47 protein-coding genes and 1 riboswitch are annotated in these 57,671 nt (G+C 64.1%); of the genes, 29 read left to right on the top strand and 18 right to left on the bottom strand.

Annotation, left to right across the window (positions count from 1 at the left end; genetic code table 11):
• The first annotated feature begins 128 nt into the window (after nt 1-128).
• The 8 genes from tolQ to ftsH all read left to right on the top strand — a co-directional run bounded on the left by tolQ (nt 129) and on the right by ftsH (nt 9,521).
• A complete protein-coding gene (gene tolQ, locus AC0L2L_RS31620) occupies nt 129-839 on the top strand; it encodes a protein TolQ (RefSeq protein ID WP_027166718.1) in 711 nt (236 codons plus the stop codon).
• A 9-nt stretch (nt 840-848) separates the two neighbouring features.
• Nucleotides 849-1,307 carry a protein TolR gene (gene tolR / locus AC0L2L_RS31615; RefSeq protein WP_473583739.1) on the top strand — a complete coding sequence of 153 codons (459 nt, stop codon included), beginning with the start codon at nt 849-851 and terminating at the stop codon, nt 1,305-1,307.
• Nucleotides 1,308-1,314: 7 nt separating this feature from the next.
• Complete coding sequence (locus AC0L2L_RS31610; protein ID WP_473583738.1) at nt 1,315-2,469, top strand: energy transducer TonB family protein; 1,155 nt, start codon at nt 1,315-1,317, stop codon at nt 2,467-2,469.
• Between the two features lie 68 nt (nt 2,470-2,537).
• Nucleotides 2,538-3,830 (top strand): Tol-Pal system beta propeller repeat protein TolB, encoded by a 1,293-nt coding sequence (gene tolB, locus AC0L2L_RS31605; RefSeq protein ID WP_473583745.1) that lies wholly within the window; start codon nt 2,538-2,540, stop codon nt 3,828-3,830.
• A gap of 273 nt (nt 3,831-4,103) precedes the next feature.
• Nucleotides 4,104-4,610 (top strand): peptidoglycan-associated lipoprotein Pal, encoded by a 507-nt coding sequence (gene pal, locus AC0L2L_RS31600; RefSeq protein WP_027166714.1) that lies wholly within the window; start codon nt 4,104-4,106, stop codon nt 4,608-4,610.
• Between the two features lie 219 nt (nt 4,611-4,829).
• Nucleotides 4,830-5,999 carry a tol-pal system protein YbgF gene (gene ybgF, locus AC0L2L_RS31595; RefSeq protein ID WP_473583737.1) on the top strand — a complete coding sequence of 390 codons (1,170 nt, stop codon included), beginning with the start codon at nt 4,830-4,832 and terminating at the stop codon, nt 5,997-5,999.
• Complete coding sequence (gene tilS / locus AC0L2L_RS31590) at nt 5,993-7,390, top strand: tRNA lysidine(34) synthetase TilS (protein ID WP_473583736.1); 1,398 nt, start codon at nt 5,993-5,995, stop codon at nt 7,388-7,390. The genes ybgF and tilS overlap by 7 nt, the downstream gene beginning before the upstream one ends.
• 196 nt (nt 7,391-7,586) lie before the next feature.
• Nucleotides 7,587-9,521, top strand: a complete 1,935-nt coding sequence (gene ftsH / locus AC0L2L_RS31585; RefSeq protein ID WP_473583735.1) for an ATP-dependent zinc metalloprotease FtsH — start codon at nt 7,587-7,589, stop codon at nt 9,519-9,521.
• Between the two features lie 426 nt (nt 9,522-9,947).
• Here the strand turns inward: ftsH and AC0L2L_RS31580 are convergent, their stop codons facing one another.
• Nucleotides 9,948-10,823, bottom strand: coding sequence for a hypothetical protein (locus tag AC0L2L_RS31580; protein WP_473583734.1), 876 nt, complete (start codon nt 10,821-10,823; stop codon nt 9,948-9,950).
• 369 nt (nt 10,824-11,192) lie between these two features.
• On the opposite strand from AC0L2L_RS31580, the gene glmM reads away from it, so the two are divergent.
• From glmM to serA, 5 genes are all read left to right on the top strand, one after another.
• On the top strand, nt 11,193-12,545 hold the full coding sequence (glmM, locus tag AC0L2L_RS31575) for a phosphoglucosamine mutase (RefSeq protein ID WP_027166709.1): 1,353 nt from the start codon (nt 11,193-11,195) through the stop codon (nt 12,543-12,545).
• A 220-nt stretch (nt 12,546-12,765) separates the two neighbouring features.
• On the top strand, nt 12,766-13,584 hold the full coding sequence (locus AC0L2L_RS31570; RefSeq protein WP_473583733.1) for an outer membrane protein: 819 nt from the start codon (nt 12,766-12,768) through the stop codon (nt 13,582-13,584).
• 203 nt (nt 13,585-13,787) lie between these two features.
• A complete protein-coding gene (locus AC0L2L_RS31565) occupies nt 13,788-14,573 on the top strand; it encodes an outer membrane protein (RefSeq protein WP_473583732.1) in 786 nt (261 codons plus the stop codon).
• Nucleotides 14,574-14,763: 190 nt separating this feature from the next.
• Nucleotides 14,764-15,939 carry a phosphoserine transaminase gene (locus AC0L2L_RS31560; protein ID WP_473583731.1) on the top strand — a complete coding sequence of 392 codons (1,176 nt, stop codon included), beginning with the start codon at nt 14,764-14,766 and terminating at the stop codon, nt 15,937-15,939.
• A gap of 65 nt (nt 15,940-16,004) precedes the next feature.
• Nucleotides 16,005-17,606 (top strand): phosphoglycerate dehydrogenase, encoded by a 1,602-nt coding sequence (gene serA, locus AC0L2L_RS31555; RefSeq protein WP_473583730.1) that lies wholly within the window; start codon nt 16,005-16,007, stop codon nt 17,604-17,606.
• Between the two features lie 183 nt (nt 17,607-17,789).
• On the opposite strand, the gene AC0L2L_RS31550 is transcribed toward serA, so the two are convergent.
• Together AC0L2L_RS31550 and AC0L2L_RS31545 are read right to left on the bottom strand one after the other, a co-directional pair.
• Nucleotides 17,790-18,197: an SH3 domain-containing protein gene (locus AC0L2L_RS31550; protein ID WP_473583729.1), complete on the bottom strand. Its 408-nt coding sequence runs from the start codon at nt 18,195-18,197 to the stop codon at nt 17,790-17,792.
• Nucleotides 18,198-18,476: 279 nt separating this feature from the next.
• A complete protein-coding gene (locus AC0L2L_RS31545; RefSeq protein WP_473583728.1) occupies nt 18,477-19,376 on the bottom strand; it encodes a DMT family transporter in 900 nt (299 codons plus the stop codon).
• A 230-nt stretch (nt 19,377-19,606) separates the two neighbouring features.
• Between AC0L2L_RS31545 and AC0L2L_RS31540 the strand changes: the two genes are divergently transcribed.
• A complete protein-coding gene (locus AC0L2L_RS31540) occupies nt 19,607-20,905 on the top strand; it encodes an adenylosuccinate synthase (RefSeq protein WP_027166703.1) in 1,299 nt (432 codons plus the stop codon).
• Between the two features lie 69 nt (nt 20,906-20,974).
• Nucleotides 20,975-22,804 carry a hypothetical protein gene (locus tag AC0L2L_RS31535; RefSeq protein WP_473583727.1) on the top strand — a complete coding sequence of 610 codons (1,830 nt, stop codon included), beginning with the start codon at nt 20,975-20,977 and terminating at the stop codon, nt 22,802-22,804.
• 12 nt (nt 22,805-22,816) lie between these two features.
• Here AC0L2L_RS31535 and AC0L2L_RS31530 read toward each other — a convergent pair whose 3' ends face one another.
• The 4 genes from AC0L2L_RS31530 to AC0L2L_RS31515 are packed head-to-tail and all read right to left on the bottom strand — an operon-like array spanning nt 22,817 to nt 25,874.
• Nucleotides 22,817-23,116 carry a CcdB family protein gene (locus tag AC0L2L_RS31530; RefSeq protein ID WP_473583726.1) on the bottom strand — a complete coding sequence of 100 codons (300 nt, stop codon included), beginning with the start codon at nt 23,114-23,116 and terminating at the stop codon, nt 22,817-22,819.
• Nucleotides 23,116-23,358 carry a type II toxin-antitoxin system CcdA family antitoxin gene (locus AC0L2L_RS31525; protein ID WP_473583725.1) on the bottom strand — a complete coding sequence of 81 codons (243 nt, stop codon included), beginning with the start codon at nt 23,356-23,358 and terminating at the stop codon, nt 23,116-23,118. The genes AC0L2L_RS31530 and AC0L2L_RS31525 overlap by 1 nt, the downstream gene beginning before the upstream one ends.
• A 55-nt stretch (nt 23,359-23,413) precedes the next feature.
• Nucleotides 23,414-25,228, bottom strand: a complete 1,815-nt coding sequence (locus tag AC0L2L_RS31520; protein ID WP_473583724.1) for an ABC-F family ATP-binding cassette domain-containing protein — start codon at nt 25,226-25,228, stop codon at nt 23,414-23,416.
• A gap of 1 nt (nt 25,229) precedes the next feature.
• Nucleotides 25,230-25,874: a thiamine diphosphokinase gene (locus AC0L2L_RS31515; RefSeq protein WP_473583744.1), complete on the bottom strand. Its 645-nt coding sequence runs from the start codon at nt 25,872-25,874 to the stop codon at nt 25,230-25,232.
• A 136-nt stretch (nt 25,875-26,010) separates the two neighbouring features.
• A riboswitch (TPP riboswitch) is annotated at nt 26,011-26,116 on the top strand.
• Nucleotides 26,117-26,168: 52 nt separating this feature from the next.
• Between AC0L2L_RS31515 and thiB the strand changes: the two genes are divergently transcribed.
• From thiB to AC0L2L_RS31495, 4 genes are all read left to right on the top strand, one after another.
• A complete protein-coding gene (gene thiB, locus AC0L2L_RS31510) occupies nt 26,169-27,170 on the top strand; it encodes a thiamine ABC transporter substrate binding subunit (RefSeq protein ID WP_473583743.1) in 1,002 nt (333 codons plus the stop codon).
• A gap of 242 nt (nt 27,171-27,412) precedes the next feature.
• Nucleotides 27,413-29,023, top strand: coding sequence for a thiamine/thiamine pyrophosphate ABC transporter permease (gene thiP, locus AC0L2L_RS31505; protein ID WP_473583723.1), 1,611 nt, complete (start codon nt 27,413-27,415; stop codon nt 29,021-29,023).
• Nucleotides 29,020-29,805 (top strand): thiamine ABC transporter ATP-binding protein, encoded by a 786-nt coding sequence (gene thiQ, locus AC0L2L_RS31500; protein ID WP_473583722.1) that lies wholly within the window; start codon nt 29,020-29,022, stop codon nt 29,803-29,805. Before thiP ends, thiQ begins: the two co-directional genes overlap by 4 nt.
• A gap of 153 nt (nt 29,806-29,958) precedes the next feature.
• Nucleotides 29,959-31,425 (top strand): M48 family metalloprotease, encoded by a 1,467-nt coding sequence (locus AC0L2L_RS31495; RefSeq protein WP_027166694.1) that lies wholly within the window; start codon nt 29,959-29,961, stop codon nt 31,423-31,425.
• A gap of 68 nt (nt 31,426-31,493) precedes the next feature.
• Here the strand turns inward: AC0L2L_RS31495 and AC0L2L_RS31490 are convergent, their stop codons facing one another.
• Both AC0L2L_RS31490 and AC0L2L_RS31485 read right to left on the bottom strand, forming a co-directional pair.
• Entirely contained in the window at nt 31,494-33,434 is a 1,941-nt protein-coding gene (locus AC0L2L_RS31490) for a caspase family protein (protein WP_473583721.1), read from the bottom strand.
• A gap of 208 nt (nt 33,435-33,642) precedes the next feature.
• Nucleotides 33,643-34,506, bottom strand: coding sequence for an RNA polymerase factor sigma-32 (locus AC0L2L_RS31485; RefSeq protein WP_027166693.1), 864 nt, complete (start codon nt 34,504-34,506; stop codon nt 33,643-33,645).
• 304 nt (nt 34,507-34,810) lie between these two features.
• Between AC0L2L_RS31485 and AC0L2L_RS31480 the strand changes: the two genes are divergently transcribed.
• The 3 genes from AC0L2L_RS31480 (at nt 34,811) to AC0L2L_RS31470 (ending at nt 37,190) form a co-directional block, all read left to right on the top strand.
• Nucleotides 34,811-35,584, top strand: coding sequence for an amino acid ABC transporter substrate-binding protein (locus AC0L2L_RS31480; RefSeq protein ID WP_473583720.1), 774 nt, complete (start codon nt 34,811-34,813; stop codon nt 35,582-35,584).
• Between the two features lie 158 nt (nt 35,585-35,742).
• A complete protein-coding gene (locus AC0L2L_RS31475; protein WP_027166691.1) occupies nt 35,743-36,423 on the top strand; it encodes an ABC transporter permease subunit in 681 nt (226 codons plus the stop codon).
• On the top strand, nt 36,420-37,190 hold the full coding sequence (locus AC0L2L_RS31470) for an amino acid ABC transporter ATP-binding protein (RefSeq protein WP_473583719.1): 771 nt from the start codon (nt 36,420-36,422) through the stop codon (nt 37,188-37,190). The genes AC0L2L_RS31475 and AC0L2L_RS31470 overlap by 4 nt, the downstream gene beginning before the upstream one ends.
• Before the next feature lie 174 nt (nt 37,191-37,364).
• Here the strand turns inward: AC0L2L_RS31470 and AC0L2L_RS31465 are convergent, their stop codons facing one another.
• The 5 genes from AC0L2L_RS31465 to AC0L2L_RS31445 all read right to left on the bottom strand — a co-directional run bounded on the left by AC0L2L_RS31465 (nt 37,365) and on the right by AC0L2L_RS31445 (nt 43,983).
• A complete protein-coding gene (locus tag AC0L2L_RS31465) occupies nt 37,365-37,946 on the bottom strand; it encodes a CarD family transcriptional regulator (RefSeq protein WP_027166689.1) in 582 nt (193 codons plus the stop codon).
• Between the two features lie 370 nt (nt 37,947-38,316).
• Nucleotides 38,317-38,655 (bottom strand): ferredoxin FdxA, encoded by a 339-nt coding sequence (fdxA, locus tag AC0L2L_RS31460; protein ID WP_027166688.1) that lies wholly within the window; start codon nt 38,653-38,655, stop codon nt 38,317-38,319.
• 149 nt (nt 38,656-38,804) lie between these two features.
• On the bottom strand, nt 38,805-39,191 hold the full coding sequence (locus tag AC0L2L_RS31455; RefSeq protein ID WP_473583718.1) for an RNA-binding S4 domain-containing protein: 387 nt from the start codon (nt 39,189-39,191) through the stop codon (nt 38,805-38,807).
• Between the two features lie 91 nt (nt 39,192-39,282).
• Entirely contained in the window at nt 39,283-42,759 is a 3,477-nt protein-coding gene (locus AC0L2L_RS31450; protein ID WP_473583717.1) for a helicase-related protein, read from the bottom strand.
• A gap of 642 nt (nt 42,760-43,401) precedes the next feature.
• The gene (locus AC0L2L_RS31445; RefSeq protein ID WP_473583716.1) at nt 43,402-43,983 is read right to left on the bottom strand and encodes a TetR/AcrR family transcriptional regulator; all 582 of its coding nucleotides are present in this window, start codon (nt 43,981-43,983) and stop codon (nt 43,402-43,404) included.
• Between the two features lie 83 nt (nt 43,984-44,066).
• On the opposite strand from AC0L2L_RS31445, the gene AC0L2L_RS31440 reads away from it, so the two are divergent.
• Nucleotides 44,067-45,317: an FAD-dependent oxidoreductase gene (locus tag AC0L2L_RS31440; RefSeq protein ID WP_473583715.1), complete on the top strand. Its 1,251-nt coding sequence runs from the start codon at nt 44,067-44,069 to the stop codon at nt 45,315-45,317.
• A gap of 79 nt (nt 45,318-45,396) precedes the next feature.
• Here the strand turns inward: AC0L2L_RS31440 and phbB are convergent, their stop codons facing one another.
• Together phbB and AC0L2L_RS31430 are read right to left on the bottom strand one after the other, a co-directional pair.
• Nucleotides 45,397-46,122, bottom strand: a complete 726-nt coding sequence (gene phbB, locus AC0L2L_RS31435) for an acetoacetyl-CoA reductase (protein WP_473583714.1) — start codon at nt 46,120-46,122, stop codon at nt 45,397-45,399.
• A 118-nt stretch (nt 46,123-46,240) separates the two neighbouring features.
• Nucleotides 46,241-47,425 (bottom strand): acetyl-CoA C-acetyltransferase, encoded by a 1,185-nt coding sequence (locus tag AC0L2L_RS31430; RefSeq protein WP_473583713.1) that lies wholly within the window; start codon nt 47,423-47,425, stop codon nt 46,241-46,243.
• Between the two features lie 306 nt (nt 47,426-47,731).
• Between AC0L2L_RS31430 and phaR the strand changes: the two genes are divergently transcribed.
• The gene (phaR, locus tag AC0L2L_RS31425; protein WP_027166683.1) at nt 47,732-48,325 is read left to right on the top strand and encodes a polyhydroxyalkanoate synthesis repressor PhaR; all 594 of its coding nucleotides are present in this window, start codon (nt 47,732-47,734) and stop codon (nt 48,323-48,325) included.
• 404 nt (nt 48,326-48,729) lie between these two features.
• Here phaR and AC0L2L_RS31420 read toward each other — a convergent pair whose 3' ends face one another.
• The gene (locus AC0L2L_RS31420) at nt 48,730-49,872 is read right to left on the bottom strand and encodes a citrate synthase (RefSeq protein ID WP_473583712.1); all 1,143 of its coding nucleotides are present in this window, start codon (nt 49,870-49,872) and stop codon (nt 48,730-48,732) included.
• A gap of 90 nt (nt 49,873-49,962) precedes the next feature.
• On the opposite strand from AC0L2L_RS31420, the gene AC0L2L_RS31415 reads away from it, so the two are divergent.
• Both AC0L2L_RS31415 and AC0L2L_RS31410 read left to right on the top strand, forming a co-directional pair.
• On the top strand, nt 49,963-51,063 hold the full coding sequence (locus AC0L2L_RS31415) for a citrate synthase/methylcitrate synthase (RefSeq protein WP_473583711.1): 1,101 nt from the start codon (nt 49,963-49,965) through the stop codon (nt 51,061-51,063).
• A gap of 368 nt (nt 51,064-51,431) precedes the next feature.
• Nucleotides 51,432-52,562: a patatin-like phospholipase family protein gene (locus AC0L2L_RS31410; protein ID WP_473583710.1), complete on the top strand. Its 1,131-nt coding sequence runs from the start codon at nt 51,432-51,434 to the stop codon at nt 52,560-52,562.
• Nucleotides 52,563-52,654: 92 nt separating this feature from the next.
• Here AC0L2L_RS31410 and AC0L2L_RS31405 read toward each other — a convergent pair whose 3' ends face one another.
• Nucleotides 52,655-53,539, bottom strand: coding sequence for an AraC family transcriptional regulator (locus AC0L2L_RS31405; protein WP_473583709.1), 885 nt, complete (start codon nt 53,537-53,539; stop codon nt 52,655-52,657).
• 306 nt (nt 53,540-53,845) lie between these two features.
• Between AC0L2L_RS31405 and AC0L2L_RS31400 the strand changes: the two genes are divergently transcribed.
• The 3 genes from AC0L2L_RS31400 to AC0L2L_RS31390 all read left to right on the top strand — a co-directional run.
• The gene (locus AC0L2L_RS31400; RefSeq protein ID WP_473583708.1) at nt 53,846-55,267 is read left to right on the top strand and encodes a coniferyl aldehyde dehydrogenase; all 1,422 of its coding nucleotides are present in this window, start codon (nt 53,846-53,848) and stop codon (nt 55,265-55,267) included.
• Between the two features lie 367 nt (nt 55,268-55,634).
• Nucleotides 55,635-56,828 carry an efflux RND transporter periplasmic adaptor subunit gene (locus tag AC0L2L_RS31395; RefSeq protein WP_473583707.1) on the top strand — a complete coding sequence of 398 codons (1,194 nt, stop codon included), beginning with the start codon at nt 55,635-55,637 and terminating at the stop codon, nt 56,826-56,828.
• Nucleotides 56,829-56,895: 67 nt separating this feature from the next.
• A partial coding sequence (locus tag AC0L2L_RS31390) for an efflux RND transporter permease subunit (RefSeq protein ID WP_473583706.1) occupies nt 56,896-57,671 on the top strand: 776 nt, incomplete at its 3' end.

Raw genomic sequence — 57,671 nt, 5'->3', positions numbered from 1 at the left:
CTCGAAAAGGCCGCGGAACGGTGCATTCGGGGCTTGTCCCGCAAGCTTCAAGCTTCGCGCGATCGGACCAAAGGGATGCCCATGGGCCAGCCGCCAGCAATGCCCAGAAAATCTTAAGGACTTAAGTCATGGAAAACATCGCACTCGCCGAACCGGGCGCGCATCTGTCGATCTGGGCCCTGTTCATGCAGGCCGGCTGGGTGGTCAAGCTGGTCATGATAGGCCTGCTCTGCGCCTCGATCTGGACCTGGGCGATCATCATCGACAAGCTTGTCGCCTATAGCCGCATGCGGCTGGCGCTCAACCGCTTCGAGCAGATTTTCTGGTCGGGCCAGTCGCTCGAGGACCTTTACCGCACGCTGTCCGACCGCAAGACCACCGGCATGGGCGCGATCTTCGTTGCCGCCATGCGCGAATGGAAGAAGAGTTTCGAAAAGGGTGCGAAATCGGCGCTGGCGCTGCAGACCCGTATCGATAAGGCGATGGACCTGGCGCTGACACGCGAGATGGAGAAGCTGGAGGGTCGCCTCGGCTTCCTCGCCACCACCGGCTCGGCCGCCCCCTTCATCGGCCTGTTCGGCACCGTCATCGGCATCATGACGTCGTTCCAGGCGATCGCGGCCTCGAAGAACACCAGCCTCTCGGTCGTGGCGCCCGGTATCGCCGAGGCGCTGCTGGCGACGGCGATCGGTCTGCTCGCGGCCATCCCCGCGGTCATCGCCTACAACAAGCTGTCATCGGACGCGAACAAGCTCGGCATGCGCATGGAGGGGTTCGCGGACGAGTTCTCCGCCATACTCTCGCGCCAAATCGATGAAAAAGTAGCGCAGAAGGCCTGAGGAACGATCATGGGGATGTCTGCTGGCGCACGTGGCACGGGGCGAGGCGGGCGCGGTCATAGGCGCCGTGGCCGTCACCATGCGCTGATATCTGAAATCAACGTCACGCCGATGGTCGACGTGATGCTGGTGCTGCTGATCATCTTCATGGTCGCGGCGCCGCTTTTGACCGTGGGCGTGCCGATCGACCTGCCGGACACGCAGGCCAAGGCGATGAATGTCGACACGCAGCCGATCACCGTGTCGATCAACTCCACCGGCCAGATCTATCTGCAGGAAACCGAAATCCCGATCGAGGAGCTGGTGGCCAAGCTGCAGGCCATCTCGAAGACCGGCTATGACGAGCGCATCTTCATCCGCGGCGACAAGCAGACCGACTACGGCACGGCGATGAAGGTCATGGCCCGCATTTCGGCGGCCGGCTACAAGAATATCGGCCTGGTCTCGCTGCAGGAACAGGATCAGTAGACGCCAAATGCGGACCGGCCTCACCTCATCGGTGATCTTGCATACGGTGGCGTTGGCCTTCGGGCTGTTCACGCTGTCGTCGCCGCCAGCCATGCCGGCCGCGGACGTGGAGTCCGTGGCGGTCGACATCGTGCCGATGGAAGCCGTGCCGCAGACGCTGCAGGGCGACAAGAAGTCGGTGATGCATGAAAAGCCGGCGCCGCTGCCGACCAAGCGTCCCGATATCGTGCCCAATGCCCAGAAGGTCGGCGAGAACACGGTCGACACTGACAAGCCGGTGACGGACGAAGCCAAGCCGAAGCCGGTCGAGAAGACCGCGGCGCCGCCGCCGGCGCCGACACCGAAAGAGAAGCCGGCGGTCGAGGACGTGCCGAAGCCGCCGGAGAAGCCGAAGCCGACGCCTGCAACGGAAGTCGCGCCGACGCCGACGCCGAAGGAAGAGGTCAAGCCCGAGCCGGTCAAGCAGACGGAACCCAAGCCGACGCCGGCCAAGGAGCCGACGCCCGCGCCGCCGAAGGACACGACCGCCGCTATCCAGAAGGAAGAGGTCAAGCCGGACGCCGTCGCCGAGGCGATCTCACAGGACCAACCGACCGAAGAGGCGAAGCTTCCGGATTCGGCCCCTGCGCCGGAGGCGCGGCCGAAGCCGCAGCCCGCTCCGGCCGAGAGCGCCAAGGCGCCGGAACGCAAGGACGCTGAAAAGCCCGTCAAGGAAGCCTCCTCGAAGCCGAAGTCGGATGACAAGCAGTTCAATGCCGATGAGATTTCCGCGCTTCTCGATAAGCAGAAGCCCTCCGGCGGCGGCGCCAAGCGCTCGTCCCAGCAGGCCTCGCTCGGCGGCGAGAAGGACCAGGGCCAGAAGCTGTCGAAGTCGGAGGAAGGGGCTCTGCGCGATCAGCTTGCGGGTTGCTGGACCTTCCCGGCGGGCATGGAGGCCTCGGATGACCTGACAGCCGTGATTTCGTTCAATCTCGACGCCTCGGGCAAGCTGGACGGCCGGCCTGTCGTCGAGAAATCGAGCGGAAATCGCCAGGTCGACGAAAGCGCGGTGCGCGCTATCCAGAAATGCGACATGGCCGGCCTGCAGGTTCCTGCCGGAAAGCAGGACATCTGGGGGCAGATCAAGGTCACTTTCGATCCGAGGGAAATGCTTGGCCTCTGAGGCCTGCCCTCCGCACACTCAGTGAAGAGAAGCGAGAAGACATGAAATTTATCCTCAAGCCGCTCCTGATGGTCGCGACAATGGCGTTGGGTTCCATGGTTGGCGCCGCAGCGCCGGCATGGGCTCTCGTCGAGATCAACGTCAACAAGGGCAATGTCGAACCGCTGCCGATCGCCATCACGGATTTCCAGTCCGGTGATGCACTCGGCGCCCAGATCACCGAGATCGTGACGGCTGACCTGAAGCGATCCGGACTGTTCGCGCCGATCGACAAGAGCGCTTTCATTGAGAAGATCTCAGGCCCGGACGCCACGCCGCGCTTCGACGACTGGAAGGTGATCAATGCGCAGGCGCTGGTCACGGGCAGCGTCGGCAAGGAAGCCGACGGCCGCATCCGCGCCCAGTACCGGCTGTGGGATACGTTCGCGGGCCAGCAGATGGCGGGCGAGCAGTTCTTCGCCAACGATGCCAACACCAGGCGCGTCGCCCACATCATCGCCGACGCCATCTATGAGCGGATCACCGGCGAAAAGGGCTATTTCGACACCCGCGTCGTCTTCGTCGACGAATCCGGCGCCAAGAACGCGCGCAAGAAGCGGCTCGCCATCATGGACCAGGACGGCGCCAATGTGCGCTATCTGTCCGACGGCCGCGCCATCGTGCTGACGCCGCGTTTCTCGCCGAACCGGCAGGAAATCACCTACATGTCCTATGAGAGCGGGCAGCCAAAGGTCTACCTGCTGCAGATCGAGACCGGCCAGCGCGAGTTGGTGGGCAATTTCCCCGGCATGACGTTTGCGCCGCGCTTCTCGCCCGATGGCCAGAAGGTGATCATGAGCCTGCTGCGCGACGACGGCAACTCCAACATCTTCGCCATGGATCTGCGAAGCCGCTCGACGACGCGGCTCACCGATTCGACCGCCATCGACACCTCGCCGTCCTATTCACCGGACGGCTCGCAGATCGTCTTCACTTCCGACCGTGGCGGCGGCAGCGGTCGCTCGCAAATCTACGTCATGGGAGCGGACGGCTCCAATCCGCACCGCATCTCTTTCGGCGAGGGCGTCTATTCGACGCCTGTCTGGTCGCCGCGCGGCGACCTGATCGCCTTCACCAAGCAGAGCGGCGGCGAGTTCCAGATCGGCGTCATGAAGACCGACGGGTCGGGCGAGCGCATCCTGTCCTCCGGCTTCCAGCAGGAGGGTCCGACCTGGGCGCCGAACGGTCGCGTGCTGATGTTCTTCCGCGACTCCGCCGGCGGACCGAAGCTTGTCTCGGTCGATCTCACCGGCCGCAACGAACAGCAGATTCCGACCGCGAACTATGCTTCGGATCCGGCCTGGTCGCCGTTGCTGGAGTGAAGGTTGGGAATTGAGGAATTGGGGAACTGAAGAACTGGGGAATTGAAGAAGCGGAGAGGGCTCAAATTCCCCGCTTTTCATGCCTTGGTCGCGTTTTGGCCGTATTTCCGCCTAGGGTCCGCACGCATGTCGTCCCTGGTAAAGCGTGGGGCGTAGCAGTCGCGGACGGCGGCTCGAAACCAATAATTAACCGTGTTTCTTGAATGCCGGTTAACCCAAACGTGGTTACTGGGTGATCAACGAAATCACTCGAATACGAAGGAGAGGGCGGCAATGGGCCGTATCGCAGCACTTACGAGAAATCCGGCGATGATCGCGCTGGTGGCGCTTCTCGCCATCACCGGTTGCGCGTCGAAGAAGACGCCGAACAGCGCAGCCGATCTCGGCCTCAACGGCGCCGGCGCCGCTACTCCGGGCTCCGCGCAGGATTTCACCGTCAATATCGGCGACCGTATCTTCTTCGACACCGACTCCGCGTCGATCCGCGCCGACGCGCAGACCACGCTGGGGCGCCAGGCGCAGTGGCTCAACCAGTACCGGCAGTACGCGATCGTCATCGAAGGCCATGCCGACGAGCGCGGCACGCGTGAGTACAATCTGGCGCTGGGCGCCCGCCGCGCCGCCGCCACCCGCGACTTCCTCGTCTCCAAGGGCGTCTCCGCCGGCCGCCTGAAGACGATCTCCTACGGCAAGGAGCGCCCGGTCGCGGTCTGCGACGACATCTCCTGCTGGTCGCAGAACCGCCGCGCCGTCACCACGCTGTCGGGGGCTGGTTCCTAAGATCCAGACGCCGCAGCGGGCGCTTCGGCGCGACGCCACCGGCGACAAAAATACAACAGCTGGAAATGAAAGGCGGCCGCAGGGCCGCCTTTTTCATATGCGACAAACCGAAACAAAATTTGGCCGAAGTCTCGCGTCCTGCTATGAGCGCGAGGGCGCTTCCTCCCCAGTTTTGATTTGGAAAGGCGCATCAGGCCAACACCCACCGCGAGAGACAGAATGCATTTCAGAACGGTCCTGAGCGGCACGCTTGCGCTGCTGCTCGTATCAAGCCTCCCAAGCCTGGCCGCGCCGGCCGACAACACGGGGCAGGCCTCCGACAGAGGGTTCACCTTCCATCTGCCGACACTCGGCATCTTCGGCGACAAGAAGAAGCCGGAACAGGCGCAGGTCGCGCAGCAGGAAGGCGGCGCCGGCATGACTGGTCTGGAGGACCAGCTTCGCCAGATGAACGGCAAGATCGAGGAGCTCAATTTCCAGATCCTGCAGATGCAGGAACAGATGCGAAAGCAGCAGGAAGACAATGAGTTCCGCTTCCAGCAGCTCGAGGGCGGCACGCAAGGAGGCGCCAAACCGGCCGGGCAGAAGAAATCGGAAGCCGCGCCCCCGGGCGGGAACAGCAACAACGGGAACACCAATCTCGGCGATGCCGGCCCCGGTCAATCCGGTACCGGCGACGCCGGAACCGATAACAGCGTCGCCCGAGCCCCGGCGACGCAGGCGCCAGCCGACACCGGTGGGCAAAACGGCGACGGCAAGACCGTCGGCGACGTCATCGTGGAATCGCAGACCGGCGATCCCGGCAAGCTGATCACCGGCGCGCCGCCGAAGAATTTCGGCACCATCACCGTCGACAAGAACGGCAATGTCGTCAACGCCGAGACCGGCCCGCAGGCCAGCGCGCCGGCGGAAGCTCCCACGGCCACGGCAAACGCTCCTTCCGCCGAAACACCGGCCAAGAAGAGCAAGCCCGGCGGCACCGAAGTCGCCGCCCTGCCGTCGACCAACGACCCTGACGAGCTCTACCGCAACTCCTACCAGTTCATCCTGTCGGGCGATTATCCGACCGCCGAGCAGGGTTTCCGCGACCATATTTCCCGCTTCCCCAAGGATGCCAAGGCGGCGGATGCGCATTACTGGCTGGGCGAGTCGCTGCTTGGTCAGCAGAAATACCGCGACGCGGCCGAAATCTTTCTCGCCGCCAGCAAGGAGTATCCGAAGGCCAAGAAGGCGCCCGACATGCTGCTCAAGCTCGGCGTCTCGCTGGTCGGCTTGAAGCAGAACGACGTAGCCTGCGCCACCTTCAGCGAAATCGGCAAGCGCTACCCCGATGTTTCAGGCACGCTCAAGGAACGCATCAAGCAGGAAAAGGCCCTGGCGTCGTGCTGACGGCCGACATCAAACCTGACCTTTCAGACTGCCTTTTTTCCGACCTGGACTTCTCGAACGGCGCCGTTGCGGCCGTATCCGGCGGCAGCGACTCGACCGCCCTGCTCCTTCTTCTCAAAGATCACCTCGACCGGACCGCATCGACCGCCAGGTTGCTCGCTGTGACGGTCGATCACGGGTTGCGACCTGGTTCGGCCGCGGAAGCGCGGCTCGTCGCGCGCTTTTGCGCCGAGCGCGGCATTGCGCATCGCATTCTTGCCTGGGGCGGCGACAAGCCCGCCAGCGGGCTGCCGGCCGCCGCGCGCGAGGCGCGCTACAATCTGCTTGCCGCGGCGGCCGACGCCGAAGGCATCAAGCTGATCGTGACCGGCCACACCGCCGACGACCAGGCGGAGACGGTGCTGATGCGGCAGGCACGTGACAATGACGGCCGCGGTGTCGCCGGCATGGCGCCCGCCACGCTTCACGACTGGCGGACCTGGATCGTCCGGCCGCTGCTCGGCATCCGGCGCGCGGCGCTGCGCGAGATGCTGCGGCGGCGCGACATCGGCTGGATCGAGGACCCGACCAATGTCGATGTCCGCTTCGAGCGGCCGCGCGTGCGCGCGGCGCTCGCTCAGGGCGAGGGCGAGCAGCGCATCGCGGAAGCGCTGGCACGGGCCGCCCGGGCGGCCGGTGAACGCGAGGATTCCGGCCATCGCGCGGCTCTGCTGATCGGCGCCTTTGCCAGCATGCCGGTGCCAGGCCTCGTCCGCCTCGACCGCGATTTTGCCGCGCATGAGGACGGCCAAGCCGCCATCTATGCGCTGCGCATCCTGTTGGCCACTGTCGGCGGGGTATCGTTTCTGGCCGATGAGGCGCGCTGCGCCGCGCTGCTTTCCCGCCTGCGGTCCGCGCCGCTTCGTGCCACATTGTCGCGGACGGTGATCGACGCGCGGCGAACCGGCATTTTCCTTCGCCGTGAGAGGCGCGACCTGCCCGCCGCCGCGCCGCCGGTGGACAACCGGCTTTGGGACAACAGGCGGCGCATCACTTTGAAAGACGGGGCGGGCGACTTGGTGATCGCGCCGCTGGGGCCCGCCGCCGCCAGGCGGGCATCGTTGAGCGAGGATATTCCACCAAGCCTTTCACGCGCTGCACTTGCAGCGGAGCCCTCGCTGTGGGCCGGAGGCGAATGCCTTGATTTTGCTGGCGGCAATGCCGGCCCGCAATCGGTCTCGATCGTTCCTGCGGTAGCCCCTTTCGCGCGCTTCCTGCCTTCCTTCGACCTCGAGCCCGCCACTGCGGTTGCGGCGCTTGTCGGCGCGCCGGCGCTGCCGGCGCCGCCATTCCATGGACATGATGGCAGCCCAGAGTCGGATGACTTCAGGTCGAATCGACCTGAAATCTGAATCCACCTCTGAATCAAGAAGTGGAGCATGATGTCGCCCGAAAACCGCTTCACACTTTTCGGCATCATGCTCCAGGGTGGGCGAAAGCTTAACCGATACGTGCTGTTCTGCTTGGCAATGGGGGGCGCTCTCCCTATGTTAGGCCCAAGCTTCTCCATCATCGTGGGTCCGCGCGCGGGCCCCAACGGGACAATAGATGAATCCGAATTATCGCAACCTCGCGCTCTGGGCGATCATAGCGGTCCTGCTCATAGCCCTGTTCAATCTTTTCCAGACGCCGCAGACGCGTGGTGCAACGACGGATATCGCCTATTCGCAGTTCCTGCAGGATGTCTCCTCCGGGCGCGTCAAGAGCGTGACCATCGCCGGCGCCCGGATCTTCGGCAACTACACGGATAACGCCAACGGTTTCCAGACCTATTCGCCCGGCGACCCGTCGCTGGTCTCCAGGCTGCAGGACAAGAACGTCACCATCACCGCCAAGCCTGAAAGCGACGGCTCCAATTCGCTGTTCGGCTATCTGATCTCGTGGCTGCCGATGATCCTGATCCTCGGCGTGTGGATATTCTTCATGCGCCAGATGCAATCCGGCTCCGGCCGCGCCATGGGCTTCGGCAAGTCGAAAGCCAAGCTTCTGACCGAGGCGCATGGCCGCGTCACCTTCCAGGACGTGGCAGGCGTCGACGAGGCCAAGGAGGACCTGGAGGAGATCGTCGAGTTCCTGCGCGATCCGCAGAAGTTCCAGCGCCTCGGCGGCAAGATCCCGCGCGGCGTGCTTCTGGTCGGCCCGCCCGGCACCGGCAAGACGCTGCTCGCCCGCTCGGTCGCCGGCGAGGCCAACGTGCCGTTCTTCACCATTTCCGGTTCCGACTTCGTCGAGATGTTTGTCGGTGTCGGCGCATCCCGTGTCCGCGACATGTTCGACCAGGCCAAGAAGAACGCGCCCTGCATCATCTTCATCGATGAAATCGACGCCGTCGGCCGCCATCGCGGCGCCGGCCTCGGCGGCGGCAACGACGAGCGCGAGCAGACGCTGAACCAGCTGCTGGTTGAGATGGACGGCTTCGAATCCAACGAGAGCATCATCCTGATCGCCGCCACCAACCGGCCCGACGTGCTCGACCCGGCGCTGCTGAGGCCAGGCCGTTTCGACCGCCAGGTGGTGGTGCCGAACCCCGACATCGTCGGCCGCGAGAAGATCCTCAAGGTGCATGTGCGCAACGTACCGCTGGCGCCCAATGTCGACCTCAAGGTCGTGGCCCGCGGCACGCCGGGCTTCTCCGGCGCCGACCTGATGAACCTCGTCAACGAATCCGCGCTGATGGCGGCGCGGCGCAACAAGCGCCTCGTCACCATGGCCGAGTTCGAGGACGCCAAGGACAAGATCATGATGGGCGCCGAGCGCCGCTCGTCGGCCATGACCCAGGCCGAGAAGGAACTGACCGCCTATCACGAGGCCGGCCACGCCATACTGGCGCTTAACGTGCCGTCGGCCGATCCGTTGCACAAGGCCACCATCATCCCGCGTGGCCGCGCGCTCGGCATGGTCATGCAGTTGCCGGAAGGCGACCGCTATTCGATGAGCTACAAATACATGATCTCGCGGCTCGCGATCATGATGGGCGGCCGCGTCGCTGAGGAGTTCAAGTTCGGCAAGGAGAACATCACGTCGGGCGCCTCCTCCGACATCGAGCAGGCGACCAAGCTGGCGCGCGCCATGGTCACGCGCTGGGGCTTTTCCGACAAGCTCGGCCATGTCGCCTATGGCGACAACCAGGAAGAGGTCTTCCTCGGCCATTCGGTGGCGCGCACGCAGAACATCTCGGAAGAGACCGCGCAGATCATCGACGCCGAAGTGCGCCGCCTGATCGACGAGGCCTATTCGACAGCGAAGTCGATCCTGACGAAGAAGAAGAAGGAATGGATCGCGCTGGCGCAGGGCCTGCTCGAATACGAAACGCTGTCCGGTGAAGAGATCAAGCAGCTGATCGCGGGGCAGAAGCCCGCCCGCGACCTTGGCGACGACACTCCGCCCAGCCGTGGCTCGGCCGTGCCGAAGGCCGGCACCGGCGGCCGCCGCAAGAAAGGCCCCGAGCCCGAAGGCGGCATGGAGCCGCAGCCGTCAAGCTGAGGACGAGCGAACACCTACAACGAACGCCGCGGATCAAACCGCGGCGTTTTTGTTTGTTTGGGAGCGCCGAAGGCGGCCAAGCCGATCTCTCGGCTCGCGTCGCCTGCGCTCCATCTTCAAGGCCGGTGCTGCCCCTCATTGCCCTGCCGGGCATTTCTCCCCGTGAACGGGGAGAAAGAGGCTGGCCGCTTCCTCGGTGCTCATCCTACAACGCTGATGATTGGCGAAACACGCCGAGGCAGCGTCCTTCTCCCCGTTTACGGGGAGAAGATGGCGGCAGCCAGATGAGGGGCGGCGCCAACGCCGGAAGATATGCCTGCTTCCTATGATCCGGTATGTTGCGGCTTCGCGCTTCGTAGGCGGCAAACAAAAAGCCCGCGCATCTTGCGATGCGCGGGCCTTTTTCCGGAGATAGCCGCTAAGCGATCAGCTCTTCAGCTTGGCATTGCAGAGGCTGTAGAAGCCGCCGCCCTTCTGGATCCACTTCAGGCCGTTCAGCGTGTTGGCCTCCTTGTTGGCGTAGTACTGCTCGAGGCAGGTGTGCATGCGGCCCTTGGCCGGGGTCTCGGTGGCGAATTTCGGCGAGATCGCCTTCGGGAAGCTCACGCCCTTCGGCGCCGCAACGGACGGCTTCGCCGGCTCGTTGGTGTAGGTCGCTTCCGTCGGAGCCGGCACGGTGTCGTCATCGTCGGCGGCGGCGCCGCACTCGGCCTTGCGGAAGTCGTTCCACTTCATGCCGTTGAGCTTGTTGGCGGTCTTGGCAGCCTGGTACTTGGTGCTGCATTCGGCCATGCTCAGGCCCTTGCCGCCATCGGCAGCCGCGGTCGAGGTCTTGGTCGTCTTGGCGGGCTTGGCGTCGGCGGCGGGCGCGGTGGCAGCCGCGGCGGTTGCGCCAGGACCGCACTCGGCCTTGCGGAAGTCGTTCCACTTCATGCCGTTCAGCGTGCCGCCGGATTTTGCAGCCTGGTACTTGGCGCTGCATTCCTTGGAGCTCAGGCCCTTGGCTGCGTCATCGGCAGTGGCGGCCGTCTTTGTCTTTTTGGCAGGCTTGGTGTCGGCAGCCTTCGTATCGGTCGCCGCCTTGGTGTCGGTCGCGGCCTTAGTGTCGGTCGCGGCCGATGCGTCGGTGCCGCACTGGGCCTTGCGGAACTGGTTCCAGGTCTGGCCAGCGAGCATTCCTGCATCCTTGGCCGCGTTATACTTGGTGCTGCACTCGGCCATGGTCAGCGCGTTGGCCGGCGCTGCCAGGAACAAGGTCGCGACGGCGATCCCCGTCAAAGCCGCAAGTCTATGAATAAGCATGGCGTTTTCTCCCTTTGCTGCCGCCAGTAAGTGTCCCTATGCCAAAATCAATAGCGCTCAATGTCCGGTTGCGCCAGATGCTACCGGAACGGACGCCGTCACAAAGTGTGTTGCTCCCGATAAGGTGATGAATTGCTTGCGGGTTCGCCGGTAGCCAAGCTTTTCCGGCGGATACGCGGCCGAAAAGCATCGCGCTGGCAGGTGTAGCGGCGCTAAATCAAAGGTGGTAGTAGGCTGTCGAATCACCTGCACCGTCCGCGACAATGATTTTCTAAGGATTGGTAATATACAATTACGAAATTTGATGATCGGATGCGGCCCAATTGTGGCAATACGGGCGGCTGAAAACCGACGGGGACTGTAAGGAACATGACAGGTCAGTATTTCGGCACCGACGGTATCCGCGGGCGCGCCAACAAATTTCCGATGACGGCCGAGATCGCCATGCGCGTCGGCATGGCCGCCGGGCTGTCGTTCCAGCGCGGCAATCATCGTCACCGCGTCGTGCTCGGCAAGGACACGCGGCTTTCCGGCTACATGATCGAGAACGCGATGGTGGCGGGCCTGTGCGCCGCCGGCATGGACGTCTTCCTGCTCGGCCCGATACCGACACCGGCCGTCGCCATGCTGGTGCGCTCGCTGCGCGCCGACATCGGCGTGATGATCTCGGCCTCGCACAATCCTTACTACGACAACGGCATCAAGCTGTTCGGGCCTGACGGCTACAAGCTCTCCGACGAGATCGAGGAGCGCATCGAGGGCATGCTCGACAAGGACATCGAGCTGGCGCTCGCCGATTCCGACGGGCTCGGCCGCGCCAAGCGCGTCGATGGCGTGCATGACCGCTATATCGAATTCGCCAAGCGCACACTGCCGCGCTCGATGTCGCTTTCGGGCCTGAGGATCGTCGTCGATTGCGCGAACGGCGCGTCCTACAAGGTGGCGCCCGAGGCGTTGTGGGAACTCGGCGCCGAGGTGGTGGCGATCAATGTCGAGCCGAACGGCTTCAACATCAACAAGGAGTGCGGCTCGACCCATCCGGCCGGCCTGCAGAAGAAGGTGCACGAGGTGCGCGCCGACATCGGCATCGCACTCGACGGCGACGCCGACCGCGTCGTCATCGTCGACGAGAACGGAGCGATCGTCGATGGCGACCAGATCATGGCGCTGATCGCCGAATCCTGGCACCAGAGCGGACGGCTGGCCGGCGGCGGCGTCGTCTCCACCGTGATGTCCAATCTCGGGCTGGAGCGCTTCCTCGGCGACATGAAATTGCAGCTGCACCGTACCAAGGTCGGCGACCGCTATGTCGTCGAGCATATGCGGGCGCATGGCTTGAACGTCGGCGGCGAACAGTCCGGCCACATCGTTCTTTCCGATTTCTCGACCACCGGCGACGGGCTGGTCTCGGCGCTGCAGGTGCTGGCTTGCATCAAGCGGCAGAACCGCCCGGTCAGCGAGCTGTCGAAGAAGTTCGAGCCGGTGCCGCAGCTGCTGAAGAATGTCCGCATCTCCGGCGGCAAGCCGCTGGAGGAAGCGCCGGTCAAGGCGGCGATCGAGGAAGGGCGCAACCGGCTCGGCAAGTCCGGCCGCCTCGTCATCCGGCCCTCGGGCACCGAGCCGCTCATCCGCGTCATGGCCGAAGGCGACGATCCGCAACTGGTCGAGGCGGTCGTCAACGACATCGTCGGCATTCTCCAGGAAAACCGCAGCGCCGCCTGAGGTCGCCGCTACGCCGGCCTGCAGCTTACGAGCCCGCCATCCGGCGGGCTTTTTGTTTGCACTCCGACGAGGGCCCGCACACCTGGTTTCTAGTTAAAATTGCATCGATTCGTGGTTAATCGATACGGTTAAACGGCTTTTAACCTTTGCAATTCATTATCCAAACCCGAGGTCAATCACTTCGGGCGGTGTCGTCCCGAGGCTTCTTAGGGGTGACAGAATGTTCAAGACAGCAAGAATGGCATTGCTTGCCGCGCTGTTCGCGGGGATAGCCGGACCGGCTCTCGCCGCGGATTTCGCGGAACCACCACCGGTCGAGGAGGCGCCGCCGCCGGTGGTCGAAGCGCAGCCTGTCGATGTCGGCGGCTGGTACATCCGCGGCGACATCGACTATCACAAGTCGACTTTGCGTGGCATCGACTACATTACATACGGACCACCGCCCGGCACCAACGATTTCGATTTCGGCAAGCTGAAGGGCGGCTTCTCGCTCGGCGCCGGTGTCGGCTACAAGGTCAACGAGTACTTCCGTACCGATCTGACTGCCGACTACTGGTTCAAGTCCGACTTCAACGGCCAGACCTCGGACCTCACCACGACATCAACCGAAGTATCCAGGATGAGCGCCCTGCTGTTGCTCGCCAACGCCTATGTCGATATCGGTACCTGGCAAGGCATCACGCCCTATGTCGGCGCCGGTATAGGCGGCGCACACATCAAGTGGGACACGGTCCACGATCCGAACACAACCGAGACCAATCCGGGGTCATCCAACTGGCGCTTCGCCTACGCTCTCATGGCGGGTGCTTCCTACTGCCTGACCGACAGGGTGATCCTCGATGCAGGCTACCGCTTCACGCACATCCAGGGCGGGCGCATGTTCGAGTTCGATTCGACCAGCTCCGGGCCAGGCTTTGACGGCGGCATCAACACCCACGAGGTACGCGGCGGCCTGCGCTACCAGTTCAGCGGCAACAATGGCTGCGCCGCACCGGTGGTCGCCTACCAGCCCGAACCGGAACCGATCTACACCAAGTAATCGCTTCCAGTTATCCTGAAATTCGTCAACCGCCCGGCATCAGCCGGGCGGTTTTTCGTTTATGCATCGAGGGTAAAATCCGATCGAAATCAAATCGGTAACGGGCTGTTATCCTTAACCGCCACTTAACCACTATGGTTAACAATGGCTCCTTGAACGGCGCTCGCGTTTGCGGTTGGCGCCAATTTCGGGAGCCGGGGACCATGATATCCAGATCGCGTATCGCGTCGGCGCTTGCCGCAGCCATCCTGTTGCCGATGACGCCGGCGCTCGCTGCCGACTACGATCCGCCGGTCTATGCCGACCAGGCGCCGGACTATCAGCCGGTCGAGGTCGGTTCGGGCTGGTACCTGCGCGGCGATGTCTCCTATCTGGCTCAGAAGAGCTTCAAAAACGGGGATTTCACCTTCCCGGCGACGATCGCCGACGAAAGCTTTAGCGAGAGCGAGGATGCATATTTCGCGAGCATCGGCTTCGGATATCATTTCAACGATTATCTCCGCGCCGATCTCAACCTCGGCTATCTGCCCGGAAACAAAGCCAGCTTTAGCTATGATGATTCAGACGTCGTGGTAGGGCCGGCAACGGCGACCGTGGGAGCTGGAAGCCTCAAGAACCATGCCATCTCAGGCATATTGAACGGCTATGTCGACCTTGGCACATATGTCGGCGTCACGCCCTATGTTGGCGCCGGTATTGGTGTCGTTCAAAGTAGATACAGTCTTTCGGCGAATTATTTCACCGAAAACGGGGACGACAGCGATGACTTCTCCCTTCGCAGCAGCAAAACAAAATACTCTTTGGCATACACATTGAACGCGGGCCTTGCCTACCAGGTTTCAAAGAATGTTTTGATCGATCTTGGTTATCAATATTTCTCAGCGCCTGATGCCGAATATGTCACGGCCGCAAGCCTGAATTCCTTCCCTATCCACAAAGGCATCAGCAATCACCAGGTCAAACTCGGCCTTCGCTACGATCTCTGGTAGGGCGAAGCCGGCAGCCCGATGCCGATGGCGGATCGCGAGATGCGCCATTTCCGTTTTTTACCGCGCTCTAAGGCGAGTATCCTGCTAGCGACAAAAATTTTGCTCTTGACGCCGAAAGCGTGAGCGCATATCGCCGTCCGTGGGCCACCCCTCCCCAACGAGGGGCCACTATCTGGAAGGATAGACCACGATGACGACACCTACCAAGCCCGGACTCCGTCCGGCAAACCCCAATTTTTCTTCAGGTCCCTGCGCAAAACGCCCCGGCTGGTCGGTCGAGGCGCTGTCGAAGGCTGCGCTCGGGCGCTCCCATCGCGCCAAGATCGGCAAGAGCAAGCTCGAGCAGGCAATCGAGCTGACGCGGGAGGTTCTCCGCGTTCCAGCCGATTATCGCATCGGCATCGTGCCGGCGTCGGACACCGGCGCGGTCGAGATGGCGCTGTGGTCGCTGCTCGGCGAGCGCGGCGTCGACATGGTCGCTTGGGAAAGTTTTGGCTCGGGCTGGGTGACGGATGTCGCCAAACAGCTCAAGCTCGCCGATATGCGCAAGTTCGAGGCCGGCTACGGCAAGCTGCCCGACCTGACGCAGGTCGATTTCGACCGCGATGTCGTCTTTACCTGGAACGGCACGACGTCCGGCGTGCGCGTGCCGAACGGCGATTTCATCCCCACGAGCCGCAAGGGCTTGACCATCTGCGACGCTACCTCGGCGGCCTTCGCCCAGCGGCTCGATTTCGAAAAACTCGATGTCGTCACCTTCTCCTGGCAGAAAGTGCTGGGCGGCGAGGGCGCGCACGGCATGCTGATCCTGTCGCCCCGCGCGGTCGAGCGGCTGGAGACCTACAAGCCGGCCTGGCCATTGCCGAAGATTTTCCGCCTGACCTCGGGCGGCAAGCTGATCGAGGGCATCTTCAAGGGCGAGACCATCAACACGCCGTCGATGCTGTGCGTCGAGGATTATCTCGACGCGCTCAACTGGGCGAAGTCGATCGGTGGGCTCGAGGCGCTCATTGCCCGCGCGGACGCCAATGCCGCGGTGCTCGACCGGTTCGTGGACAAGTCGGCTTGGCTCGGCCATCTCGCCGTCGAGCCGGCGACGCGCTCGAACACGTCGGTCTGTCTCGCTTTCACCGATCCTGACGTGGCGGCGCTCGATGCCGACGGGCAGGCGGCCTTCGCCAAGGGGATCGTGTCTTCGCTCGACAAGGAAGGCGTCGCCTACGACATCGGTTCCTATCGCGACGCGCCACCCGGCCTGCGCATCTGGTGCGGCGCCACTGTCGAGACCGCCGATCTCGAGGCGTTGCTGCCCTGGCTCGACTGGGCCTTCGCCACGCAGAAGGCGTCGCTCAAGGCCGCGGCCTGAGTTTTCATGGCGGCCCGCGGGCCGCCATTTCCCGACACATCCATTTTCACGTCAAGGAGGCCGTTATGGCGCCCCGCGTTCTCGTTTCGGATAAACTTTCCACCACCGCCGTGCAGATCTTCAAGGATCGCGGCATCGATGTCGACTACTTGCCCGATCTCGGCAAGGACAAGGAAAAGCTGCTCGAAGTCATCGGCCAATATGACGGCCTCGCCATCCGCTCGGCGACCAAGGTCACCGAGAAGCTGATCAATGCGGCAACCAGGCTCAAGGTCGTCGGCCGCGCTGGCATCGGCGTCGACAATGTCGATATCCCGGCTGCCAGCCGCAGGGGCATCATCGTGATGAACACGCCCTTCGGCAATTCGATCACCACGGCCGAGCATGCGGTGGCGATGATCTTCGCGCTGGCGCGGCAGATCCCGGAAGCCAATGCCTCGACCCATGCCGGCAAATGGGAAAAGAACCGCTTCATGGGTGTCGAGATCACCAGCAAGACGCTGGGTGTGATCGGCTGCGGCAATATCGGCTCGATCGTCGCCACGCGCGGCGTCGGGCTGAAGATGCATGTGATTGCCTTCGACCCGTTCCTGTCGGACAGCCGCGCCGAGGAGCTCGGCGTCCAGAAGGTCGAGCTCGACGAACTCTTCGCCCGCGCCGACTTCATCACACTGCACACGCCGCTGACCGACAAGACACGCAACATCATCGATGCCGCCGCGATCGCCAAGATGAAGGACAGCGTGCGCATCATCAACTGCGCGCGCGGCGGGCTGATCGTCGAGGCCGATCTGATCGCGGCGCTGAAGAGCGGCAAGGTGGCGGGCGCCGGCATCGACGTGTTCGAGGTCGAACCTGCCGAGCAGAACGCCCTGTTCGGCATGGAGAATGTCGTGGCCACACCCCATCTCGGCGCCTCGACCGCGGAAGCGCAGGAGAATGTCGCGCTGCAGGTCGCCGAGCAGATGAGCGACTATCTGATCAAAGGCGCGGTTTCCAACGCCATCAACATGCCGTCGATCACCGCCGAAGAGGCGCCGCGGCTGAAGCCCTTCGTCAAGCTCGCCGAGGTGCTCGGCGCCTTTGTCGGCCAGGTCACCGAGGATCCGATCAAGGAAGTCGAGATCCTGTTCGACGGCTCGACCGCGACGATGAACACGCGCGCGCTGATCAGCGCCGCCCTTGCCGGCCTGATCCGGCCGCAGGTCTCCGACGTCAACATGGTGTCGGCGCCGATCATGGTGAAGGAGCGCGGCATCATCGTCGCCGAGGTCAAGCGCGACAAGTCGGGCGTCTTCGACGGCTATATCAAGCTCACCGTCAAGACTGAGCACATGGAGCGCTCGATCGCCGGCACGTGCTTTTCCGACCACAAGCCGCGCTTCATCCAGATCAAGGGCATCAACCTCGACGCCGAGGTTGGCCAGCACATGCTCTACACCACCAATGCCGACGCGCCCGGCATCATCGGCCTGCTCGGCACCGTCTGCGGCGAGAACGGCGTCAACATCGCCAACTTCCAGCTCGGCCGCAACCGTCCGGGCGGCGACGCGATCGCACTGCTTTACCTCGACGCGCCCTTCCCGGAAAAGGTGCTGGAGCAGGTGCGGGCGCATGCGTCGATCGACTCGGCCAAGCCGCTGCATTTCGACGTCGGCGGCGCATGAACGGCCATTGCCCTAAAGCGTGTCGCGCTGAAAAGGATTCAGGCGACACGCTTTAAGTCTTTGTTTTGATGCATGTCGTTGTCCCAGAACCGCTGCACACTTCTGGGCGACATGCATTAGTGAAAAACGCCCCGCTTGCCGGTGCAGGCGGGGCGTTTCGATAGATTCAGATCTTGTCCAACTTCACTTGCAGGGGAAGCCGGGCGCGATCTTGCATTGCGGCTTGTGAGGCTTGGGAGGGCGCGGCCGGTGCGGCTTATGCGGCGGCCAATGCGGCCTGTGCGGACGGTAATGCGGCGGGCGAATGACAATACGCGGCTGCACGATCACGGGCCGCACGATGTGGGACCGCTCTAGGTAGCCAGCGCTCGCCCAGCCATGGATACCGGCCGCGCGAATCGAGCACCAGCTGTCCTCGCAATGGAAGAGCTCAACCCTTTGACCGGCCGGCAGGGTTGCGATCCTGGCATAGTGCGCGCCCGGGCCGCTGCGGACATTCAGCGACGTCGTGGTGTGGGCGACGCTGGCCGCCGAAGCCGATACGCAAAAGGCCGTGAGGCCCAAAAGGGCTGCGATCAGCGCCAAAAACATCCGGAAATTCATGGTCCCTCCATCCGAACCGGAGCGATTCACCGTGAACCGCCCTACCTCTGCGTCTGACGCAATTCCGGGCGGAAAGGCTTAGTGCGAACTAGCCGGGCCCAACCGTGTCACACTTTCCTGGAATTGCTCCAAAATAGCTCGACCTCGGCATCTGGTCGTTGAAAGTCGAGAAAGTCAATCAGTCCCACGAGCTTCGAAGTATCGAATATCGATATGCTTAATGGGCTCGGCATAGTTGGTTGCTGCTTGGTCTATTCCATCGAGGGTTCACCGCATCTGCAGCGCTTCTCTGCTGCCGCTGTATTCGGCGAGCGCGATGCCACCGAGCACCAGCGCGAGCGCGAGCGCCTGGTAGGGCTCAAACTGCTCGCCGACGATCAGCACCGAAAGCAACGTGCCGAAGATCGGCACCAGGTTGATGAACAAGCCGGCGCGATTGGCGCCGATCAGCTCGTTGCCCTTGATGTAGAAGATTTGCGACACGACGGAGGCGCCAAGTGCCGTGTAGAGCGCAATCGCCCATCCACTTGCGTCGGGCATGATGACGCGGCCGGCCATGACTTCCCAGATGAAGAAGGGCACGGAGGTCAGAAGCGCCGAGATCGACAAGGCCAGCATGAGGCTTTGCCAGCGAATGGCGGGTTTCAGGCGCAGCCCGACCGAATAAAGGCTGTAGCAAAGCACCGCGACGAGCATGATGGCGTCGCCGAAATTGAGGTTGAGTTTCAGCAGCTGATGAAGGTCGCCATGGCTCGCGGTCAGCGCGACGCCGACGATGGTGAGCGCGACACCGACGATCTGCAAGGCCTGCACGCGCAGCCGGAAGAACACGAAATTGGCAAGGATGATGACGATCGGGATGGCGGCCTGCTCGATCGAGACGTTGATGGCGGTCGTGTAGTTGAGCGCCGTGTAGAAAATGACGTTGAAGAACGTGAAGCCGCAGGCGCCGAGAGCCGCGACCAGCCGCCAGTGCCTGCGCAGCTGCGGCCAGTCCTCGCGCAGCGGCCGCCAGCCGACAGGCAGCAGGATCAGCACCGCCATCACCCAGCGCAGGAACACCAGCGTCATCGGCGAGACATGGCCGACGGCAAGCTTGCCCGCCACCGAATTGCCACCCCATAGCAGCATGGTCGACAGAAGCAGAAGATAGGCGGCTCGATGCATCGGCAAAATCCGGCGCGGCGCAATGCGTTCAACGATCGAAGCCGGGGTAGTGCGGCAGCGGCGGCAAGTAAATGATGCGAAAGCCGGTTTTTGTTGTGCCTGGACAGGATGACGTTCGTTGCGGATTGTTCGGATTTCAGCGGCAAAGAAAGGGTCGCGCGCGCCGGCGCTTGACGCTATAGAGGCCTGTCGTTTCAGGCCGCCCACGCGGCATTTCAAGGGAAAAGAACATGGCCAATGTGGTGGTCGTCGGCTCGCAATGGGGCGACGAAGGCAAAGGCAAGATCGTCGACTGGCTGTCGGAACGGGCCGATGTGGTCGTGCGCTTCCAGGGCGGTCACAATGCCGGCCATACGCTGGTCGTCGACGGCAAGGTCTACAAGCTGTCGCTGCTGCCCTCCGGCGTGGTGCGGGAAGGCAAGCTTTCGATCATCGGCAATGGCGTGGTGTTCGATCCGCATGCCTTCGTCGCCGAAGTCAAGAAGCTCAAGGAACAGGGCGTTAAGGTCACGCCGGAACGCCTGAAAATAGCCGAAAACACCGCGCTTATCCTGTCGCTGCACCGGGAGCTGGACGGGTACCGCGAAGACGCCGCCTCGAATTCCGGAACCAAGATTGGCACGACACGCCGCGGCATCGGCCCCGCCTATGAGGACAAGGTGGGCCGGCGCGCGGTGCGGGTGATGGATTTGGCGGATCTGGAAACGCTCCCCTTGAAGGTCGACCGGCTGCTGACGCACCACAATGCGCTACGCCGCGGGCTCGGCCATGCGGAAGCGACGCATGAGGCGATCATGCAGGAACTGACCTCGGTGGCCGCCGAAATCCTGCCTTACATGGACCGTGTCTGGAAAGTGCTCGACGACAAGCGCCGCGCCGGCGAGCGCATCCTGTTCGAGGGCGCGCAGGGCACGCTGCTCGACATCGACCACGGCACCTATCCCTTCGTCACCTCGTCCAACACCGTGGCCGGGCAGGCGGCCGCCGGTTCGGGCGTCGGCCCCGGTGTCATCGGCTATGTGCTCGGCATCACCAAGGCCTATACGACGCGCGTCGGCGAGGGGCCGTTCCCGACCGAACAGAAGAACGAGATCGGCGAGTTCCTCGGCACGCGCGGCCACGAATTCGGCGTCGTCACCGGCCGCAAGCGCCGCTGCGGCTGGTTCGATGCCGTGCTGGTGCGCCAGGCCGTCGCCGTCAACGGCATCAAGGGCATCGCCCTCACCAAGCTCGATGTGCTCGACGGGCTGGACGAGATCAAGGTCTGCACGGGCTACAGGCTCGACGGCGAGACGATCGATTACCTGCCGGCCAGCCAGGGCGCGCAAGCGCGGGTCGAGCCCATCTACGAGACGCTCGAAGGCTGGAAGGGAACCACGGCCGGCGCCAGAAGCTGGAACGATTTGCCGGCGCAAGCCGTCAAATATGTCCGCCATATCGAAGAGCTGATCGGCGCCCCGGTGGCACTGCTCTCCACCAGCCCCGAACGGGACGACACAATACTTGTGACCGACCCGTTTCAAGACTAGTTTCACAGCCCTTCCCAGCGCTACGGCTGATTTGCGGCGGGCGGGAAAAGAATGCAGGTTACCTGACGCATGGCAGATTTCGTTAGTGTTCTGAAAAAGCAGCTCGATAAGAAGGGCGAACCTTCGTTCGAGCTGCGCAAGCAGATATACGACGGTGCCCGCGTGGTGCTGGCCAAGAAGCTCGCCGACTATTCCCCGCCGCTTGCGCCCGATGTCGTCAGCAAGCAGAAGCGCTCGCTGGAAGATGCCATTTCCAGCGTCGAGCGCGAATATGTCAAACGCGTTCCGGCCGAGGATCCGCTGGCGGAACTGGAGCATATTTTCTCCTCCATCGACCGCAACAAGAACCAGCCGAACCATGCCCGCCAGCCGGCGGCGCCAGAGCCTGCCAAGCCGGATCCGTTCAAATCCGAACCGTTCAGACCAGCCCCGGCGCCCGCCAGGACGGAACCGAGCTGGCAAAGCACGCCGAAGACAGGACCCGCGCCGCAAAACCCTGCGAAGGCTGAGCCAGCCTGGCAAAGCACGGCAAGGACAGAGCCAAGTTGGCAGGCTGCGCCAACAGCGGAGCCAGCCTGGCAGAAGGCGCCGCAACCGCCGATGCCATCGCCGCGCGAAGACGATGTCGGCCTCGCGGATGAAGCTGATGCCGACGACGGCAGCGACGTGTTCGCTAATGACGAGCAGCCGGCGGCCGATACCTTCCGGCGCCTGCGGCACCAGCCGCAGCGGCGCAAGCGAAGCTATGGCGGCCTGATCGCCGCCGTTATCGCGCTGCTGGTGCTGGCCGGCGGCGGCTACGGCATATGGCTCAACAAGAATGCGTTCGGCTCGCTCTTCGGCCTTGGCGGCAGCAGCAAGACGGTCTCGACGGAGCCGCTGGTCAAGCCCGCTCCGGCCAAGCCGGCGACCGAGACGGCGGCGGCGCCGCCCTCCGCCGGCACCAGCGAGCCTGCCGACACGGCCAAGTTCACGCAGCGCCTGACCCAAGAGGGCAAGGAGATCGATCCCGGCCCCGCCGCCGGGCAGGCCACTATCGGCGAAGGCGAATCCGTCGCGGCGCTGACCTCGCGGCCGCCGGTTGCGCCGGCAGCGGCGCCCGCAACGACTGGCACTCCGCCTGCTCCCGCCACGCAAACGCCTGAGACGCCTGCCGCGGGAGCAACGCCGGCGGCGCCGGCGACCGACGCGACCAATCCGGCGCCGCCGGCGGCCGGAACCACGCCGCCAGCGGCTGATGCGGCAACGCCGCCCGCGGCTGGCGCCACGCCGCCCGCGCCGGCGGCAACGCCGCCAGCGGCGGGCACGACACCGCCCGCGGCGGCGACGGCTGAGGCGACCGTGCCGGTCGGGCAGAAGGCGATCTTCTATGAGGAGCGCACCAGCACCCAGCAGGGCACGGCCGAACCCGGCAACATCGTCTGGTCGCTGGTGCAGGAATCGCCGGGCGGCGACCTGCCGCCGGAGCCGGCGATCCGCGCCGAGGCGACGATCCCCGGCAAGAATGTCCAGCTGCGCATGACGATCCGGCGCAACACCGACCAGACCTTGCCGGCCAGCCACATCATCGAGATGATCTTCCTGACGCCTGAAGGGTTCGACGGCGGCGGCGTCGACAACATCCTGCGCATCGCCATGAAGGGCTCCGAGCAGGACGCCGGCAGTCCGCTGATCGGCATCCCGGCCAAGATCGCCGACGGCTTCTTCCTCGTCGCGCTCAACGACACCAAGGCCGACGAGGACACCAACCTGACGCTGCTCAGAGGCCAGGACTGGATCGACGTGCCGGTGGTCTACAAGACCGGACGCCGCGCGCTGCTCACCATGGAAAAGGGCATCCCCGGTGAGAAGGTTTTTGACGAAGCGCTGAAGGCGTGGGCTACGAAGACATCCGGCTGAGGTAAGGGCGTCTCAGAAGCCTTGAAAGAGCATATCGAGCGCCGCGACGATATCGTCGTGGTGCCTGGAAAGATTTCCTTCCGCCGCTCGTAGTTCAGAAGCCGTCAAAGCTGATATGAATTGAGTGACCATTACATGGTCCTCTCCATCGATCCTGAAGACCGGGTTCAGCTTGCGAGCAGGCAACGGTGCCATGTTGGGCGGCAACAGCGGAACGACCACTTTGGTATCCAGATGTTCCAGTAGGTCGGACTGGACATCGAGAAGATAACCGTCGCTCCTTGCGATCCGGTAGAAATCGTAACGGGCCATCAAAACAGCCGATATTTGGCCAAAGGCAGACCGTTGCGCTTGACGTATTCGTTGGAGCTTTCGAGCGCCGCCTTGTTCTCTTCCTGCCAGCGCCGCGTCTTTTCGGCGGAAATCGCTTTCGCGATCCCTTGCTCGGCGGCACGGGACATGTTGATGCCCAGCGCCTTAGCCTCCTCGATCAATCTGGAATCAATCGAGGTGTTGACCGATTTGCGTTGCGATTTTTCATTTGATTGAAGCATGACCGCGTCCTTTATGCGCATACAATAGGCGCATAAACGCATGCAGGCAAGGGTTCTAACCCTCCATCTCCTCCCGCAACATCTCCAGCTCCAGCCACTCTTCCTCAAGCGCGGCGAGCGTCGTTCGCTCCTTGTCGAGCGCGGCTATGGTCTTCTGGAATGAGGCCGGATCGCGCTCGTAGAAGGAGGGGTCGGCGATGTTATTCTCCAGCCGCGAGATCGAGGCCGTCACCGCTTCGATCTTCTTCGGCAAGGTGTCCAGCGCGAATTTCTGCTTGAACGAGAGCTTCTTCGCCGGACCCTTCGGCGCGGCTTGTTCGGCTTTCGGCGCAGCCTCGCTCGTCTCAACCTTCGGCCGCGCCTTGCGATCCTCCAGCCTGGTGCCGCCGCGTTGCGCCAGCATGTCGGAATAGCCGCCGGCATATTCGATCCAGCGTCCGCCGCCGTCCGGCGCGATCACGCTGGTGACGGTGCGGTCGAGGAAGTCACGGTCGTGGCTGACCAGGATCACCGTCCCGGCAAAGCCGGCGACCAGTTCCTGCAGCAGCTCCAGCGTCTCCATGTCGAGATCGTTGGTCGGCTCGTCGAGCACCAGGAGGTTGGCGGGCCTTGCAAGAACGCGGGCCAGCAGCAGCCGCGCGCGCTCGCCGCCGGAAAGCTCGCGCACCGGCGTGCGCGCCTGCTCCGGCTTGAACAGGAAATCCTTCATGTAGGAAACGACATGGCGCTGCTCGCCATTGATGACGAGGTTCTCGCCGCGTCCGTCGGTGAGATATTGCGCCAGCGTCTCCGCCGGATCAACCGCTTCGCGCTTCTGGTCGAGCGTGGCGATTTCCAGATTGGTGCCGAGCCGGATCGAGCCGGCATCGGGCTTCATCTCGCCGGTCAGCATCTTCAACAGCGTTGTCTTGCCGGCGCCGTTCGGTCCGACCAGGCCGACGCGATCACCGCGCTGGATGCGGGTCGAGAAGCCCTTGACCACGGTGAGGTCGCCAAAGCTCTTCTCGATGTTTTTCGCCTCGATCACCAGCTTGCCGGATTCGGCGGCGTCGCTCGCCACCATGGTCGCCGTGCCTTCGGCGCCGCGATGGCCGCGGAAGCGCTGGCGCATGGATTGCAATTCGCCGAGGCGACGCATGTTGCGCTTACGCCTTGCGGTCACGCCATAGCGCAGCCAGTGCTCCTCGCGCACGATCTGGCGGCCGAGCTTGTGTTGCTCGCGCTCTTCCTCTTCCAGCACTTGGTCGCGCCATTCCTCGAAATGCGCGAAGCCCTTGTCGAGCCGCCGCGTCTGGCCGCGGTCCAGCCAGACCGTGCCCCGCGTGACGCGTTCGAGAAAGCGGCGGTCGTGCGAGATCAGAATGACCGCCGACGAGGTGCGGGCAAGCTCTTCTTCCAGCCATTCGATCACGGAAAGATCGAGATGATTGGTCGGTTCGTCGAGCAGAAGGATATCGGGCTCCGGCGCCATGACCCTGGCAAGCGCTGCGCGGCGCGCCTCGCCGCCGGAAAGGTCGTTCGGCCGCTCCTCGCCGGTGAGGCCGAGATGCTCCATCAGATAGGTGGCGCGATGCGGATCGTCGGCCGGGCCGAGGCCGGCTTCGACATAGGCGCGGACGGTCGCGAAGCCATCCATGTCCGGCATCTGCGGCAGATAGCGGACCGTGGCTGAAGGCTGGCGGAACACCTCGCCGTCCTGCGGCTCGATCATGCCTGCGGCGATCTTGAGAAGCGTCGACTTGCCCGAGCCATTGCGGCCGACCAGCGCGATCTTCTCGCCGGCGGATGCGCTGAGCGCCGCGCCATCGAGCAGCGGGGTGCCGCCGAAGGTCAGTTTAATGCCGTCGAGATTGAGGAGTGGCGGCGCCATGTCAACTTTCTGGAAGAGGATAGGGGTGGGCCAGAAGCAGCGCCCGGCCGCGCTCCAGCGCGATGCCAAGCTGCCCTTCGACCTCGTTTGATATAGTGAGCGAGGAGCCGAACGCCACCTCGACGCGGTCGAGCGGCCATTTGGCGCCGGTAACGGTCAGGCCGGACAGGTCGGAGAAGCCGAGCACCGAAAACAGCGTACCGTCATCATAGTCGAAGCTGGCCTTGCCAGGCAGGACGGGAACGCCCTCCTGCGCGCCGCTGGTCAGCAGCACCCGCGTGCCGGCCGCAGCCAAGCGCAGGGCTAGCGTCAGATGCAGGAAGGCATGGTCGGCGCGCTTGCCGCCGAAGGCGCCGGCCAGCACCAGGCTGGTGGCGCCGCGCTGAAGCGCTTCCGCGACGGCGAGCTCGCCGTCGGTCATGTCCTTCTCGGCCGGAAAGACTTTTCGCGGCACGGCGGCCAGATTCTTTGGCAGGTTCGCCGGTACCGAGTCGAAATCGCCGACCCAGAGCTCCGGTACCAGGCCAAGCATGCGGGCATGGCCGATGCCGGCATCGGCGGCGATGATGCGCGACGCTTCGATCTGGCGTTCGAGCCGGGGCGTGCGGATGAGGTCGCCGCCAAGCAGGATGGTGAATGTGCCCATGGCCGTCGCCCTTACCAGCCCGCCGGGCGAAACGGAAGCCGCGTAGCGCCGCACGTCGCGTCCAAGGTCCCGCTCGAACATTAGCTGCCGGGCAAACTTCCGCTTGCGCGCCGCTTCGGCGCGGCCTATCTGTCGAAACGCTCTAACGGGGTGCCGGACGTGATCCGGCTGAGAGGCAACCAAGCCAACCCGCTGAACCTGATCCGGTTTGTACCGGCGGAGGGATTAGACGTTTCGGACCATCCGGCGCCTCAATTCCTTGTCACTCGAACGAAGGAGGCGCCGATGCGCGCGATGCTGTCCCATCTCATTCTCGCAACCGGTCTTGTTTCGCTTCTGGCAGGCGTTGCGCCTGCCGCTGCGAAGGACAAGCTCACCGTCTATACCTATGAAAGCTTCACCGCCGACTGGGGTCCCGGACCGGCCATCGAGAAAGAGTTCGAGGCCGAATGCGGCTGCGATCTCGAATTCGTCTCGGTCGCCGACGGCGTCGCCTTGCTCAACCGCGTCAAGCTGGAAGGCGCCGGCACCAAGGCCAATGTCGTGCTCGGCCTCGACACCAATCTGACCGCCGATGCCAAGGCGAGCGGTCTGTTTGCGCCGCATGGCGACGTGTCCGGCATCAATGTGCCCGGCGGCTGGAGCGACGACACTTTCGTGCCCTTCGACTACGGCTATTTCGCCGTCGTCTATGACACGCAGAAGCTGAAGACGCCGCCGAAGAGCCTGAAGGACCTGGTGGAAGGCAGCGGCACGGACAAGATCGTCATCCAGGATCCGCGCACCTCGACGCCCGGCCTCGGCCTGCTCCTGTGGGTGAAGTCGGTCTATGGCGACAAGGCGCCGGAAGCCTGGGCCAAGCTCAAGCCGAAGGTGCTGACGGTGACGCCGGGCTGGAGCGAGGCCTACGGCCTGTTCACCAAGGGAGAGGCGCCGATGGTGCTGTCCTACACCACTTCGCCGGCCTACCACATGGTGGCCGAGAACACCGTGCGCTATCAGGCTGCATCCTTCGAGGAAGGCGAATACCTGCAGATCGAGGTCGCAGGCATCACCACGACCGGCGCGAAGAACCCGCTGGCGCAAAAGTTCATCGCATTCATGACCGGGCCGAAATTCCAGGACGTCATTCCGGAAACCAACTGGATGTTCCCGGCCGGCAAGACCGACAAGCCGCTCAACCCGGCCTTCGACAAGCTGGTGAAGCCGACCAAGACCTTGCTGTTCAGCCCGCAAGAAGTCGCGGCCAACCGCAAGGCCTGGGTGGATGAGTGGCTGGCGGTGATGGGCAAGTAGGTTCGCTATTCCTTTGAAGTTCGCGCCAAGCCACCCCCCTCTGTCCTGCCGGACATCTCCCCCTCAAGGGGGGAGATTGGCAGCTTTGGCGCCCTGCTCAATCCTGCAGCTTTGGAGATTGGCGAAGGCCGGCGTGACGTCTGATCTCCCCCTTAGAGGGGGAGATGTCCGGCAGGACAGAGGGGGGCGCGAAGGAACGCGGCGTCCGCTGAATTCCACCAAGGTGCAACGTGCTACCCGCCGTGCACCCTGACTCCCGCGTCACCGCCGGCATCATCGCCCTTGCGGCCGTAGCCGTGCTGATCGGTGGCGCCTTCATCGGCCTCGCCGTCGAAGGCGCGCATGATCTCTCCGGCGCTGCCGCCGCCTTCGACGGCTACCTCTTGCGCGTCGCCCGCTTCACGCTGTGGCAGGCGCTGCTGTCGACACTGCTGTCGGTCGCGCCGGCGCTGCTGGTGGCACGGGCTTTGTCGAGACATCCGGCTTTTGCCGGCCGTCGCCTTATCCTGCAGCTTTTCACCGTGCCGCTGGCGCTGCCGGCCATCGTCGCCGCGCTCGGTATCCTGGCGCTCTATGGACGGGCCGGGTACTTTGCCAGCATCTTCGCCGAGCTTGGCGGCGCAGAGTGGCCGGGGATCTACGGCCTCTCCGGCATCCTCGTCGCGCATGTCTTCTTCAACCTGCCCTTGGCCACGCGCCTGTTCCTCGAGGCGCTGGGCACCATTCCTGCCGACCAGTGGCGGCTGGCGAGCCAGCTTGGCATGGGTGCCCGGCCAGCGTTCCGGCTGATCGAATGGCCGGTGCTGCGCGCGGCCATGCCGGGGGTTGCCGGGCTGGTCTTCATGCTCTGCATCACGTCCTTCACCATCGTGCTGACGCTGGGCGGCGGTCCGGCCGCGACGACGCTGGAGGTCGCCATCTACCAGGCGCTGCGCTTCGATTTCGATCCCGCGCGCGCCGTGGTGCTGACGCTGCTGCAGATCGCCCTGACCTTCGTCGTGGTCATCGTGCTCACGCGGCTTGGCGCCAACACGGTCGGGGACGCCAATCTGCCGGTGGCGCCGCGCCGCTATCTTTCGGCGGGCCGGATGGAGGGCGTGCTGAACGCCGGCCTCATCGCGCTTGCCCTGCTGTTCGTCGCCGGACCGATGGCGGCGACCGTGTTTTCAGGCCTGGAGGCCGATCTCGGCCGGTTGGCGGGTGAAGAGGCGGTGCGCCGGGCCGCCACCACCAGCGCGGGCCTCGCGTTCCTCGCGGCGCTGCTCGGCGTGGCGCTGTCGCTGGCGCTGATTGCGGCGCGGCGCGCGCTGGCCCTGCGGCGCCGGACAGGTGGCGCCATGAGCCTGCTCGAACACGCCACCGACACCGGCGCCGGTTTCGTGCTCGTCGTGCCGCCGATCGTGCTTGGGGCGGGCTGGTTCCTGGCCTTGCGCAACGTCACCGATGTCTTTGCCATCGCGCCGATCATGGTCGTCGCCGTCAACGCGGTAATGGCGATGCCCTTTGCCATCCGCGCCATTCGCCCTGCCTATGACGCGGCCAGCGAACGCCATGAGCGGCTTTGCCTGGCGCTCGGCATATCCGGCTGGACCCGGCTCAGCCTGATCGACTGGCCGTCGCTCAGGCGGCCTTTAGCCACCGGCTTCGCCTTCGCCATGGCGCTGTCGCTCGGCGATCTCGGCGTGATCGCGCTGTTCGGCAGCGATTCCGTGCAGACCTTGCCCTACCTGCTGCTCGCGCGCATGGGCAGCTACCGGACAGCCGACGCGGCGGGGCTTGCCTTGCTGCTCGGCCTCGTCTGCCTGATGCTGGTGGTCGCCGCCGACTGGCTTGGGCGCGAAGGAAGATCATGACGACCATCAATGGCACTGCCGAGGAAAAGGGCCTCACTGTTGCGCTGGACGGCGTCTCGTTCAGCTATGGCGAGGCCTCCTTCCGCTTCGACGCCGAATTCGCGGCCGGCAGGATCACCGCCATCATGGGGCCGAGCGGCTCCGGCAAGTCGACGCTGCTCAATCTGATAGCCGGCTTCGAAACGCCCGGCACAGGCAAGGTGCTGATCGGCGGTATCGATCTCGGCAACGCGCCGCCTTCGGCGCGGCCGGTGTCGATGGTGTTCCAGGAAAACAACCTTTTTGCGCATCTTGCGGTCGAGGCCAATGTCGGGCTCGGCCGCTCGCCGTCGCTCAGGCTCGGCGATGCCGATCGGGCGGCAGTCGTCGAGGCGCTGGCGCGGGTTGGCCTTGCGGGCAAGGAAAAGCGGCTGCCGCGCGAGCTTTCCGGCGGCGAGCGGCAGCGCGTGGCGCTGGCGAGGGTGCTGCTGCGCGACCGACCCGTATTGCTGCTCGACGAAGCTTTCGCGTCGCTCGGCCCGGCGCTGCGAGACGACATGCTCGACCTTGTGGCAGGCATCCATGCCGAGCGCAAAATGACAGTCCTGTTCGTTACGCATCAGCCCGAAGATGCGCACCGCATCGGCCAGGACGTCGCATTCCTCGACGAAGGCGCGATCGCGGCAATCGGGCCGGCGGATGATTTCTTCGATCGATCTGGACCGGATGGGTTCAGGCGCTATATCGGCGATCGAGGCGGCACCGTTGCCGGATCACAACATATTGCCCGGAAGCGGACATAATTTACGGCCAAACCGGCAATGGGCGATCCGGCGTTTGCTTGCCTTGTCCGGGGGAGTATGGCTAGGTCCAGCCATGCTGGTCCGGCGGGACAGTGATTTGCCGAAAGATTTCGAAAGGAAGCCGATCTGTCGACCGGCGCTCAGAAAGTGTGGATGAGGCCGCTTGCACGATTCTTCGCGCTGGCGAGCGTTGCCTTGCTGGCCAGCTGCCAGATGTTCACGCCGCCGGACGTGCAGGAGAGCGGCTTCCAGCCTTCCGACAAGCCGATCACCGTCGACAATGTCGCCGCCAACGCCAAGCTCGCCGAAATGGCGAAGGCGCAGCATCCGCGCATCCTGGCCACCTATGGCGGCGAGTATTCCGACCCCAGGCTCGAACGCATGGTGGCCAAGGTCGTCGGCAATCTGACGGTGGTTTCGGCCAATCCGACCCAGACCTATCGCATCACCATCCTCAATTCGCCCAACGTCAACGCCTTCGCGCTGCCGGGCGGCTATCTCTATGTGACGCGCGGCCTGCTGGCGCTGGCCAACGATTCCTCCGAGCTCGCCGCAGTCATCGCGCATGAGATGGGCCACGTCACGGCGAATCATGGGCTGCAGCGCCAGCAGCTCGAGGCCGAGGAAGGCCTCGCGACCAAGGTGGTGTCGGACGTGCTCGGCGACAGCCCGACCGCCAAGGCGGCGCTGATCAGGGGTAAGCTCAGGCTCGCGCAATTCTCGCGCAACCAGGAACTGCAGGCCGACGCCATCGGCATCAAGTCGATCGGCGAAGCGGGCTACGATCCCTATGCGGCCGGCCGCTTCCTGCAGTCGATGTCGGCCTATACCGATTTCCGCTCGGTCAGCGGCGCCACCGACGCCAGCCTCGACTTCCTGGCGACGCACCCCAATACGCCCCAGCGCATCGATCTGGCGCAGCGCCTTGCGCGCAATTTCGGTCCGCCTGGCGTCGGCACGCGCGACCGCGACGCATTTCTGGCCGGCATCGACGGCCTGCTCTACGGCGATACGCCGGAAGAAGGCTATGTGCGCGGCCAGACCTTCATGCATCCCAATCTCGGCGTTTCCTTCACGGTGCCGGAGGGATTCGTCATCGACAATTCGGCGGCTGCGGTCACTGCGACCGGGCCTGGCGACATCGCCATCCGCTTCGACGGCGTGGCGATCGACAAGTCGGTGTCGCTCACGGACTATATCCGCAGCGGCTGGGTGGCCGGGCTGGAAGATGCCAGCGTGCGCCAGGACATGGTCAATGGCAACGAGGCGGCGACGGCGCATGCCAGCGCGCAAGGCTGGCAGTTCGACATCGCCGTGATCCGCGCCGGCGGGCAGGTTTACAGGCTGCTGACGGCGGCGCCCTCGGCCAGCACCGCGCTGGACCCGGTCGCGCGCTCAGTCAGCGGTTCCTTTCGCGTGCTGAGCCCGGCCGAAAAGGCAGCGCTGAAGCCGCTGCATATCCGCGTCGTCACCGTTCAGGCCGGCCAGACCATGGGCTCGCTCGCCGCGCAGATGGTCGGCGTCGACCGCAAGCTCGATCTCTTCCGGGTGCTCAACGCCATGTCGCCGGGCGCCACGGTGTCGACCGGCGACAAGGTCAAGATCGTCACCGACAGGTAGGCCGTCAGGCCGCCTGCGGCCGCAACCTGGGCCGGCGCTTGGCCGATCCCAGGCTTTCGTCGCCGCCATCAGAAGTCGGTGCTGCCGCTGATGCCGTCGCCGGTGTTTTTGCCGGTGTTGTTGCTGGGCGGATCGGAATGATCGCCGCCATTGCCGCGCCAAGACGCCCGGCCGTCCTGCCCTGGCTTGGCGCCCCTTGGGATTGACGTCACTGGGGGCTTCGGGGCCTTCGCCTTCGGTGCGGGTATGCGGATCACCTTTACCTTTGTGATGATTTTCGGCGGGACCTTGCACGACGCGACTGCCACGGTCTTGCGCAGGGGAAGGCCCAGGAGGCTCATCGAATACATGTCTTGCCGCTCCATGCCGGCTTTGAGGAAAGCCAGGGCGCGGGCCGGGTCGGCGGGCACGCCATTGCGGCCTTCCTTGAAGATCACCGCAAGGTCCTTCATGGCATCGATGTGCCCCATCGCCGCCGCCTGGAGCAGCAGGTCCAGCCCCTTGCCGGAATCGCGCTGGACGCCGAGCCCGTTGAACAAAGCGCGCCCCCAGGCGGCCGTGGCGTAGGGGTCTCCCTTGTCGGACGCTTTCGAATAGAGGTCGTTCGCCTTCGCGAAGTCGACAGCCGTCCCGGAAGAGGCGATGGAGCCGAGCGCGAACAGGGCGCGGATATGTCCTTTGTCCGCAGCTTGCTGGATCGCCTGCCTGGCTTCATCGATCCTGCCCGACGCCAGCAACGCCCGGCCCAGCTCGTAACGGAAGCGCGCAATGTCGGGGTAGGCCTTCACCGCCGCCTCGCAGGCTTCGACAGCCCCGCCGCCGATCTCGTTCGGCAAGCGGCCTGGGACGACGCCCTGCAGGTCGAGCGGCTCGCCGGCGGCCTGGTCACAGGGGTCGACGTTCGGCGACAGTGTCATCGTCGCCTGCTTGACGGCGTTGCCCACGCGGATCTGGAAGCCGACTTCGACGGGAGCGGCCGAACCGATCTGCGGCTCGTATCGCAGATTGTCGACCTCGGCGGCCATCAGGCTCGATTGCGGCGACAGGACGCGATCCGGCAAGGAGAGCGTTCCGGTTGCCGGGTAGCTCGCAAGCTTGAGGCCGATCGAGGCATCCTTGGCCGGAAAGTCCAGTCTCAGCGGAACCGGGCCGACGCCGACCGGGACGCGGATGTCGCGATTTCCAATCGCTTCGGTGGCGGCGGCGACCTCAATTCCGCGTCCCGCTGTCTGCTGGTCCTGCTGGGTGTCGGGCGGCGGCTGCGCCGGTTGCCCGGCCCCGCGCATCAGCACGACATCGTCGATCAGCGAGGAGTTCTCCCACGGAACCTGCTTGCCGGAGGTCGCCTTGACCACGTCGCGGCGGACAGCCGCCATGACCGAGCGTATCTCCTGGTTCGGCGCCAGCGCGCGGCGCGAGAAAGATGACGAGAACGGGCTGAGGTCGCCGGATCCGTCATAGGCGACTGCGTCCGGCTCAGTGGCGAAGGCAATCAGCGTGTTCTGTGAACCTATGACTTGCGCCAGGCCGGTGCCGTCGGCGACGATCAACTGGTCGCGCAGCCAGTAGTCCTTGCGCGGAAAAGGATTGTTGCGGCAGGCGTCGAGGATGATCACCTGGATCTTCGATTTCGAGCGCAGCTGCCGCAGTATGTCATTGACCTTGACGGCCTGGACCTCCATGTCGGCCGCATCCTTGAGGGACGCGTCGACCGGGATCAGGAAGTTCTCCCCGCCGATCTGAAAACCGTGGCCGGAATAGTAGACGACCGCGAGATCGGCCCCATCTGCTGCCGCCAGATAGTTGCGGAACTGCTCTTCGAACTGAAGCTTGGTCAAGTCCTTGGCGGCGAACACCTGGAAGCCGGCCAGCCGGAATGTCTTCGATACGTCCTCGGCATCCTTGTCCGGGTTCTTGAGCGCCGGGATTTCGCGGTAGTCGGAGTTGCCGATGACAAGGGCAACCCTTCGATCGGCATGCGCTTCGACGATCGTGAGACTGACGAGCATCAAGGCTGCAAGGAACACGCAGCATCGCAGCATGGCAAATCCCCCATCCGTTTGATCTGGAGGCTTCAACAAGAACGATTGCGCTACGATGGTCTGTTAAAGAATTCACAGTCGATAGATATGAGAAAGTAAGAACCCTGCCTCAATGGCAGTATATTCATATTTAATAAATATCTGATTTAACGATCTCTGGTGGTTGCGCTATCTCTCAGGCGGCTTCGGCCAGGAATTCCGGGTTCTGCTTCACCAGCGCCAGCTTCAGCTTCTCCATGGCGCGGGCCTCGATCTGGCGGACGCGCTCCTTGGAGATGCCGAGCTGCTCGCCAAGCGATTCCAGCGTGGCGCCGTCATCGCTCAATCTGCGCTCCTCGATGATGCGAAGCTCGCGGGCGTTGAGCGCGCCGAGCGCGCTTTTCAACCAGACGGCCCGGCGCTGGACATCGATCCTTTCACCGACGATCTCGTCGGGGAGCGGGTCTTCGGAGACCAGGAAATCCATCCGCTCGGCGGCGCCGTTCTCGTCGGCCAAGGGCGCGTTGAGCGAGCTGTCGGGAGAGGACAGCCGCGAATCCATCATCGCCACGTCGGCCTCCGGCACACCGAGGGCAACCGAGACCTCGCGGTAGAGCGAGGCATTGGAGAGCGGCTCGGCGCCATTGGCGAGGCGAGCGCGCAAACGCCGCAGATTGAAGAACAGCGCCTTCTGCGCCGAACTGGTGCCGCCGCGCACGATCGACCAGTTGCGCAGGATGTAGTCCTGCATCGAGGCGCGGATCCACCAGGTGGCGTAGGTCGAAAAGCGGACTTCTCGCGCGGGCTCGAAACGGGCCGCCGCCTCAAGCAGGCCGACATGGCCTTCCTGGATCAAATCGCCGAGCGGGAGGCCGTAGTGACGAAATTTCGAAGCCATGGAGATGACCAGGCGCATATGGGCGACGGTGATCCTGTGCAGCGCGTGCTGGTCGTTCTCTTCCTTCCAGCGCAAGGCGAGGACATGCTCCTCGTCGCGCTCGAGATAGGGAGCCCTCATTGCCGCCCGGACTAGTGTCCGTCCTGCCGCGTCCTCTATCATGCCGGCTCCTTTTGGCGGTGGTTCGTTTACGGCGGTTGAAAAGACACCGCCGTGCCCTACAACAGCCATGCAACGTGTCAGGCGCATCGATGGTTCCGCCGCCCGAGGGGGCAAATGTTGCCCGCGGGAACATTTTGTTATCCCCCGGGAATGCCGCTTGGCGGATTGTCGAGTGATTTTGAGAACCAGATTTCTGGCAGAGCCGATATTTGAAATCTGGTTCCTTATTTCGCAGGCTTCTATCTGTCAGTTTCCGGCTCGCACAATCGAGCCGGGGTACCGGTCAAAACGGGATCACAGAAAAATGAAATGGCTTAAATCGCTGCTTATCGGCGCAACGCTGCAGGTTCTGGCGGTCACCGCCAGCCATGCCGGCGCCAATCTCGACCAGATCAAGCAGGCCGGCGTGTTCAAGGTCGGCACCGAAGGCACCTATGCGCCCTTTACCTATCATGACGAATCCAACGCGCTGGTCGGCTTCGACGTGGAGATCGCCAAGGCCATCGCCGACAAGCTCGGCGTCAAGGTGCAGTTCCTCGAAGGCAAGTGGGACGGCTTGATCGCCGGCCTCGACGCCAACCGCTACGACGCCGTCATCAACGAGGTCGGCATCACCGATGCCCGCAAGGCCAAGTATGATTTCTCCGATCCCTACATCGCCTCGAAGGCCGTGCTGATCGTTCGCGGCGACAACACCGACATCAAGACCTTCGCCGACCTCAAGGGCAAGAAGTCGGCGCAGTCGCTGACCTCGAATTTCGGCAAGCTCGCCGAGAAGAACGGAGCGGAACTGGTCGGCACCGACGGCTTCGACCAGTCGATCCAGCTTCTGCTCACCGGCCGCGCAGACGCCACCATCAACGACAGCCTGTCCTTCCTCGACTTCAAGAAGCACAAGCCGGACGCCAATGTGAAGATCGCCGCGCAGGAAGAGAACGCCGACTATTCCGGCGTCATCGTGCGCAAGGGCGACCCGGAACTGGTCGCGGCGATCAACAAGGCGCTGGCCGACATCAAGGCCGACGGCACCTACAAGAAGATCGCCGACAAGTATTTCGGCCAGGACGTTTCGAACTAAGGCAGTCGTCCTTTCGCTCGAAAACAGGCGGGCCGTCAAAGACGGCCCGCCATTTTTTGCATGATATCGGGGTCGGCTTTGACGGTCCGCCGGTTTTTGCATGATAGTCGTTCCGTACGGGGGAAGGTGCCGCCGTATCCGGAAAGGAGAAGCGCTCCGTGCCGCACTGGCTGCAATTGATGCTGGAATCGTTGCCGACGCTGTTATGGGCGGCGCTGATCTTCACCGTGCCGCTGACGCTCTTGTCCTTCGCGCTGGGGCTCATCGCCGGACTGGTCACGGCGCTGATCAGGCTGTTCGGCCCGAAGCCGCTGGTTGCGCTGGTGCGCTTCTATGTCTGGATTTTTCGCGGCACGCCGCTGCTGGTGCAGCTCTTCCTGATCTTCTACGGCCTGCCGTCGGTCGGCATCCTGCTCGACGCCTTTCCCGCCGCGCTGATCGGCTTCACGCTGAACATCGGCGCTTATACGTCGGAGATCATCCGCGCCGTCATAGGCTCGGTGCCGAAGGGGCAGTGGGAGGCCTCCTATTCGATCGGCATGACCTGGAGCCAGGCGATGCGGCGCACGATCCTTCCGCAAGCAGGCCGCGTCGCGGTGCCGCCGCTCTCCAACACCTTCATCTCGCTGGTCAAGGACACGTCGCTGGCGGCCGCCATCACGGTGCCGGAGATGTTCCAGGCCGCGCAACGCATCGTCGCCACCACCTACGAGCCGCTGATCCTCTATGTCGAGGCGGCGGCGCTCTATCTCGCATTGAGCTCGGTGCTGTCGGCGCTGCAGGCGCGGCTGGAGGTGCGGCTCAACCGCTATGGCGGCTTCCTGGAGGCCAACGCGTGATCGGCCTCACCAACATCGAAAAGCGCTTCGGCGACAATCTGGTGCTGAAAGGCGTCACCGTCAGCCTCGACGAGGGCAGCGTGACGGCGCTGGTCGGCCCTTCCGGCGGCGGCAAAAGCACGCTGCTGCGCTGCATCAACCTCCTGGAGATCCCGACTTCCGGTTCCTTGCGCATCGGCGAGGAGACGATTGCATTCCATCCGGGCGGCAAGGTGCCGGCAAAGGACATCCAGCGCATCCGCCTGCAGACCGGCATGGTGTTCCAGAATTTTCAACTGTTCCCGCATCGCACGGCGATCGAGAACGTCATGGAAGGGCTGGTGACGGTGCTGAAATGGGCTGAGCCAAAGGCGCGCGAGCGGGCGATGGCGCTGCTCGAAAAGGTCGGCATGACGCACAAGGCCGATGCGTGGCCGGCGACGCTGTCAGGCGGCCAGCAGCAGCGCGTGGCGATCGCCCGGGCACTGGCGCCATCGCCGCGCGTGCTGCTTTGCGACGAGCCGACCTCGGCGCTCGATCCGGAACTGGCGCAGGAAGTGGTGGATGTGCTCGCCCAGCTTGCGCGCGAGGGCACGACCATGGTGATGGCTACGCACGACCTGCGGCTCGCTTCCAAGATCGCGCAGGACGTGGTCTTCCTCGATGCTGGTGTCGTCGTCGAGAAGGGCCCGGCTTCTGTGGTGTTCGATAGCCCCGAGCGCGAGCGGACCAAGCGCTTCATCGCGTCGCTGCGGCAGGAAGAGGCGCAGAAGGAAGGGGGCGGCTGAGCTTCTGTACCTCCGCCTTGTAGGTCCGGGGGGCGGCGCCGCACTCCGCCGTGCTACTGTGCAGGGACTTACCAGGGCGAGCCACGGGTCTCGCCCGTCCGTCGGACCCCCACGCGCAGAAACAAAAAACCCGGCGCCAGGCCGGGTTTTTCGCATTCAGTCAGAACGAGAAATTCAGGCAGCTTCTTCCTGCTCGGCTTCCTCGTTGTCGGCCTTGGCGCCGCGCTTCGGACCCTTGTTGAGGTTGACCTCGATGAGGCGCACCGCCTCGGTTTCCGACATGCGGTTCACCGCGGCGATCTCGCGGGCCATGCGGTCGAGCGCGGCTTCATAGAGCTGACGCTCGGAATAGGACTGCTCCGGCTGGTTGTCGGCGCGATAGAGGTCGCGCACCACTTCCGAGATCGAGATCAGGTCGCCCGAATTGATCTTGGCATCATATTCCTGGGCGCGGCGCGACCACATGGTGCGCTTGATGCGGGCGCGGCCCTGCACGACCTTCAGCGCACGCTCGACATAATCCTCTTCCGACAGCTTGCGCATGCCGATCGAGGTCGCCTTGGCGACCGGAACCTTCAGCCGCATCTTGTCCTTCTGGAAATCGATGACGAACAGTTCCAGCTTGTGACCGGCTACTTCCTGCTCATCGATGGCCACAATCTGGCCTACGCCATGCGCCGGATAGACGATGAACTCGCCGGTCTTGAACCCGTGGCGGGCCGCGGTGGACTTCTTCTGCGGGGTGATCGTTGCCATTACGCCCTGAACTCCTTGTTGTAGCGCCGGCATGGCGGCGCCGGCTAAAATCGCGCGGTCGGGCTACCGACCGTTAGCCGCACAACAGATGAACCCACCGGAAAAAGCCGAGACGGCAAACCGCACGAATGCGACCGCCTGCCCCAGATTGCTCTGGTCCGGATTGAGAAGCTCACCTTTCAGTGATTTGGGGCGTTAGCGCCATAAATCGACGTCGTGTCACCGGCATGTTTGGTTGATGTAACACAAAAAGTCGGAAGAATCAAGGTTTTGCTGCATTCGCTAACGCCAAGCGGGGTCGCTGCCTGTCAAGACAGCGATTGTATCGACCCCGTTACGTCGCGTCATGCCGGCATTGCCGGCGCCTGCATCAATCGCCTTCGCCTGGCTCGGCCGAGAAATATTTCTCGAACTTCCCGGTCTCGCCGTCGAAGGTCTTGGCGTCCGCCGGCGGCTCTTTCTTGGCGGTGATATTGGGCCATTTGTCGGCGTATTCGGCGTTGACCTGCAACCATTTGTCGAGGCCGCCCTCGGTGTCCGGCTTGATTGCGTCGGCCGGGCATTCCGGCTCGCAGACGCCGCAGTCGATGCACTCGTCGGGATGGATGACGAGCATGTTCTCGCCTTCGTAGAAACAGTCGACCGGACAGACCTCGATGCAGTCCATGTATTTGCATTTGATGCAATTGTCGGTCACGACATAGGTCATTGCAGGCTCCGGGAAGTCCCTTTCTGCGGGGCTTTTGAAGGTGAGGTAACGCCTTTGACCCCTGCTTGCAAGGGCAGGGCTTGCCGCATGAGCCGGCGTTGCGGAACAGAATTCCGGGTCGCCTGCCGCGACGCGGTCCGGTCGTCTCTTCAGTCGTCGCCAAGCAGCCGGTCGGTCTGCCGGCGCTCGCGCTTGGTCGGACGGCCGCTGCCGGCCTCGCGCAGCGCCGGAATGGCGTCTGGAACGGCCTCGCCTTTGGGTGTCGGCGCCGGCGACATATCCTCGTAAAGCAGGCGCGCCTCGTCTGCCGGGCCGCGCCTCGTGCCGCAATTCAGCACTTTCCAAACCAGGATTCGTCGCTCCAGCGTGATGGTCAGCACGTCGCCGGGCTTGACCAGATCCGAGGCCTGCGCTGCTTTGTCGCGATTGATGCGGACGCGTCCGGCAACGACGACCTTTGCCGCCAGGGACCGCGATTTCACAGCGCGCGAGAAGAACAGCCATTTGTCGATGCGCTGGCGGCCTTCTCCAACCATCGGGGCTAGCTTTGTTGGAACATGATCCTATCCGAAAACCGGTTCCCACTTTTCGCTAACGCGGTCCTTCGGTTCGGGATCATGCTCTAGCCTATTTCTTCAGCTGGTCGCGCAAGGCGGCGAGCTTGGCGAAGGGTGAATCCGGATCGAAGCGCTGCGGGCGCTCGTCGCGCGGCTTGCCCTGGAAGGCGGACTTGCCGCCCGGAGCGCTGCCCTTGCCATCCTGCCTGTTGCCCTTCCAGTCCGGCCGTCCGTCGCGGCGGCCCCCCTCGTGGCGATCTGGACGTTCGCCCTGCGGCCTGCCTTCGCGCCGTTCGCCGCCCTCGCGCCGGTCGCCCGTCTCCGGCCTCGGCTTGAACTTCGAGCGGTCGAAGCGCGGCTTGCCGGCGCCGTCGCGCTGCTCGCGGTGGCCTTCATTGGCCGGACGATCGCCCGGCTGGGCGCTTGCGGCACCTGCTTGACCCTCGCGCGCGGGCTGGCCGCCGCGCGGGCGATTGTCGCGACGGTTGTCGTGACGGTGGCGCGGGCGCTGATGGTCGAAACGCGCCTGACGCCACAGAAGGACAGGCTTCGGCTCTTCAGCCTCGGCCGGGGTTTCGCCAGCGGCGGCTTCGCTTCCTTCACCCTCCCCCGCGTGGGGAGGGTCGGTGCGCAGCGCCGGAGCGGGAGGAGCGCCGTCGGTATCAGTGTTCTCTGCATCGTCGGCGCCGTCACCCGCGTCGTTTCGCGCCGCGACCTCCGCCATCGAGGGGGAGGCGGGAGCTTCGGCGGGTTTGGCCGATTCAAGCACCGCTGCAGTATCTTCTGCAGGATGAGCATCCTCTACAGGATGGGCCTCTTCCGTGATCTCGGCAGGAGCGTCTGCCGGCTCTCCCGCGACAGGTTCCGCGGCCACTTCCGAGACGGCTTCCGCAGGAGCTTCGGCGGCAGTTTCGACGGCGGCAGACGGCTCCGAACTTTCGACGGGCGCTTCCGCAACCGCGTCCGTTGCCGCAGCTTCCGCGGCCTTGGCCTGCGCGGCGCGGGCCGCTTCCTCCGCGGCGAGCTTCGCGGCGGCGGCTTCGCGAGCGGCGTCGTCCAGCGCGTCGAGCTTTGCCTTCACCTCAACAGCCGGCTTTGCCTCGGAGCGGTAGCCGAGACCTTTGAGGATCTCTTCCATATCGTCGGCGGTAGCGCCGAGGATCGACATCATCGGCGGCGTCACCATGAAGGCGTGGCCGTCATAGGCGCCGTCCGGACGCTGGCCGAGGCCGGGCTTCCAGTTGGTCGCCGGGCGGATGAGGTCGGCAAGCCGTTCCAGGATATCGACGCGCACGGCGCGACGGCCGAGATTGCGGTAACCGGCGAGCTTGTAGAAGGTCTTGTCGAAGGCGGGGTCGATGACCACCGAGGTGCGGCCCGACGCCAGCGCGTGGACAACATCGCCGAAGCCGGGCTTGTCCTTGCCGTCGTTCTTCAGCGCCCAGAGCAGCGTCACCAGGCCGGCTGGCGCCGGCTTGATCAGCGCCGGCACGAAGACATGATAGGCGCCGAAACGCACGCCGAGGCGGCGCAGCGCGGCGCGGCCCTCCTGGTCGAGCGACTTCATCTCCTCCGCGATGTCGCGGCGGTTGATCAGGCCGAAATGCTCGACCAGCTGGAAGGCGATGCCGCGCGCGATGCCGGTAAGCTGGTCGGCATTCTTCAAATCGACCAGCGGCTTCAGCAGCGTTTCGATCTGGAAATTGACGAAACGTTCGGCGCGCGCGGCGACCTTGTCGCGGGCAGGGCCGGTCAGCTGCTCGTCGGCAAGCAGGACCAGGCGCGGCTTCAGCGCCTCGTCGCCGCCGACCAGCGTGCCGATCGGCGCGCCGATCCAGCGCAGAACGCCGTCGGAACCCAAAGCAAGGTCGCCATTGGCGCAGGCGGCAAAGCGTTCGGCGCGCGCGTCGAACTCGGCCGCAAGGGCCTTCTGGGCGGCAGTGCGCACCGCCTTGGCGTCCTCGCCGCCGGCGCTTTGGTCGGCGGTGAAGCGGAACCCCTGCAACTCGCCGACATGATGGCCTTCGACGAGGACGGTTCCGGTTGGGCTGATTTCGGCTTCAGGCATGGTATTTTCTCTAAGGCGCCGCATGAGGACGGAAGTCCTGCGGTCTACGAAGCGTTTCGTCAACCGCTCATGCAGCGCATCCGACAATCTGTCTTCGATTTCGCGCGTCTTTTCCTGCCAGTGTAGCTGATCGGCCAGCCAGCCGGGGCGGTTGGAGACGAAAGTCCAGGTGCGGATCTGCGCGATCCGGTGCGACAGCGTGTCGATATCGCCTTCCGTCGTGTCGGCGCGCCGCACCTGCTCGGCCATGTAATTCTCATCGACATGGCCATGGCGCGCAAGGTCCGTATAGATCGAGGCGATGAGGTCGGCATGCTGGGCCGGGGCGATCTTGCGGTAGTCGGGCAGGGCGCAGGCCTCCCAGAGCAGCGCGACGCGCTGCTTGCCGGAGGCGAGCGCGCGGATGTCGCCATCGCGCGACAGATGCTCCAGCACCTGGGCGTCGACAGCCGGCAGCGCGCGGGTGAGCCCTTCGACGGGCGCATTGGTCTCGATCGAGCGCTTCAGCGCATCGAGGCTGGAAAAATCGAAATCGGCGGTGCGCCACTGCAGCACCTTCACCGGGTCGAACTCGTGCCCCTCGATCTTCCCGACAAGATCCTCGTCGAGCGGATCGACTTGGCCGGTGACGCCGAATGTGCCGTCGCGCAGATGCCGGCCGGCACGGCCGGCGATCTGGCCCAGCTCGGCCGCGGTCAGGTTGCGGTATTGATACCCGTCGAACTTCCGGTTCTGGGCGAAGGCGACATGGTCGAGGTCGAGGTTCAGCCCCATCCCGATGGCGTCGGTGGCGATGAGATAATCGACGTCGCCGGACTGGAACAGCGCCACCTGGGCGTTGCGGGTGCGCGGCGAGAGCGCGCCGAGCACGACGGCCGCACCACCCTGCTGGCGGCGGATCAGCTCGGCGATGGCATAGACCTCGTCGGCAGAGAAAGCGACGATCGCCGTGCGCCGCGGCAGCCGGGTGAGTTTCTTGGAGCCCGCATAGGCAAGATGCGACAGCCGCGGCCGCGTCACCACCGACACGCCCTTCAAGAGGCGCTGCAGGATGCCATGCATGGTGGCCGCGCCCAGCAGCAGCGTCTCCTGGCGGCCACGCAGATGCAGGATGCGGTCGGTGAAGATGTGGCCGCGTTCGAGATCGCCGGCGAGCTGCACCTCGTCGATGGCGACGAAGGCGGCATCGGTCTCGCGGGGCATCGCTTCGACGGTGCAGACCGAATATCTCGCGCCGGCCGGGACGATCTTCTCCTCGCCGGTGATCAGCGCCACTTTGTGGGCGCCGACCTTCTCGCAGACGCGGGCATAGACCTCGCGGGCGAGCAGTCTGAGCGGCAGGCCGATGACGCCGGTCTCATGCGCGACCATGCGCTCGATGGCGAGGTGGGTCTTGCCGGTGTTGGTGGGGCCTAGCACGGCCGTCACGTCGCGGCCCGAAAGGATCAGTGGCTGGGAGTGTTTCGGCTGGATATTCATCGGCTCGGAAATGAGTTTTTCTGCCGCTTTTGGTCGGAGGCGCGGCGGCACTGCCGCGTGTGACAGCCGACACATAGGGATTTAGGGCGCCAAGCGAAAGCGGAATGTTCCTTCGGAGACAGACGAGCTCGAACGGGGAGGGTTAAAATCGGCTGTTGTTAACGGCTGGAACGAGTCTGGAACGAATCGGCGACGAATCACAGACTCGCGCGGATTCAGGTTTTGTTCACGGCTACATGTGGATTTTTTGACGGCGAGTCTCACCACATGCTGAATCATGGAACTGGCCCGATTCATGCTTCGGCTCTGCCGCGGGCGAGTCCCGTTAACCTTTGCCGGCGAACGGTTGCAGCCGGAGCCGGCTGACCTGGCAAGACTATGAAATTATTGACTTTTCCTAACCGATTTTAACGAATTCGGTAGCGTTTGAGCCCTCCGCCGTTAACTTCCCGGCCAAAGCCAGAACGAATCGGCGACGAATCAGTGTTCTGCCCATTTTCCCGGTTTGTTCACTGCTAGATGTAGTATTATCCCCAGCTTATCCACCGAAAATCCACGGCTTGTGAGTGGGTTTTGCACAGCCGGAGGCGTCGCCGTTAATCTTTGCGTCTCGCTTCGGCACATCTCGATGAAGCCAATCCTTCAATTCGAGTCTTGGCCCACAGCGTAACGCTGCAGTACCGGGCCGATATTCCGAATGATCTCTTCATGCGATAGCGCGACCACTGGCGCAAGTCGCAGCAGATACCGGCACATGGCGAGACCCAGCAACTGGCTGGCAACGAGGCCGGCGCGCCGGCCGGCGTCGGCGGGGTCGCCGATCGAAGCAACCATCGGCCTCACCTGATTGGCGAAGACGTCGCGGACTTTCTCGGCTGCGTGTTCGTTCGATGTCGCCGAACGCAGCAGGATTATCATGCCGGGTCCGTTGGCCGGACCTTCCCAGTTGACCAGAAAGCGCCTGATCAGCGTTTCGCCGATGGCGGTCGGGTCTGTCCGCTGATCCGGCAATTGGAGGTTCACGACTGCCGCCCTGGCGAACAGCTCATCCTTGCTGCGGAAATAACGGATCACCATGGCCGGATCGATCGAGGCCTGCGCCGCAACGTCCCGGATCGAGGTGCCGTCATAGCCATGCTCGGCGAAAAGGCCGCGCGCGGCTTCGAGGATTTGGGCTTTCGTGCGGTCCGACTTGGTCTGCTTCTTCGGTTGATTCTCGGTCATGACGATTCATATGCCAACACCTGTTGACAAATACAATGGAGATCACTAGAAAGTCAACAACTGTTGATAAATGGAGATGGGAAATGCTGCCTGAGACCACGGAAGTCCTCATTATCGGCGCCGGCCCGACCGGCATGGCGCTGTCTATCGCGCTGCATCAAGCCGGTGTCGATCATCTGCTGATAGACAAGCTTGCGCATGGCCTGCAGACGTCGCGTGCTGGCGTCATCCATGCGCAGACGCTGGAATCGCTGGAGCCGCTCGGCGTCACGCAGCGGCTGAGCGCGCTTTCCGTGAAGATCGAGGATTTTGCCATCCGCGACCGCGACCGGGCGCTGCTCAAGCTCGATTTCAGCAAGCTGCCGTCCAAACATCCCTATCTGATGATGCTTCCGCAGAACCTGACCGAACAGGTGTTCGCCGAGCGGATCGCCGCTCTTGGCGGCAGCATTCATCGCGAAGTCGAGGCTGTGGCGGTTGCTCAGGACGGTGACGGCGCGCGCGTGACGGTGGTCGAAAACGGCCAGGAGAAAATCATATCGGCACGCTATGTCGTGGGCGCCGACGGCATGCACAGCCTGGTGCGCAAATCGACAGGCATCGAGTTCGACGGCGCGGCCTATGACGGCTCCTTTGTGCTGGCCGACGTTCGTTTGGATTGGCCGGTTGGACCGACCGAAGTGTCGCTGTTCTTCGCGCCGGCGGGACTGGTTGTAGTGGCGCCGCTGCCGGATGGATCATACCGGGTCGTTGCGACAATGGATGAGGCGCCGGAAAGGATCGAGGTCGCCGATATCCAGGCGCTGCTCGACAGCCGCGGGCCGACCACGAAGAGAGCCCGTGTGCTTAGCCTTGGCTGGAGTTCGCGGTTCCGCGTTCATCATCGTCTGGTGCGGGCCTATCGCAAGGATCGACTGTTCTTGATGGGCGATGCCGCCCATGTCCACAGCCCCGCCGGCGGGCAAGGCATGAACACGGGCATCATCGATGCGGTCGTGCTCGGCCAGTTGCTGGGCGATGTGGTGAACGGCATGCGCCCGGAAACGGAACTCGACCTATACGAGAAGCTGCGTCGCCCGGCGGCGCAGGAAGTGCTCGACCTTGCGGGCCGGATGACCGAGATGGCGCTTGCGCGAAACCCGGTGAGGCGCTTCCTGCGCAATCTGGCGCTTTCGGTCGTGAACCTCAGCCCGTTCCTGAAGCGCCGCGTTGCGCTGAAGCTGTCAGGGCTCAGCCGGGCACCGCTCGCCCGGCTGCCGGCGCTCGCAGGCGAACCGGGGTCTGTCGTTCCCACCAAGCCTGCGGCCAAGCCAAACTTGAAACTCGCCGCCTGACGACGTCAGGCGGCGAGCCCCAGATCAGGGCGTCTACAGCGCACCGGCCGCACGGATTTGCAGCCGGTCGAAGCATATCTCAGACGAAGTACTGGCCGCCATTGGCGGTGATGGTCGAGCCGGTGATGAAGCCGGCCTCGTCGGAAGCCAGGAAGACGACGCAGCGCGCGATCTCTTCCGGTTCGCCGAGGCGGCCGACCGGGATCTGCGGGATGATGCGCTCGTTGAGCACCTTCTCGTCGATCGCCTTGACCATTTCGGTGGCGATATAGCCGGGGCAGATCACGTTGACGGTGATGCCGGCCCGGGCCCCCTCCTGGGCCAGCGCCTTGGAGAAGCCGATGTCGCCGGCCTTGGCGGCGGAATAGTTGACCTGGCCGGCCTGGCCCTTCTGGCCATTGATCGAGGAAATGGTGATGACGCGGCCGAACTTGCGGTCGCGCATGCCGCTCCACAGAGGATGCGTCATGTTGAAGACGCCGGAGAGGTTGGTGTCGATCACTTCCTTCCACTGCGCGGGCGTCATCTTGTGGAACATGGCGTCGCGGGTGATGCCGGCATTGTTGACCAGCACCCCGACCGGGCCGAGATCGGCCTCGATCTGCTTGATGCCGGCGGCACAGGCTTCGTAGTCGGCGACGGACCATTTATAGACCGGGATGCCGGTCTCGGCCTTGAACTTAGCGGCCGCCTCGTCATTGCCGGCATAGTTTGCCGCGACCGAATAGCCGGCGGTCTTCAAGGCGACCGATATCGCGGCGCCGATGCCGCGCGATCCGCCGGTGACAATTGCTACTTTGCTCATGTGGTCCTCCCTTTAAAATCGTCTGAGCGAACAGGGAGTAGCGAATAGCGAGTAGGGATCCGATGTCCCGCCGTGCGACGCTTTTTCTTCCCTGTTCGCTGCTCCCTATTCGCTGAGCTCACAGCGCCTCGACGCACATGGCGACGCCCATGCCGCCGCCGATGCAAAGCGTGGCGAGGCCCTTCTTGGCGCCACGGCGGCGCATCTCGTAGACCAGCGTGTTGAAGACGCGGGCGCCGGAAGCGCCGATCGGATGGCCGATGGCAATAGCGCCGCCATTGACGTTGACGATCGAGGGATCCCAGCCCATGCCCTTGTTGACGGCGCAGGCCTGCGCGGCGAAGGCCTCGTTGGCCTCGATGAGATCGAGGTCCTTGACCGACCAGCCGGCTTTCTCCAGCGCCCGCTTCGAGGCGGGAATAGGTCCGGTGCCCATGATAGCCGGATCGACGCCGGCGGTCGCCCAGGAGGCGATGCGGACCAGCGGGGCAATGCCGCGCCGGGCAGCCTCGGCTTCGGTCATCAGCACCGCGCCGGCGGCGCCGTCATTGATGCCGGATGCGTTGGCGGCGGTGACCGTGCCGTCCTTGTCGAAAGCGGGCTTCAGCTTGGTCATGGCGTCAAGCGTCGCGCCGTGGCGGATATATTCGTCCTGGTCGACGATGGTGTCGCCCTTCCTACCCTTGATGGTGAAGGCGACGATCTCGTCCTTGAACTTGCCGGCCTTCTGAGCGGCCTCTGCCTTGTTCTGCGAGGCGAGCGCGAACTCGTCCTGGTCCTCGCGCGTGATCTGGAACTGGCGGGCGACGTTCTCGGCCGTGTTGCCCATATGGTAGCCGTTGAAGGCGTCCCACAGGCCATCCTTGATCATGGTGTCGATCATCTTGTAATCGCCCATCTTGACGCCGGCGCGCAGGTGCTCGGCATGCGGCGACATCGACATCGACTCCTGGCCGCCGGCGATGATCACCTTGGCGTCGCCGGTGGCGATCTGCTGCATGCCGAGCGCGATGGCGCGCAGGCCCGAGCCGCAAACCTGGTTGAGGCTCCAGGCCGTGGTTTCCTTCGGCAGGCCGGCATTGATCGAGGCCTGGCGGGCCGGGTTCTGGCCTTGCGCGGCCGTCAGCACCTGGCCGAGGATGACCTCGTCGACTTCCGCAGCCTCGACGCCGGAGCGCGCGAGCAATTCCTTGATGACGACGGCGCCGAGCTCGTGCGCCGGCGTGGCGGCGAAGCTGCCGTTGAACGATCCGACCGCGGTGCGGGCAGCGCTGGCGACGACGATTGAATTGGAAGCGGACATTTTCTTCTCCAGACTTCGAGGTGTCTTATTTTCGGGATCGCTTCAGGACTTTCTTGCCCGTTCGAAACCCCAAGTCAAACCGGAAATGGGCATGGCCGCCATGCGCGGCAAGCAGCGCGCGCACGGGTTGCGGTAACATGACGTTGACCGCGCAGCGGTTTTTTGCCGTGGCTGTGCAGCATTAATTGATGCCGCAGTGCACAAACCGCTTGGAATTGTGACGCTTTTGCGCGTATCCTCGATAAAGGGCGCAATCGTTACCGGCCACTTACTCCTAGAGGTGCCGGTGTCCTGGGGAGGATACGGATGGCCGCAAAAGACGACCCGATCGTCATCAAGAAGTATGCCAATCGCCGGCTCTACAATACCGGCACAAGCACCTATGTGACACTCGAGGACTTGGCCGAGATGGTCAAGAAGGGCGAGGAGTTCACGGTCCAGGACGCAAAGACCGGGGACGACATCACGCATCCGGTGCTGACGCAGATCATCTTCGAGTTGGAGAACAAGGACGGGCAGAACATGCTGCCGATCCCGTTCCTGCGCCAGCTCATCTCGTTTTACGGCGATCAGATGCAGATGATCGTGCCGAGCTTCCTCGAACAGTCGATGATCGCCTTCTCCAAGGAGCAGGAGCGGTTCCGCGAGCAACTGAAAGGCGCCTTCGGCAAGACGCCGATCGACTTGATGAAGACGCCGATAAAGGCGCTCGAGGAACAGACGCGCCGCAATGTCGAGCTGTTCCAGAACGCCATGCGCATGTTCACGCCGTTCCCGCCCGCCGGCGGCAATTCCGCGGCGCCAGCCGAGCCGCCGAAGAAGGAAGAGAAATCCGACGATCTGCAGGAATTGAAGGCGCAGATCGCGGCGATGCAACGCAAGCTGGACACGATGTCGTAGGGTGCGCCGATATTCAGGTGAGGCCGGCCTGCGAACGACGGCTTCCTGCGCTTCCGGTGCTCACGTACTTTAAGTACGCTCCACTCCGGTTCTCGGAAGCCACTATTTTCGACTCGGCCTGACCTGAATCTCAACACAACCTGGAGCGCCGTTTCGTGATGGTCGCGAACGCCTGAGATTAGCCGAAGGGCCCCTCCCTTCGTCATCCTCGGGCTTGACCCGAGGATCCATTCCGTGACGTTTGACATCGGGTGCGGCGGTGCAGAATTCTGTAATCGTTGCAACGCCTTAGCGTCACGGCATGGATTCCAGGGTCTGCGCGCGTCGCTTCGCTCCTTGCTCCGCCCTGGAATGACGACTTGATAGACGTCCCGCCAATCCAGTCGTCTGCGCTGGAGGAGCCGTCACATCCCGACCGGCCCATCGTAGCGGGCGCGCGGCCGGATCGGCCTGTTGCTGGTCACCTGCTCGACGGCGTGGGCCGTCCAGCCGACGCTGCGGCCGAGCGCGAACAGGCGGAACGGCGCATCGGCGGGCAGATGCAGGCCGCGCGTCATCGCGGCAAGGGCGAAATCTACATTCGCATGCATGCCGGTTGCGGCGACCACGGCATCGCGCAGCCGCAACAGTCCGTCGTCGATTTCGAGATCGCGAAGAAGGGCTTGCCCGCGCGGATCGCCTTCCGGATAGAGTGGGTGGCCGAAGCCTGGCAGCGGCCGGTCATGGGCGAGCCAGCGCGCGACAGCCTCGTCCGCCCCCAACCGTTCGGCATCCTCGACGAGGTTCAGGGCAGCCGCGCCGGCACCGCCGTGGCGCGGGCCGGTGAGCGTGGCGAGGCCCGCGAGCAGGCAGGCGGCGATCGGCGCGCCGGTGGAGGCGGCAACGCGCGCGGCGAAGGTCGATGCGTTGAGCTCGTGATCGGCAAGCAGCACCAGCGCCTTGCGGATGAGATCGGCGCCGGCCGCATCGACGGACCAGCCCTGCGCCAGCCTTTCATGCACCGGCTCCACCCCCGGGCTGGCGCCGAGGGACGTCGCAAGCACGCTTGTGGCGCTGGCGCCATCCTGCTGCAGCATAGCCGGCCTGCGACCGAGCGAGGGCCGGCCTTCAGCGGCGAGCGCCGAGAGCCTGGCAAAGGCCGTCGGGGCGCCGCTTTGCCGAACGGCTGAAGGGGTCAGCGAAGCGAACGACACTGGGGCGTTCGACGCCCACAACAGCGCAGCCGTTTCCTCGAGCGTCGAGGTGGATGAAAACGCCACCGCGTCCTTGCCGCGATAGACGAGACGGCCATGCAGCACGGTCGAGATGGCGGTGGTGATTGACGGCTCGCCCCAGGCGATGGCGCTTTCGGCGATCGCCTGCGGGCTCCTACCGCGCGCCCGGCGGGTGGCGAGCGCGGTTATGTCGTCGGCGCGGTATTGGCTGCGACGCGGGTCGGCCCCGTCCGGCCGCATGCCGATGCGCCCGCGGCTGACATAGGCATAGAGCGTCTGCGGCCGGACATTGAGCCTCGCCAGCGCCTCCTCGCGCGTCAGCCATTCCGTCATTTACTGCCTTACATTGATTATATTGATCAAGATTGATGCGTTGATTGCGCAGCATTAATTTCGTTGCGCGAAAGGTCAAGGAGACAAGTCATGGCAAACGGGCTCGATGATGTTGTGGCGGCGGACACGGTGCTTTCCGATGTCGACGGGGCGGGAGGGCATCTCACCATCCGAGGCCGTTCATTGACGGAACTCGCCGGCCGTTGGCGCTACGGCCAGGTGGTCCGGCTGCTGTTCGACGGCTTCTTCGATGACCTTCCAAGCGATGCCGAACTGGAGAAGGCGATCGGCAGGGCGCGCGTCGAAGTGTTCGACCGCGTGCGACCAATGCTCACCCAGCTTGCGCCGCTCGACATCTACAGCGGCATGCGGGCCGGCATGGCCATCTTGCCGGACGGCGACGAGCTTGCCGATGCTTTGCGCCTGATCACGGCGCCGGCGGTGCTGACGCCGGCGCTGCTGCGCCTTGGCCGGGGCGAGACGCCGATTGCTCCCGACGAAAAGGCCGATCATGCCGGCGACATGCTGCGGATGCTCACCGGCACCGTGTCGCCGTCGCTTGCCGGGGCGCTGGACAGCTATCTGGTGACGGTCTGCGACCATGGGCTCAATGCCTCGACCTTCGCGACCCGCGTGGTGGCGTCGACACAAGCCGGACTGACTTCCGCGGTCCTGGCAGGGCTCGGCGCGCTGAAGGGCCCGCTGCATGGCGGCGCGCCGGGGCCGGTGATCGAGATGCTGGACGCCATCGAATCCAGCGGCGATGCCACCGCCTGGCTCAGCAACGAGATCGCGCATGGCAGGCGCATCATGGGTTTCGGCCATCGCATCTACCGTGTGCGTGATCCGCGCGCCGACGCGCTGAAGGCGGTCGTGCGACAGCTCGGTTCCCGCAGCGGGACAAGTAGCCGGCAAATGGGCAGCCGGCTGGCCTTCGCCGAGACGGTGGAGCAGGTGGCGCTCGAAGTGCTCAAGGCCGCCAAGCCGCAGCGCTCGATCCAGACCAATGTCGAGTTCTACACCGCGCTTCTCCTGGAAGCGGTGGGCTTCCCGAAAGAGGCATTCTCCAATGTCTTTGCTGCCGGCCGCGTCGCCGGCTGGATCGCGCACGCGCGCGAGCAGCAGGCGACCGGGCGGCTGATCAGGCCGCAGTCGCGTTATGTCGGGCCAGTGCCAGACCTCGTCGCCTAGGTATGTCGATATTCAGGTGATGCCGGCCTGCAAATGGCGGTTTCCTGCGCTTCCGGCCTTCGCCGGCCGAAGCTCTCATGAGTGGCGTGGTGGTTAAATTAAGGCTACGGCCGGCGTAGGCCGGTGCTCACGTACTTTAACTACGCTCCGCTCCGGTTCTCAGAAACCACCATTTTCGGCTCGGCCTGACCTGAATCTCGTCACACCTTGAGGCGGCGCTTTTTCACTGGTGACAAAGATTTCATGTGTCCTTGTGTTGCGGGGTGCCTATATGCTGCACTGCAACATAGTTTCGCTTGAATGCCGTCCGATCGATGTAGTCAGTGGCTGCAGATTCGGCGAGCGCTCGACATATCAAGGACAACGCCATGGCGAACAACGGCAAGGCGGAGGAAAAGAAGAAGATCAACGTCGCCCTCCAGGGCGGCGGCTCGCATGGCGCCTTCTCCTGGGGCGTGCTCGACCGGCTGCTGGAGGATGGGCGGCTGGAGATCGCGGCGGTGTCCGGCACCAGCGCCGGCGCGATGAACGCGGTGGCGCTGGCCGACGGCTTCGTGCGCGGCGGCGTCGAGGGCGCACGAAAAAAACTCGACGATTTCTGGCGGGCGGTGGCCTCGAAGGGGCGTTTCAGCCCGGTGCAGCGCATGCCGTGGGACGTGGTCTGGGGCAACTGGTCGATCGAGAACACGCCCGGCTACGTCTTCTTCGACACGATGTCACGGGTGTTTTCGCCCTATGTCGCCAATCCGCTCGGCCTCAACCCGCTGCGCGATGTGGTGGCGAAGGAGATCGACTTCGACAATGTGCGCGCCTGCAAGTCGATGGAACTGTTCATCTCGGCGACCAATGTCGAGACCGGACAGCTGCGGGTCTTTTCCGATGGCGAGATAGACCTCGACACGGTGATGGCCTCGGCCTGCCTGCCGCAGTTGTTCCAGGCGGTCGAGATCAAGGGCGTGCCCTATTGGGACGGCGGCTATGGCGGCAATCCGGCGCTCTATCCGTTCTTCAAGACGGCGGCGACCGAGGACGTGCTTCTGGTGCAGATCAATCCCGTGGTGCGAGAAGGCACGCCGAAAAGCGCCAACGAGATCCAGAACCGCATCGACGAGATCACCTTCAACGCCGGGCTGCTGCGCGAATTCCGCTCGATCGCCTTCGTCAAGGAACTGATCGCGGCCGGCCGCCTGCCGCATGGCGAATATCGCGACATCCGCATGCACCGCATCGACGCCGACGAGGCCTTCAAGGACCTTTCGGCGTCATCCAAGGTCAACGCCGAATGGGCTTTTATCGCCTATCTGCGCGACCTCGGCCGCAGTGCGGCCAGCGACTGGCTGGAAGAAAATTACGATGCCGTCGGCCAGCGGGCTACACTCGATCTCTCGGGCGAGCTCGACGACGGCTTCAAGCCGCTGCGGGGTCCGGCGCCGGGGCGTCGCGTCAAGGAATTCCTTGCGGCGCGCATGAAGCCGGAATCCGCGCGGCGCCGCGCCTGATTGCCGTCGTCAGCCGTAGAGACCGACATCGGGTTGGACAGCGGCCGGTCCGTTCCTTGCGGACGGAAGATAAGGGCCGCGTTCCCGCCGCGCTATTTCAGGGGCAGGAAGAGCTCGATGATGATTTCGGGCGTCGAGAGTTCCGGAAGGAAGGACAGCCGTCGCTGGCAATAGATCGGAAAGTCGCGTGCTTCCTCACCACTGGCCGGAAGCCATTCACGATAAAGGTAAAGCGCGGCCGGCTCCAGATTGTTGGTGTTGCCGGGGTAGCGCAGCACCGCGCAGCGTCCGCCTGGAATCACGCCGGCCTTCATCTGCTTGTCGCCCGTCGCGATCGGCTGGTCGGTGCCAACGCAAATGTCCATGCTGTAGTCGGCCGCGACAGCGGGACATCTCTCGGAACGGAAGATGTTGAAGGTCGGGCTTGTTTCGGGCGACAGGCCTGCTGCCTTGCGCCAGGCGATGAACCGCTGGATGGTGTCGCCGAGCGTCGCCCGATCCCCCCGATGTTCCATGATCGCCACCGGGGTGGGCGGCACTTCGCGGATCGTTACGTCGTCCTGGGTGAAAATTATCTGCATGAGCTTTCTCCTGGCGTTGTCGAGAGGCCCGAAGGCCATCAGCCACGACCCCCAGTCGGGAGATCTCCGGAACGAGGAAGGCGATTGCCCGCACCGTTGACGAAAAGCGCGGGCGAAAGCATCCGGTGCGTCGTAACCAGCATCCATCGCTATATCCGTGACGCTTTCGGCGTCCGCGTGGCCCAGCCGGAATGAAGCGCGCTTCATGCGGGCGAGCTGGATATAGCGATGCACGGACAGCCCGAAAGTCGCCGTGAACTGCCGGTGGAAATGATATTTCGAATAGGCCGCGACGCTGCTCAGCGCGTCCAGGTCCAGATCGTCGTCCAGGTGCCGGTCTATGTGATCCAGCACCCGCTGCATCCGGGCATGGTGGTTTTGAACCGCCGCCTTCATCGTTCCATTCTCCGTGGCGGCACCAGCTAAGCCGCGCGGACATGAGGCGCTCGACCGATCTTGCGGTTTTGTCACGAGCCGCACCATCGCCAAGGACCGTTTACGCACACCCCATCGATGTATGAACGGCGAAAAGGGCCGTTTGCGGACTGGTGGCGTTCCTATGTCGATGACGGGTGCCAAACGGCATATTTGAGGCGCTTGGATCGGGGGCAGTTACCGGAGCATTCCCCGCGGAACCGGGGCAATGCTGGATTCGGTTGTTCGAGCGATGTAGTCTTACCTGAACGTAAAGGGGAGGTAGCGATGCTGCAGACCAGACAGAACGCTCTCGGGGTCAGGTTTGAAGCGCAGTGCAGGGCCTTCGAGAAGGAGCCGTTCCCGGCGCTGGAAGTCCGCAAGGACCGGCTGAGCCGCCTGCTGGCGCTCACCGAGAAGCACGAGGCCGAGATCTGCGCGGCGATCGACAGCGATTTTTCCGCCCGCTCGGCTGAGGAAACGCGGCTTGCCGAATTGTTCGTCGTGCGCGCCGGCATCAGGCATGCGCTGTCGCATCTCAGCGGCTGGATGCGCGAGCGACGCGTCGCCACCAGCCTGCCGTTCCTGCCCGGCCGCAACCGCCTGTTGCCGCAACCGCTCGGCGTCGTCGGCATCGTCTCGCCCTGGAACTATCCTTTCCAGCTCGCCATCGCGCCGGCAACCGCGGCTTTGGCCGCCGGCAACCGCGTGATGCTGAAGCCATCGGAGCTGACACCGAAGTTTTCCGATTTGCTCGCCAGCCTTGTCGAGACATATTTCGCCGCCGACGAGGTCAGCGTGATGGTCGGCGACGCGGAACTCGGCAAGGCGTTCGTGTCCTTGCCTTTCGACCACCTCCTGTTCACCGGCTCGACCACCGTCGGCCGCCAGGTCGCGCTGGCCGCCGCCGCCAACCTGACGCCGGTGACGCTCGAGCTCGGCGGCAAGTCGCCGGCGATCTTCGATCCGTCCTGCGATCTCGACGCGGCAGTCGCCAGCGTCGCCTATGGCAAGCTGCTCAATGCCGGCCAGACCTGCATCGCGCCGGACTATCTCATGGTTCCGCGAGGCCAGGGCGCGGCGATTGCAGCCAAGTTCGCCGCCGCCATGGCGAAGCTCTATCCGCGCCTCGCCGACAATCGCGATTATACCGCCATCGTCAGCGAGCGGCATCATCGGCGCCTGAGCGACATGGTCGCCGAGGCGCGCGACAGCGGCGCCGATGTCACCGAGGTCAATCCGGCGAATGAGAGGCTCGGTGTCACCGATCGCAAGATGGCGCCCGTGCTGGTCCGCAATGCCGGCGAAAATTTGCGGCTGATGCGCGAGGAGATTTTCGGGCCGGTGCTGCCGATCGTCGAATATGGCACGGTCGACGAGGCCATCGACCATGTGAACAGGGGCGAGCGTCCGCTGGCGCTCTACTGGTTCGGCAGCGACGTCGCCAATCGCAAACGGGTCATGCAGGAAACCGCGGCCGGAGGGGTTACGGTCAATGATTGCATGATGCATCTGGTGCAGGAGCGGCAGCCCTTCGGCGGGGTCGGCGACAGCGGCATGGGCGCCTATCACGGCGAGTGGGGGTTTCGCACCTTCAGCAAGGAAAAGCCGATCTTCATCCAGTCGAAGCTCAGCGCCGGCGGCCTGCTGCGCCCGCCCTATGGCAGGACATTCGAGCGTATATTCCGGTTGCTGAACCTCATCACTTGACAGCTTCAGCCCGAGAATCATGGGGCGAGGCTGCGCTCCAATCGGGCAATTGCCGCCGCATAGGGGAGATTTTTGCATCATCCTGACGGCTGCTGCCAGTGACCTTGGGGAAACTTGCGGAAAACTGTCGGCGCGCCGACAAAAGCGGCGGCCGGCTGGCAAAAAAGCCCTTATTTGTCGAGGTACTGTGTTCCACGGCGCAATGGTCCTGTAACTTTTCTGACTATATTGCGCCGCAACTTTCAGGTAGAAGCGCGCTTTCGCCGATCACGGCAAATTGAACTAGGCCCCGCGCACACCCATATCGGCCGCGCGCCCGAAGTCGGAGGCGCCGACCTCGCCAGGTCCTGCAATGGAAAAAATGACGATGCCGAAATTCAGGTTTCACAAGCTTGCAGCCATTGCCGTGCTCATCGGATTCGCGGCCTGGATGGGTACGGGCGAGTTTTCGTCCGTCGGCAGCGCCGCCGACAAGTCGGTTACCACCGACAAGCATACTGGCGCCGGCAAACCGGAGCAGCCGGGGAAGCCGGAAGCCGCCAAGCCAAACGCGGCGCAGGCCGAGCCGAAGGCCGCACCGCGCACCGTCGCGGTGGTGACGCCGCCGCGCAAGACCTATGCGCGCGCCATCCGCGTCTCCGGCCTGACCGAGGCCGACAAGCGCGCGGTGCTTGCGACGCGCGTCGCCGGCGTCATCGAAAAATTGCCGGTCAAGCAGGGCGATCACGTCAAGACCGGCGACCTTGTGCTGATGCTCGCGGCGGAAGAGAAGATCTCCAACGTCGACAACGCCAAGCAGCTCCTGGTGCAGCGCAAGGCCGAGCTCGACGCTTCCGAGCGGCTGGCCAAGACCGGCAATCTGCCCAAGCTGCAGCTCGACACCGCCCGCTCCAACCTGACGCTGGCGCAATCCCAACTGGATACCGCGCAGGCCGAACTCGACCGCAACGAGGTCAAGGCGCCGTTCGACGGCGTGATCGATCGCATTCCGGTGGAACTCGGCAGCTCGGTGATGCAGGGCGGCGAGGTGGCGACGATCCTCAAGCTCGACCCGATCATCGCTCGTGGCGAGATCAGCGAGCGCGACCTGCGCTACCTCAAGATCGGCGACGAAGCCGATGTGCGCCTAGTCAACGACCAGAAGGTCACCGGCACGGTTCGCTACATCAGCCGCGATGCCTCCTCGCAGACCCGCACCTTCCGCGTCGAAGTGGCGATCCCCAATGGCGACGGCTCGATTCCCGCCGGCATGACGGCCGAGATCGCGCTCAGCGCCGAGCCGACCAATGCGGTCATGCTGCCGCGCTCGGTGGTGACGCTGGGCGACAAGGGCGACCTCGGCATCCGCGCCGTCGGCAAGGACGACAAGGTGGCGTTCTTCCCGATCGACCTCGTCGACGACACGCCGCACGGCCTGGTGCTGGGCGGCATCCCGCAGGACGCGCGCATCATCGTCGCCGGCCAGGAGCTGGTGAAGGAGGGCGATCTGGTGAAGCCCGTGGAGGCCGACCAGGCGACCATCAACAAGCTGATCGGCGAAGCCACCGCCGGCACGCAGTAGCGCGGCCTGGCGCCGCCCGGCAACAGCGGCCAGTTCGCAGCTCCCGAAAAAACAGCAGGCCGAAGTCATGGATATCGTCAGACTCGCCATAAACAATGCCCGCCTCACAATATCGGCGCTGATGTTCCTGCTCATCGCGGGCTGGATCGCCTATCAGTCGACACCGAAGGAAGCGGAGCCCGACGTTCCGATTCCGATGATGTATGTCAGCCTGATCTATCAGGGCATCTCGCCGGAGGATTCCGAGCGCCTGCTGCTGCGGCCAATGGAAAGCAAGCTCAAGAGCCTCAAGGGGCTGAAGGAGATGCGTTCGGCCGCCTTCCAGGGCGGTGGCTACGTGCTGGTCGAATTCCAGCCGCAGACCGACCTGGCGACAGCGTTGCAGGACACGCGCAGCAAGGTGCAGGACGCCAAGGCCGACCTGCCGCAGGCGGCCAAGGAGCCGACCGTCAACGAGGTCAACGTCTCGGAGTTCCCGGTCCTGGTCGTGACGCTTTCCGGCGATGTGCCGGAGCGGGTGCTGACGTCCGCCGCGCGCGAGCTGCGCGACCGTATCGAGGAAGTGCCCGGCGTGCTCGAAGGCTCGCTGCAGGGCGCGCGCGACGACCTCGTCGAGGTCGTCATCGACCCGGTGAAGCTTTCCTCCTACGGGCTGCAGCTCGACCAGGTGATCCAGGGCGTCGCTTCCTCCAACAGCCTGGTCGCGGCCGGCAATCTCGAGGGCTCGGAAGGCAAATACGCGGTCAAGGTGCCGTCGTTGATCGAAAGGCCCGAGGACGTCGCCAACCTGCCGGTCGTGGCCACGCCGAACGCCGTTGTCCAGGCCAAGGACGTCGCCACCAT

The sequence above is a fragment of the Mesorhizobium sp. WSM4832 genome (assembly GCF_055811115.1).
The sequence above is the reverse complement of the archived record's forward strand: the minus strand, read 5'-3'. Positions and strand labels throughout refer to the sequence as shown.

Bases quoted from the DNA above. Each gene is read 5' to 3' on its own strand.
- tolQ (WP_027166718.1), top strand. From the start codon at position 129: ATGGAAAACATCGCACTCGCCGAACCGGGCGCGCATCTGTCGATCTGG.
- tolR (WP_473583739.1), top strand. From the start codon at position 849: ATGGGGATGTCTGCTGGCGCACGTGGCACGGGGCGAGGCGGGCGCGGT.
- AC0L2L_RS31610 (WP_473583738.1), top strand. From the start codon at position 1,315: ATGCGGACCGGCCTCACCTCATCGGTGATCTTGCATACGGTGGCGTTG.
- tolB (WP_473583745.1), top strand. From the start codon at position 2,538: ATGGTCGCGACAATGGCGTTGGGTTCCATGGTTGGCGCCGCAGCGCCG.
- pal (WP_027166714.1), top strand. From the start codon at position 4,104: ATGGGCCGTATCGCAGCACTTACGAGAAATCCGGCGATGATCGCGCTG.
- ybgF (WP_473583737.1), top strand. From the start codon at position 4,830: ATGCATTTCAGAACGGTCCTGAGCGGCACGCTTGCGCTGCTGCTCGTA.
- ftsH (WP_473583735.1), top strand. From the start codon at position 7,587: ATGAATCCGAATTATCGCAACCTCGCGCTCTGGGCGATCATAGCGGTC.
- AC0L2L_RS31580 (WP_473583734.1), bottom strand. From the start codon at position 10,823: ATGCTTATTCATAGACTTGCGGCTTTGACGGGGATCGCCGTCGCGACC.
- glmM (WP_027166709.1), top strand. From the start codon at position 11,193: ATGACAGGTCAGTATTTCGGCACCGACGGTATCCGCGGGCGCGCCAAC.
- AC0L2L_RS31570 (WP_473583733.1), top strand. From the start codon at position 12,766: ATGTTCAAGACAGCAAGAATGGCATTGCTTGCCGCGCTGTTCGCGGGG.
- AC0L2L_RS31565 (WP_473583732.1), top strand. From the start codon at position 13,788: ATGATATCCAGATCGCGTATCGCGTCGGCGCTTGCCGCAGCCATCCTG.
- AC0L2L_RS31560 (WP_473583731.1), top strand. From the start codon at position 14,764: ATGACGACACCTACCAAGCCCGGACTCCGTCCGGCAAACCCCAATTTT.
- serA (WP_473583730.1), top strand. From the start codon at position 16,005: ATGGCGCCCCGCGTTCTCGTTTCGGATAAACTTTCCACCACCGCCGTG.
- AC0L2L_RS31550 (WP_473583729.1), bottom strand. From the start codon at position 18,197: ATGTTTTTGGCGCTGATCGCAGCCCTTTTGGGCCTCACGGCCTTTTGC.
- AC0L2L_RS31545 (WP_473583728.1), bottom strand. From the start codon at position 19,376: ATGCATCGAGCCGCCTATCTTCTGCTTCTGTCGACCATGCTGCTATGG.
- AC0L2L_RS31540 (WP_027166703.1), top strand. From the start codon at position 19,607: ATGGCCAATGTGGTGGTCGTCGGCTCGCAATGGGGCGACGAAGGCAAA.
- AC0L2L_RS31535 (WP_473583727.1), top strand. From the start codon at position 20,975: ATGGCAGATTTCGTTAGTGTTCTGAAAAAGCAGCTCGATAAGAAGGGC.
- AC0L2L_RS31530 (WP_473583726.1), bottom strand. From the start codon at position 23,116: ATGGCCCGTTACGATTTCTACCGGATCGCAAGGAGCGACGGTTATCTT.
- AC0L2L_RS31525 (WP_473583725.1), bottom strand. From the start codon at position 23,358: ATGCTTCAATCAAATGAAAAATCGCAACGCAAATCGGTCAACACCTCG.
- AC0L2L_RS31520 (WP_473583724.1), bottom strand. From the start codon at position 25,228: ATGGCGCCGCCACTCCTCAATCTCGACGGCATTAAACTGACCTTCGGC.
- AC0L2L_RS31515 (WP_473583744.1), bottom strand. From the start codon at position 25,874: ATGGGCACATTCACCATCCTGCTTGGCGGCGACCTCATCCGCACGCCC.
- thiB (WP_473583743.1), top strand. From the start codon at position 26,169: ATGCTGTCCCATCTCATTCTCGCAACCGGTCTTGTTTCGCTTCTGGCA.
- thiQ (WP_473583722.1), top strand. From the start codon at position 29,020: ATGACGACCATCAATGGCACTGCCGAGGAAAAGGGCCTCACTGTTGCG.
- AC0L2L_RS31495 (WP_027166694.1), top strand. From the start codon at position 29,959: ATGAGGCCGCTTGCACGATTCTTCGCGCTGGCGAGCGTTGCCTTGCTG.
- AC0L2L_RS31490 (WP_473583721.1), bottom strand. From the start codon at position 33,434: ATGCTCGTCAGTCTCACGATCGTCGAAGCGCATGCCGATCGAAGGGTT.
- AC0L2L_RS31485 (WP_027166693.1), bottom strand. From the start codon at position 34,506: ATGATAGAGGACGCGGCAGGACGGACACTAGTCCGGGCGGCAATGAGG.
- AC0L2L_RS31480 (WP_473583720.1), top strand. From the start codon at position 34,811: ATGAAATGGCTTAAATCGCTGCTTATCGGCGCAACGCTGCAGGTTCTG.
- AC0L2L_RS31465 (WP_027166689.1), bottom strand. From the start codon at position 37,946: ATGGCAACGATCACCCCGCAGAAGAAGTCCACCGCGGCCCGCCACGGG.
- fdxA (WP_027166688.1), bottom strand. From the start codon at position 38,655: ATGACCTATGTCGTGACCGACAATTGCATCAAATGCAAATACATGGAC.
- AC0L2L_RS31455 (WP_473583718.1), bottom strand. From the start codon at position 39,191: ATGGTTGGAGAAGGCCGCCAGCGCATCGACAAATGGCTGTTCTTCTCG.
- AC0L2L_RS31450 (WP_473583717.1), bottom strand. From the start codon at position 42,759: ATGAATATCCAGCCGAAACACTCCCAGCCACTGATCCTTTCGGGCCGC.
- AC0L2L_RS31445 (WP_473583716.1), bottom strand. From the start codon at position 43,983: ATGACCGAGAATCAACCGAAGAAGCAGACCAAGTCGGACCGCACGAAA.
- AC0L2L_RS31440 (WP_473583715.1), top strand. From the start codon at position 44,067: ATGCTGCCTGAGACCACGGAAGTCCTCATTATCGGCGCCGGCCCGACC.
- phbB (WP_473583714.1), bottom strand. From the start codon at position 46,122: ATGAGCAAAGTAGCAATTGTCACCGGCGGATCGCGCGGCATCGGCGCC.
- AC0L2L_RS31430 (WP_473583713.1), bottom strand. From the start codon at position 47,425: ATGTCCGCTTCCAATTCAATCGTCGTCGCCAGCGCTGCCCGCACCGCG.
- phaR (WP_027166683.1), top strand. From the start codon at position 47,732: ATGGCCGCAAAAGACGACCCGATCGTCATCAAGAAGTATGCCAATCGC.
- AC0L2L_RS31420 (WP_473583712.1), bottom strand. From the start codon at position 49,872: ATGACGGAATGGCTGACGCGCGAGGAGGCGCTGGCGAGGCTCAATGTC.
- AC0L2L_RS31415 (WP_473583711.1), top strand. From the start codon at position 49,963: ATGGCAAACGGGCTCGATGATGTTGTGGCGGCGGACACGGTGCTTTCC.
- AC0L2L_RS31410 (WP_473583710.1), top strand. From the start codon at position 51,432: ATGGCGAACAACGGCAAGGCGGAGGAAAAGAAGAAGATCAACGTCGCC.
- AC0L2L_RS31405 (WP_473583709.1), bottom strand. From the start codon at position 53,539: ATGAAGGCGGCGGTTCAAAACCACCATGCCCGGATGCAGCGGGTGCTG.
- AC0L2L_RS31400 (WP_473583708.1), top strand. From the start codon at position 53,846: ATGCTGCAGACCAGACAGAACGCTCTCGGGGTCAGGTTTGAAGCGCAG.
- AC0L2L_RS31395 (WP_473583707.1), top strand. From the start codon at position 55,635: ATGCCGAAATTCAGGTTTCACAAGCTTGCAGCCATTGCCGTGCTCATC.